Consider the following 56,265-nt stretch of genomic DNA (forward strand, 5'->3'; position numbering starts at 1 on the left):
GGCGCGGATTGGGAAGCCCTTCCGTGGCAGGGCGGCGTATGCCGCGTGCGGCGGTGCGCGGAACCGACGGTCTGGCAAACGGACGGCGCGGCGGGGCAAATCATACAGCTTGAAAAGGACGTTTTACCGGCCGGCCTGCGTCTGCTCGTGGCGGAAGGCGAAACCGGCTGGCGCGAACTGCCGCTCGACCCGCCCGTCCAGACCGATCAGCCGACCGGGCCGGGCTGCCGGTATGATCCGCTGCGCCATGCGCTGGTGCTGGGCGACGGGCGCGATTTTTTGATCCCGCCGGCCAGACGGCACGGACTGCGCCCGCTTGTCCTGCGGCGCAGCTTGGGCGCGGCGGGCAACCTGCCCGCGGGCGCCGCGCTGACTGGCGCGGACGGCGCGCGGGGCACGCTGGTCAAGGACGCTTGCGGCGGCCGAAACGCCGGAACCGTGCGGGAGGCGCTGCAAGCGCGGCTGAAAGCGCTGGAGCAGCCGCTCCGCGCGGTCACGGCTGCGGATATCGAGCGGCTGCTTCTGCGCGCGCCGGGGGCTGCGGTGCGGCGGGCGCGCGCCTATGAAGCGGCGGATCATACGGTGTGCGCCGTGGTGGAAGCTGTAAACGGCGCGGTGGACGTCGAGCGCGTGCGGCGGTACCTCGCGCCGCGCATGGTGCTTGGTACGCGGGTGCAAATCAGCGCGCCGCGTGTATTAACGGTTGATCTGCGCATGTGCGTGGCGGCGGGGACGTCCGCGCAAAAGCAAGCGCTGCGGCAGGCGGCGGGCGACTGGATTGCGCGCACGCCCATTGGCGGCACGCTGGAACAGGCGGCGCTGGTTCACGCCTTGGAAGCGGCCGGCGGGGTGGAGCGGATCGACGCGGTCGCGATCACGCCGCGTGACGGCGCTTTGGGCCGCGCATATGGCGGCAGGGTGGAGACCGCGCCCGATGTGGTTTGCAGGTTGGGCGCTTGCGAGATCGAGGAGGGATGAACGTGCAGGCCAAACGGGAACAGCGCTCCGACCGGGCGGCGGGGCGTTCCGGCAAAATCGAGGGCTTTACGGATCGGGGCGTGCACGGCCTCCTTTGCGAAGCGGAACAGGCGTATTACCTGACCGGGGTGCTGGACAGCGGCGCGGCGGGAATGGAGTGGAGCCGGTTCGTTTGGGAAGCCGAAGGGTTCGCGCAAATGGATATGTACGCCCTTGTCAGCGACCGGCGGTCCGCTTGCCTCGCGCTGGATACGGCGCCGCTGCGCGAGGTGCCCGCGCAGATCATGCAGCAGGGCGGGGTGCGGCGCACCGGTGCGCGCGCGCTTTTATTCGCGCCGGAAAATACCGTGCCGCCGATGCGCGGGCGTTACTGCCGGATCTGCGGCGTGTTCCGGCGCGCGGCAAAATCCGGCGGTACGCTGCATGGCTGGCGCGCGTCCTATCCCAAACAAAGCTTTGCCGGCTATTTGCCCGCGGTATATCAAGGGTACGATTTGCTGGAACGCTATTTCGCGGTGTTTGAGGATTTATATTTGGAACGGGAGGAACAGATCGGCCGTTTCGCCGAGCGGCTCGATCCTGCCCGGTGCGGCAGGGAGGATCTCGACCGCTTGGCCGATTGGCTGTTAGTGCCGCACGGCGCCGTTCTGCCCGATCAAACGCTGCGGCGGCTGGTGCGGTCGGCGGCGGAGCTGAACCGGCGCAAAGGTACGGCGCGGTATTATCGCACGCTGCTGTGGCTCGTCACGGGCGAACTGCCGGAGCTGCGGCCCGAGCCCACGCGGGACCGGCCGGGCGAGCGGCGGCTTCAAATCATTTTTAAACGGCCGGTTGATTTGCCGCGCGCGTGGCTCGTGGGGTTGCTCCGGCGGGTGCAGCCGCTCGGCGTCGCGTTTTCGCTGGTTGTGCCGGAGCAAAAAACGCCGCCGGCCGCGCTGGATCAGGATGCGCTGGGCGGTACGGCGCGCATGGGATAGGAGGAAAGCGTCATGCAGGGCTATCGGCGGCAAAACGAGCTGCTAGCGGATTATTTGGCGCTGTTTCAGGCGCTGGATGAAGCGCCCGAAGCGGGGCGGGAGCTCCAAGCGGCGTACGAGCAGATTTGTGCGTACCAGCAGGCGGCGGACCCGTCGCTTCCGCTGATTCGGCTGCGTGAAGCGGCGGGGCTTTCGGAGGAGCTGTTTTTCACCGTGGTTTGCGCGCTGTGTATGGAGCTGGACGGCGGTCTGCGGCTTTCCCACCGGCTGCGGTATGGGTGCGATCCGGATATAAACGGCGCGCTGACGCTGTATTCGCGCCTGCGTACGGTCGATTTCGGCGCGGCGCGCCAATTCGCGCCCGATATGCAGGCGTATCGCCTGCTGTTCGCTCCGCCGGAACGGCAGGGCTGGTGGCTGGATGCGCCGCTTCGGCTGAAAAGCGCGGTCGCAGCGCTGCTGATAACCGGGGCGGTCCCGGTGATAGATGGCTGCGCGCCGCAGCCGCTTGAAGCGCCGCCTTGCGCCGCGGTACAGCGGGCGGCGCTGGAAGAAGTGCGGGCAAAGCTGGACGCGCCGGTCGTGTATATCTCCGGCCCGCCCGGCTCCGGCAAACGCACGCTGCTGCACCGCGCGTGCGCCGCGCGCGGCGAACCGCTTATCTTGGCGGACCTCAATCAAATCGCGCCGGAGGGGGAGGACGAAACCGGCAGCCTGCTTGTACTGAGCGGCGTGATGAAAAACGCGGTGCTCGGAATATCGGCGGGGGCGGAACGCGCATCGTTTCAGGATCGTTTGCGGCGGCTTGCGCGGCGTTGGCGGGTGCGCTGCGCGGTGCTGTGCGAGGAAGGCGAAGCGCTGCCGCTGGACATGGAAGCGCCGGTGGTCGCGGTGCCCTCCTGCCTGACCGCGGAAGAGAGCGCCGAGGCTTGGGCATGGTGTTTCCCGTTCTGGCCCGGCGCGACCGCGCGTGCGTTCGGCATGCGCCACCGCTACTCGATCGGACGGCTGACCGCACAGGCGCGGCGCGCGCAGCGTGCGGCAGCGGGGCGGGATGTCGGTCCGTCTTTGGTGCAGCGGCACATGAGCATGCGCAGCGGAGCGGGCTTTACGGTACAGCGCCCGCCCGAGGGCGCGAAAACCACGGACTGGATCGGGGAACAATCCGTTTGCAGCGAACTGCGGCTGCTGGCGTTTGAAGCCGCCGGGTGGCAAAGCCTGCGCGCGCAATGGGGCGTGGAGCAGTCCGGCAGCACGGTCTTTCTGTTTCATGGGCCGTCGGGCACGGGCAAGACCTTTGCGGCTTCGCTGCTGGCAGCGGAAGCGGGCCTGCCGATGATGACCGTGGATCTTTCACAGGTAGAGGATAAGTATGTCGGTGAAACGGAAAAGCATTTAAACGTAATTTTTCAAACGGCGGAGGCCGATCACTGTCTGCTGTTCATCGACGAAGCGGACGCGCTTTTTGCTAAACGGACGGAGGTTGCGTCCTCAAACGACCGCTTCGCCAATCTGTCCACCGCCTATTTACTGCAGCGATTGGAGCAGTATCAAGGGGTCGCCGTGCTTGCGACCAATCTGCTGCAAAATTTTGACGATGCGTTCGCGCGCCGTTTGCAGGCGGTCGTCCGTTTCTCCATGCCGGACGAAGCGCACCGCGCGCTGCTTTGGCGGCGGTATCTGCCCGCGGGAAGGCAGGCTGCGGATGTAGATTGCCAAAAGCTCGCGTCTTTAGCCTCGCTCAGCCCCGCCCGCATCCGCTCCGCGGCCGGTCTGGCGGCAATTCTCGCCGCGCAGGAGGGGGCGGGACAAATCAGCTGGGCGCACGCCGCGGCCGCGCTCGATCTGGAGCTCCGCAAAACCGGCGGTGGGCTGCCGCCGCAGAATAGGTAAAAAGCAAAGCCAGTACAGCGCCGTGTCGGGCGCTGTACTGGCTTTCGCTGTTGCGTTCACAACTTACAAGATTCCCACCGTGTGTGGGCGCAGAAAACCGCCGCAGTAGTCGGCAAGGGCAGCGAAGCAACGCGCGCCTCGCGTGCGAGAGGCGGCCCTTCAGGTCGGTAATGGCCGCAACACCTTCCTATTTCAGTTCACGCCTGCTCCAAATGCGCTTGCACATCTCGAAATGATTGCGGCGATTGTTTACCAGCTGACGCGCAACCTGACGCCTGAACAGATCAAGGAAGGCGGCTTCGACGCCTACTTTGTCGACCACACCACCGGCATTTACCCGCAGTTCGCATCGGGCACGCCGTGGAGCGTCATGTCGTGCATTTCCAGCGGTTTGGCGACGCTCTCAGAGTCGTTCAAGATAATTTGGACGCGAAAAACTATTATCCGTTCAATCCGGCTTTCGGCGTTCGTCCCCCTGAAAAACCGTGGACGCCGCCGCAGCCCCGCATGGACGGCGGCGATCTAGTCCCGCCCGAAATGCAGCCGCCTAAAAATAACGCGAAATAACGCATAGCCCCCTAGAAAACGATAACCCCATTCTTTGTGCATCGGCGCAAAGAATGGGGCTTTTTGATACTATGGATCCGGTTGCGCGCTGCCGGTATCCCGATCCGGCGGACATGGTTTGTTATCCTGCTGGCACAGCCGCCACAGCGTTGTACGGCTGATGTCAAAGATTCGCGCGATATCGTCGTTTTTAAAAAAGAATACCGCTTTTAGCAATTCGATGAGCGAGCGAAGCCGAGTCGGATTTTTAAACACATCGGCCAGTGGGCCGTATTGAGCAAAGATATCTGCAAGCAACTCGTCCCGCCCGATCGCATCGACCAATGCGTTATGCTGCGTAATTGGCCGAGCGTTTGCGTTTTGTTCCAGAAAAATAGAAAACCGTCGTGCTATGTTGGACAGTTCCTGCGCATTGCCCGGCCAAGAATAGCTGCCAAGAATGGTGTATAGCTTTTTGGGCAGATGATAGGGCTTGGAGGGCATCAGCATCATATCCTGCAGCATGTCCTCAAACAAGAGAGGGATATCTTGCGTCCGTTCCCGTAGCGGCGGCAGCCGGAGCGTTAACCGAGTGAGCAAAAAGTACAGTTCTTCGGGAATGCATTGGCGCAGCCTAGACCATTCCTGCGCATTGACCAGCGTAAGGATGCGGGGGATACCCAAAATGGGCTGTATGCCACCCAAACGCAGATACTGTCTGTCCCGCAGGACAAGAGCGAGACTGTGCAAGACGGCTGCCGGCGCATTCCACAACTGCTCGAGTACGAGCGTGCCCTCGCGGCTGAGCTCGAACAGGCCGCGGTGCAGTACGGTGCCGCGGTCGTCTTCTCGCCCCATAAGATACTGCATGGCTTGACGATCCGGAATGACAGAGCAGTTGACTCTGTAGAACGGCGCATCCTGCGCATGGTAATAGGCGTGCATGCAATGCGCAAACATCGACTTGCCCGCACCGGGCTCGCCGATGATAACGCACGGATCTTCAAGCTTAGAATATAGCTTGGCCTGTGCGACTACAACGCGCATATTCTCCGAGGACGATCGAATGCTGTCGAAATGATAGCGGGTCTGCTGCGGCGGATAGACGGCGGGAGGCGGCTGTGTGGACTGGACAATGATCCGCTGCGGCGCCAGTAGGGCCAGCGCACCGACCACCCGGCCATTCGCTTCGATCTTATGCGACGAGACCTCGACCGGCCGATCGCCGAACATCAGCTTTTGCGTTCGTTTGCCGTTGTGATCGGTCAGCATGGACTGCAACTGCGCCCAAGGAAAGAGCGCTTGACTGTGCCGGCGGTGGATCTGCTCATGCGGCACGTGCGTCAGCGCTTCGGCGGCAGGGTTGTACAGAATCACCTTGTCCTTGTCGTTGATGCAAATGATGCCGGTCGGACTGTTTTGCACGATCGCGTGGTAGATCTCCTGCTCGAGCACCGCATAGCGCATATTGATGAGCATGGACCGGCAGCGCCGGATGGCGTCTTCCACCGTGCTGACGCCGGGATAGAGCAGTACGCTTTCTTTTCCGCAGTTCTGAGCCAAGGATGCGACCTGCGACGCGCCGACCACCACTTCCGCATCGGCATGCGACAGCAGAATGGTCAGATCGTAGGTATCCTCATAGATGATATGATCAAACTCAAAATCAAGCAGATTGCGGATGATCTGCAGATCGGGCACGCGTACGTGCTGATACGTGAATAGCATCGGCCGTTGACCGATAGCGTGCGCCTTTTTCAGAGCGATTGCATAATCCAGCGGTTGTATCTGTATTTCAATAAAGTGTTCTTGACAATGGTATAATGCAAAGTGAGAAAAAATCAAAGTTTCCAATGTATCACAACTTGCTCACTTGTGGCCCGCACTTGTGAAACAAGAGTGTCAAGCACCCGGCGCTTGTCGTCAAAGTCAACGGACTCCCAGTCCCGCAGATAGCCGCTTATGCTTTCAACCTGAGAGGAAGAAACGGAATTAGCGGTAAGGTCGGCCACCAGTTTCGCCTGGGCTTGCCGTTGCCCGTCCAATTCCTCAATGCGGCTGTTTGCGTATTGTAGCAAGGTGGGATTTGCGCCGGAAAGCGTATCAAGCAGTTTTTCAATCTCGCTTTCGGTTTTGGCAAGCGCGGCGCGGGCGGCGGTCAGTTTCGGATTGTAGCTTGCAGTTTTGCCGCCTTTCAGCGTTTGGAATACCCGCATTTTCTTAACCAATTCCTCATACACGGCTTGTTCAAGCACTTGTTTTGTCAGAGTGCCCGCGCCTTGACAGCCTTTATTTTCCGAGCGTTGTTTACAATGCAGGTATGTAACGCCGTTCGCCGCGTTCTGGCTCGTGAGGGCGTACCCACAACAGCCGCACTTGATTTTCCCGGCCAGCCATGTATTATGGCACTTGCGCCCATTCTGGAACGTGGTGTTTTGTGACAGCTTGCGCTGGACGGCCAGCCAGAGCCCCGACGGGATGCGGCCCTTGTGGGGTGCTATGACGAGGATCGGCTCCTCACCCTCCCGGCCCTGATACAAATAGCACCCATAATCACCCGTGAACAGTTCCGGCGGGCTTTCGATTTTCACGCCCTGGGCCTTGAAGTATTCGTATATATCCATATCGGCCTGGACGTAAACCGGGTTTCGTAAAAGCTGGCCCAAAAATCCGCGCTTGAGCGTTTTTCCATACACCAGAATGTTCTGCGTGGTGAAGTACCGGGTAATATCACCGTATGAGCTCTCCGGCTCTGCGTACATTTCAAACATCATTTCAACATAGTCCATTTCCGCATTTTCCACCAGCTTTTTTGTCTTGATCCCGTCCATGACGATGGGCTCTAGGTCAAAACCGTAAGCCGCCCGGCCCCGCATATAGTAGCCTTTGGCACACCGGGAATAAAAGGCGTCCGTTACACGCATTTGAATGCTCTCGCGTTCCAGTTGCGCGAACACAATACAGATGTTGAGCATCGCCCGGCCCATTGGGGTTGAGGTATCAAACTTTTCCGTGCAGGAAACAAACTCCACATTGTACTGCTTGAATATTTCCATGAGCTTTGCAAAGTCCACTATGGAGCGGCTGATCCTGTCCAGCTTGTAAACGACTACCCGCTTAATCAGCCCGGCCTTAATATCCCCTAAAAGTCTCTGGAAGTCGGGACGGTCAATGTTTTTGCCCGAATATCCTTTGTCTTTATATTCCTTGCCCTCACCGCCTTTTAATTCGTACCGGCAAAATTCAAACTGGCTTTCAATGCTGATACTGTCCTTTTTGTCGATGGATTGTCTGCCGTAAATCGCGTCTATTCTATTATCCATAATTAGCTCCTTTTCCGTTGGAACAGGAGCCAACCTACAAGTATATTATACCTCTGCCGGCCCCTTTCAACAAGGATGCCGATGAAAGGCTATCCCCGCCGCCCGGTGGCGTACTTGCTGAACACGTCAAAAAGGCTCTGTTCAATTTCCCGTTTGCGCTTATCCCGTTCTTTCGGGGGAAGAACGGGGGTCAGGTTTTGAATGGTGATTGTCCGCTCCCCGAAAGCGGCGGTTTTTACTTCACTTTCATATTTCACTTGCGCCTGCATCATAAAATCCCTCCCATAATCACAGGGCTGTTACACATACGCCGAAAGGCCAGCACCGCATAAGTGCTGGCCTTTCGGCTTGTTCCACTTCTGGACAAAATGTCTCGAAGTCAATACACGCTTTTCTGATAGTGGGCCTCGGCCTCGCCTGTGGTGGCGTAGTCAAAAACCTCGTGGAGTTCCAACATCACCCGCTGAATGTCGGCGGGCTTGAAACCACAGTTTTCCATCGCCAGAATGATATAGCCGCGACACGCGCCCTCGCTCCAGTCCCTGGGTAAGCAGGGCCGCCAGTTCAGGATCGTACTGCATGATGTAACCTCCTCGAAAAATGATAGGAGCACCGCGCTGGTGTTTTTGGCCCGTCATAAGACAGCAAATAGCGGCGCGGCACTCCCCGCACAATCGGAACGGTTCAGCCCGGAGGGGACAGCGGCCAGCTTGTCCCAGGTTCGGATCGTGGCCGTGGGATAGCCCGTCCCGCTTGCGGCGCTGGTGTTTACCGCTCGTCCCTCCGTGGAGAGGAAGTCCCCGCGCACCCGCCGCCCGGCTCCCCGTGTGCTCAGGGCCGCCGCCGTTCCGTTGTGGAGAAAGAGGTAAAACCTCTTTCTAATAATCAACTGGACTTTCGGGCCCTTTTTCAAGTCTGGAATTAAAAGTTTTTCATATACTTTTTCATGTTCTCCAGTCCGAGCTTGACGGAAAGGCTCACCGCGTTAATGCTCACGCCCTCGGCGGCGGCAATCTCCCGCAGGGGCTTTCCAAGAATGATATGCGCGTCGATCCTCCGGGCCTGGGTGTCAGGCAGGGAATTAAGGGCCCGGCACAGGCGCATAAACCGCTCCTTGCGCTCCAGGAGCTCATGGGCCGAGGGCTCAAACTCCACAATGCGGTTTTCGATGCCGTCCCCCGCATCCAGGGAATAGTTTGCCTTATTGCGCTTTTGCCGCTCATAGTGCCGCTCCTCATACCGCTTGTCGGAGCGGAGCACCGCCAGCACTTCCTCAGAAACCTCTATGTATTCATCGGTAACGTACCAATAGAAAAACTCACGCAGATTGATGGTCATTTTTACATCCTCCATTTTCGATTGATTAGGGTTTACGCGGATCGAAAATGGAGAACGGGCGGGGAGCGGCACGCATGGGGAGCCGTCCCGCACCTCTGGACATTTTGTCTCGAAGTGGGAGCCTTGCCGCGATTGCCGCAGAACACGCCCGAAATAAGTCGGACAAAAAAACGCCGCTCTCCCCAGGGGAAAGCGGCGCTGGCCGATATTAACTCATATTGATTTTTTCCTTTTGGTTTCCATATTCCGGCCAATTCCAGTGCCTCCCCCCGTTTTGGGGAGAGTATAAAACACTAGATTTTCGGTAGAATTACTGGAGCCTTACCACAAAATAACAAATACCGCAGCTTACGGCAGGATATGAGAAAAGCCCGGCTATGTTGACAGCCGGGCCCTAATTGATACAAATTATTCTTTTTTTCGTTTGGGGTCTACAAAGCGATAGCCCACGCCGCGGACGTTTTCAATGCACTCCCCGCCGTCCAGTTTTTGCCGCAGGCGGCTCACACTAACGGGTATTGCGTTGGCTTCGTCGCCCACAAAATCGTCGCCCCATACATAGTAGCGCAGTTGTTCATGGGTCAGTACCCTCCCTGCCTGTGAGGACAGCACATACAGCAGATCAAACTCCCGGCGGGGCAAATCCAATTCCCGCCCATTGTAGACCACGCGGCGGGTAAGGGGATCGATCAACAGGTTTTCAAACGTGACGATGGTATAGCACCGCTGGCCGGGCAGGGGCGGAGCGGCGGCGTTATAGCGCCGGAGCAGGGCCTGGGCCCGGAGCAGACACTCCTGGAGCTCCAAAGGCTTTTGTATGAAATCATCCGCCCCCATTTCATAAGCCCGCGCCCTGTGCTCAATGCCGCCCTGAAAGGACAGCACCAGGATCGGCATATTTTTCATTTGCCGCATGAACCGGAGCAGTTGGAGCCCGTCCGTTTCCGACAGGGAGATGTCCAGGATCACAAGCTCGTAGTTATGGCGGGTAAGGCGCTCGATGCCGTCTATCACAGACAGGGTGTAATAAGCACCGATGCCGTATTCAGTCAAGGCATATTTGATGGCTTTGCAGTTTTTCAAATCGCTATCTATTATCAAAACTCTCTGCTCCGCGTTCATAGAGTAGCCCTCCTTTCTGTTTAATATTCCTGATACTTCGGGACAAAATGTCCTGAAGTGTTGAGGCTAATGTGGGGAGATTATCCGCCTTATTTAATTCCCATAGCAGAAGAAATAACCATACGCTGAACTTCGCTTGTGCCTTCATAAATTTCTGTGATTTTCGAGTCGCGCATAAATCTTTCAAATGGGTATTTGCTTGAAACGCCATCGAGCCCAACCAGATCAATACAACGCCTAGTTACATCCACAGCGGTCTCAGAGGCAAACAATTTGCCCATAGCGGCATATTGTGCAAACGATTCGTTGTTCTGCTTTGCTTGTGCCGCACGATGAACAAGCAGACGGGCCGCATCTACTTTTGTCTGCATATCAGCCAGTTGAAATTGAGTGTATTGATACTGGGAAATTCTCTGTTCTCCCAGCATATGTTCGGTTACATATTTTTTGCAACAGTCAATGGCCCCCTGAGCAATACCGACAGCCTGCGCCCCCACGCTGATGCGGCCGCCGTCTAATGTTGTAAGCGCCGTCTTAAAGCCTTTCCCCAACTCGCCAAGCAGGTTCTCCTTTGGTATTTTGCAGTCCTCGAATACCAACTCATATGTCGCGGAACCACGAATACCCATCTTTTTTTCTTTTTTCCCAAACGAGAAACCGGGCGTTCCCTTTTCCACGACAAAAGCGGAAATGCCTCTGCTTTTTTGGCTGGGATCAGTTACCGCGCTGATAAAATAAATATCGGCATAGTAACCATTTGTGATAAAAATTTTAGAGCCGTTCAGCAGCCAGTGATCACCCATATCCTCGGCTCTTGTCCGCTGGCCGCCTAAATCACAACCTGCTCCCGGCTCCGTCGCGCCAAAAGCGCCGAGCTTTTCCCCTTTCAAAAGCGGAGCAAGGTACTTTTCTTTCTGCTCCGGGGTGCCAAGTACAGAAAGCGCATAGGCTCCGAGAGAATGGTGTGCGGCAAACATGATTGAAGTTGTGGCGCAATATTTCGCCAACTCCTCTACCATAGCGATGTAGGCCAAATACGAATGTCCGCCGCCGCCGACTTCTTTCGGATAGCAAACCCCCATCATATTCATCTCGCGCAGCCTTGTGAGTGCCTCAGACGGGAAACGCTCTTGTTCGTCAAGCTCCGTAGCCAAAGGCGCAACCTCGTTGACCGCAAACTCGTGAATTTGGTCAATCAATTTCTGTTCTTCATCTGTAAAGTGAAACTCCATAATTTTGCTCCTCCATTGTTTTTCTATAAATCAGCGCCCAACACTCTTGTCATATTGCGCCGCTAAGGTTATAATAGCACCAAAGAACATTCAAAATAAGCGAATTATTCAAAATACTAAATTCGATTTTCTCGTATATTTCGGAGGATGTAATGGACACGAAAAATCTTTTTACCTTGGTAACGATTATAGAAACTGGCAGTTTTCAGAAAGCGGCCACACAGTTAAACTATGCCCCTTCTACCGTAACATCTCAAATGAGGCAGTTAGAGGGTGAATTGTCAATGAGGCTATTTGAAAAAGTTGGACGAAAAATGGAGCTTACTCAGGCAGGAAAAGAAATCATGCCTTTTATTGAAACTATCCTGCAAAATGCAGAACAAATCAGCAATTATAAAAAAGATATATCGCAGATCACGGGCACCTTGCGGCTCGTTGCACCAGACTCTATTTTTATTTATATCATGCAACCCATTATCAAAGCGATTTTACATGACGCACCCAATGTACGCCTTATTATCAACTCGCTCCCGTCGGATGACATTAATCAAGCGATTGTCAATGGGTCTGCCGATATTGGAATTGATTGTGATAAGGGTCACTTCCCGGATACGGTACTGCATCCGGCGTCGAAACCATTCCAAGCGTGTCTGATTGGTTCGCCGTTTCTAAATCCAAAAGAACTGGATTTTGTTTCTCCACACCAAAGAAAGCCGATCAGCATGATTTATAACGAGCCTAACGCAAATTATCAAAAGGATATTACAGCCTATTTGGATAAGAAAGATATTGTCCTCAATCCAGACATGAAATTGCAAAGCATAGAGGCCGTTAAGAAAAGTGTAATGAACAATTTTGGTATTGCTTATGTTCCACGTTTTTCTGTCGAGGAAGAATTAAAAGACGGCTCTTTGCTCCAACTCAAAACAGAATTGGACGATCAAATATACCCAGCGGTCTGTGTATTCCACCGGAACAAATGGATCAGCCCGCAAATGGAATTGGCGTTCAAAATTCTGCATGAACAATTTGGAATAGAGTTTGACTATTAGAAGAACTTAAATACAGCATACTTAGGATTAGCAATGCCAGAAATGGCGAGAACTTTTAGGGGCGACGCTAACGGCAAGCAAGGCAGGTGTGGGCACACCTGCCATTTTCGCGCCCGCAGGGGGCCACGAAAATGCTTGTTGGGGTTGCTCCCCAAACCCGCCACCTCTGGACAAAATGTCCAGAGGCGCAAGCTGCGTCACTGGCGCTATCGCGCCTGTTCCTTATCCCTGCCGGGGGCCGTAATTCCCAGCAGATGGTCGATGTTCGTCTTGACGGTAAGGGCCTCCCGCATATCCCGCTGGGCCGCATGATACTCGGTATAGAGGGCCTTTTTCTCCGCCGCCAGCTTGCGCCGTTCCTCTTTCAGTTTTGCCATCGGCGGGAGCTTGCCGCCGTCTAAAAGCGTATTCATAGCGGCACGGGCGGCCCGGTAGGTGGCCAGCTCGTCCCCGTGCTCCGCCAGATATTTTTTGGAGTACCGGGCGGCCTTGTAGCCGTCGAACACGGGCCGGGTTTTGGCATAGTCCACCACGGCCCCCATGAGCTCAGACGCTTTGGAGAAGGCCGCCTCGGTGGTGTGGAGCTTTTCGGTCAGGCCGTGAAACCGCTCCACCGCCGCCGTGGTCTGTGCCTCCAGCGCGGAATAATCGGTCAGGCCGTGCTCCTGCAAGAATTGGAGCGCGGCGGCCATCTGCTTTAGGTTGTAGATTTTCGCCCACTTCTCAAAGCCGGGTCCCTTGCCGGAGCTCAAACGCTCCTGGATGTCAATAATCAGGTTGACACGCCGGGCCGGGGCGGGAGCGTCCGGGGGAGTTCCGGGATAGGCCGCTCCCCGGCAATCACCGCCCGGATGTCCTCCGTGCCGAAACCGGCCCCCAGGGTGGACGCTCGGAGTCGGGTCGCCCGCTCCTAGTAGGAACGAGGAACGACACCACGCCGCCGCGCCCATGCGTCACCTTGTAGCCGGACTCCTCCATGAGCCGGAGAAAGCCGTCAAAATCGGCGGGGTGCTGTTCCAGCGCCGCAACGATGGCGGAGCGGAGCCGGGCCTGGAATGACGGCTGCCGCCCGGCCCCCAGCCACTGGCCGTAATGGAGAAAGCGGCCTTTGCTGTGCGGTTTGGGGTTTTGGATATATGACAGGTCATTCTCGATACACACCCGATCCGAGAGCCGCCGCAGAGCAAAGGTGGAGCCTATAAAGTTCCGAAACTTGCGGGAGCGGTCAAAGGCCGTGGAATTGAAATAGATGTGATTATGCACATGACCTTTGTCGGTGTGGGTGCAGACGAAAAACTGGTACTTGCCCTTTGTCCAGCGCATCGCCGTTTCATAGCCGATCTTGTTGGCCTCCTCCGGGGAGAGCTCCCCAGGGGGGAACGCCTGCCGGATTTGATAGAACAGGGCCCCGTGATCCGCCGCCCGGTTCGTTTCCGCCTGATATTGGCTTTTGAGCAATAGAAACTCGGCGGGAGCCGTGGCCGTGTCGCAGAGATAGGCGGAAACGGCCCCCAGCTTTTTAGGGTTGAGCCCGTAGGCAAACCGCTCCTCCATCGTCTGCAAAGCGGTCTGCCCCTTTGCTTTTTTGTAAGGCTTAATAAATGTCGTGGCCGTGGCCGTCACCTCCTTTTCGATTTTTACCTCTGGACAAATTGTCCAGAAGTCCAGCGGGAATACTGGCTTTCACCACCTCTGGACATTTTGTCCAGAAGTCGTGAAAACCGGGGAGCGGCGCAAGGCACACTCCCCGATCCTCTCAGAGCTTCACCACCTGAGACAGCTTTTCCAGCAGGGCGGAAAGGGGGCCCCACAGTTCCGCATAGTCCCGTTGCAGGGCCTTAATCTCCTCCGGGTATATGCCCCCGTAGGTGTTGGCCTGGATCGCTACCTGATTTAGATTGTTAGAGCACCGGCGCTGGAGTGAAACGAGCTCCTGCACCGGGGAAAGGTCAACGTGGAGTACATAGCCATTCAGCGCCATTTTCCGCATATACGCGCCCATGTTGCGGATGCCCGCCTCGGCCATGCGTTCCTGGATCAGCGTCTGCTCCTCCTCGGAAACCATGACGTGCAGATGGATGGGGCGCTGGCGCTGTTTCGTCACCGCTCCTCCCGTTCCCGGCTCCGGGTACGGCGGGGCGGTTCCTTTACCTTGTCCGTTTCCACCACCGGGGCCGGGAGCACGGGCAGGGGCGGCGGGGCCGGAAGATTGTTGATGATACCGTCGATCTGGTTCGTGTTCTGTTCCGGGGAAAGCTCGGCAGTTTTCAAAGGGGTATTTTCCATAGGGTTCTCCTTTCAAATTGTTACGCTTTGGGGGCCGAAACGGGGGCCGGACGTAAAATCGTACCGGCCCCCCGTAAACGGGCCCCGCAAAGCATTGAAACAAGCGGTTTTTTCGGGGCCTAATCGTAACAGTTATACCCCGGATTTATCCCGCATTTTCCTCATCCGTTCCCGGCTCTTGCGGCGGTTCCCCACGGCTTTACAAGCCTCGGAGCAGTAGGCCCGCCGCCCCTGGGGGACAAAGGCCCTGCCGCAGACCGGGCAAAGCCGCATTTCCGGGGCCGCGCCCTCCCCACAGAGGGCCGCCTCCAGCGCCGGATCGAGAGGGAGCACGGCCTCGCGGAAGTATCGGCACAGCGCCCCGGTGTAGCACTTGCCGAGCATATAGCACTCGCAATCCAGGGGCAGACAGCCATACTCCCGGTCATAGTTGGCGCACATGGAAAGCACCAGCTTTTTAATACCTGCCTTTTCCTCCCGCGTCAATTCCCGGCTCATTGTTCCGGCTCCCCGTCGCTGTCGCTTTCGCCGTCCGCGTCCCGGGGATCGCCGTCCGCGTAAGGATCGGACTCATCATAGTCCTCCTCCGGCTCCGGGGCGGGCGCGTGTTTCGGGCGGTAAATCTTGAAGTACCATCCGGCCCCGCCGCCGATCAGGAGCACGGCCAGCCCCAGCAAGAGCGGCGCGGCGTTGGGCTTTTGTTCCGGTTCGGGCGCGGGTTCCGGCTCCGGGGTGGGTTCTGGTTCAGGAGTAGGCTCCGGCGCGGGGGCCGGGGCCACGGTTCCGGGGAGCTCCTCCCCGTTGCTTACCGCCAGGGCCTCCAGGTCGGCCAGGGTGACGGCGTTCAGGAAATACACATTTTCCGTCCCGCGCTGGCGGTCAATCACCAGATAGAAAACGGACTCGTCCGCCGTGGTGATGGTAAAAAACTCCTTGCCGTCGCCGTCCGTGGCGTTATCCACCACCTCGCCGGAGCCCTCCGGGGTAAATGGGTTCGGTTCTTTCTCTTCCTCCGGCTCCGGGGTTTCGGTGGGCTTTACAGCGGATGAGCCGCCGGAGCTCCCGCCCGTGGGCTTGCTTGTTGTACCGCCGCCCGTGGGTTTGGCCGTACTGCCGGAAACGGGCGGGGTGGTCGTTTCCGGCGCGGGCGTGGGGGCCGGGGTAGGAGTAGGACACGGCGCGGGGGTGCTCGTGGTAGGCTTATCCTCTCCCTTGTTTGTGGTAGGGGCCTTATAGTTCGGATTTTTCACCTGCACCGTTTTAGACTTGTTCCCGGCACCGTCCACAGCCTGGATGGAAAACTGGTCGTAATCGTCCTCCAAATCCCGGAGCGGAACATCAAGCGCGCCATTGGTTAAATCGTCGTACCGTTCCCCGTCAATGTAAATCGCCTCCACGCCAGAGAGCTCGTCGCTGGCCTCCACGCGGAGCATCCGCCCGCTGATCCCGGTTTTTACCGTGGGGGCCGTGCGGTCAAAGCACTCAATATACCGGCTTTTTGTGGTGGTCTTGCCGTCCATGCCCGTCACTGTAATGTAAACGGTGCAGTTTTCGGAGAGCGTCACATACACCCTGCCGCCGCCCGCGAAAGCGTCGGTCAAGTCCTCCGGGCTCCCGTTGCGCTCGATTTTGGCCTCAACCTTTTTCCAGCCCGTGCCGTTTTCGTCCGTCACGCGGATCTCCACCTTTGCCGTTTTGGTGTACCAGCCGGACGGGGCCACAATGTTAATTGCATAGCTCCCAGCCGGGGCGGGTGTGGGCGTGGCCTCCTTGCCCTTGCAGACCGTCAAGTCGGTTTTGCAGACGGGGCAAGCGGTATCAACGGCCCCAGCCTTACACTTGACGGAGCAGGAGCAGACGGGAACGGGCTCCGGCTCCTTGCCAGCACAGCCCGCAGGATCGGCGGCGCATACCGGGCAATCGGTTTTCACCGCGCCCTCCGTACATTTCACCTCGCAGGAGCAGACTGGGGCGGGCTCCGGCTCCTTGCCAGCACAGCCCGCAGGATCGGCGGCGCATACCGGGCAATCGGCTTTCACCGCGTCCGCCGGGCACTTCACCTCGCAGGAGCAGACCGGGGCGGGCTCCGGCTCCTTGCCAGCACAGCCCGCAGGATCGGCGGCGCATACGGGGCAATCGGTTTTCACCGCGTCCGCCGCACATTTCACCTCGCAGGAGCAGACGGGCGCGGGCTCCGGGGGAGCGTCGTTGCCGGACACTCCCAGGGTGCTGGCGGTTGCCGTCATACCCAATAAGAACGGGCAGAGACAGCACACGCACAGCAGGAGCGCCACGGCCCGGATCGTCTTTTTATTCCTCATGGGCGGGTTCCTCCTTTCCCTCGGACTTCTGGACATTTTGTCCAGAGGTGGGGGCCGGGCCGTCGGCCCCGCCGCTTTTGAGCTTTTGGAGCAGGACGGGGAGCTCGTCAAGGGGGATGCTCATACCCCGCACAATATCCACGATCTCCTCGTTTTCGGCCTCCTTGTGTTTCTGTTCAAGTTCCCGAAGCCGGGCCTGCTGTTCATTGAGCTTGGCCCGCGCCTTGTCAATTTCGCCCTGGATTTTCGCGCTTTTGCTTGTCGCCATAAATACCTCCTTTTCATGGTAAACGCCCGTAGGCGTAGAAATGAGACTGCCAATAGTTGCTGTTCAGGTTGGAATACTGGATCGGATCGCCACAATGCAACATGACATTGTTTCCCACATAGATGCCACAATGGGAAACGCCGGGGGTGTCGTAGGTGCCGATGAAGAAAACCAGATCGCCGGGCCGTGGCTCCCGTACCGGGGCGCAGATGTTGTAAAGGCCCTGTGCCCCCAGGCGGCCCACGTTCCAGCCGGAATGATTGATCACCCACGACACAAAGCCGGAGCAATCGAACGAAGTGGACGGGCTGGAGCCGCCCCACACATAGGGATAGCCGACGTATTTCTGGGCCTCCTCCATCATGGCCGCGAATGTTTCATCCTCCAGCGCCTCCGGGGGAATGTCATAGGCCGGGGGCGGGTTCGTGTACCTGTCCACATAGGCGGAGCCGGAGAACAGGTCGGGCCGGTTCCCCAGCGTCGCCATATAGAGGGCGTACCGGGAAAGCTGATCCTCGCTCAGAATGGAGACAGGCAGGCGGGAAAGGTCGGTGTTTTCCAGCGTTACATAACACACATACCAGTCATAGGGCTCGTCGTCACTATCATAATGGGTCTCCACCACCACGCGCTCGGTGAGAATGTACTGGCGGTCAAAGAGCATTTGCAGGGTGCCCTGTATCTCGGCCACCGTCCACTCGCCCTCGTGAAGCGCACAAAGGATGGATAGCAGGTTATAGGGATCGTGCTCAATTTCCGCAAGGTCAAAATGGTACTCGTCATAATCATGGGTGTTTTCGTAAGTGTCCAGGTAGTCCCGGAGCTCGTTCTCTAAATCTACATAAGCGGCCTCGGCCCCAGGAGCTCCCGATCCTCGCAAGGGTAGGTACTAGCTCCCACGGAGCCCACCAGCCCATTTCCCAGCGTCACCAGAGAGGACGCGCAGGACTGGAGCATGAGCAGGAGCAGGACGCAGGCCAGGGCGATGAGACAGCCCACGGGATGCCGCTTGACAAACCCCGCGACAGCCCGGCCACCTTTGGCCGCCGTCTTTCCGGCGGCTTTGGCGCTCTGCTTTGCCGCCTCCCGCGCTTTCTTTTTGTACTGCTTTCGGAATTGGTGTTTTTTCCAGATACGGGCCGCCGCGTTATCCTTAATTTCCGGGTGCTCCATAGCCGCCGCCCGGAAATGGTAGTCCGACGTCGCCTTGATATTTTTTGCCTCGGCCTTGCGGACGGCCCGCGCCGGGTGGGTGCGGACGCGCTTTTTCACAAACCGGGTAACGCCGCGCACGGCGGCCTCGCCAGCAAGCTCGGAGCGGTGGGCGGCCTCAATGCCCACGTTTTCATCCTCCACCTGATAGATTTTGCCGTGGACGAACATCCACGTTTCATTTTTTACCACTCGGCCCACACGCCGGACGGCCCCCGGCTTTTTCGGCGGCTTTTGGGCCGCCAGCTTTTCCCGCGCCTGATCCAGTTTCACGCCGCGCTGTTCCATGCGGCGCTTTGCCTTGTCGAGCTTTTCCGCGCCCTTGTCCGGGCCGGGCGGCGGAGCGCCCTCCCCAGGAGCGGAGCCCCCAGCGCCGGGATCGGGGCCGCCCTTATTCGGATCAGGCCCCGCAGCCTTGCCGGAGCCGTCCGCCGCTTTTCCCTTGCCGGGGCCAGCGGAGGACTCCCCACGGGCCGGGCCGCCCGGCTGATCCCGTAGACGGTCAGAGGGCCGGGACTTTTCCTTTGGGGACTTCTGGACATTTTGTCCAGAGGTTGCCTCGCTGGATAATACGGGGGACTCGCCCTCCAAATCGACGGGGCCCGCCCGATCCGCGTCGCTCGGTTTATCCCGGAGCCGCTCAGACGGGCGGGCCTGTTTGCTTTCCTGCCGCAGTTTGGAACGGCTCCACTTCTGGACATTTTGTCCAGAGGTGGGGGCCTTGCCGGGCCCCGGTCTAATCGGGCGCTCCGGGCCCTGCCCGTCACGCCCCCGCGTCATTTTTCAAATCCTCCGGGCGGGTGGTGAGCAAGTCATAAATCTCGCCTTTCGGGAAACGGTCAACAAACGGGATTGTCACGCTCCCATAGAACAGGAGCCCCTCGCCGGAATTGCTGTGTGTGATGTAGGAAAGCTGGTGCTCGGAAATGCCTAGTTGTTTTGCGATAATCGCCCGGTCACTTTGCGCCTGGGACAGCAGGATCATGAAATCCGTGTTGTCCAGAATGTTCTCGATCTCCCGGCTGGCCAATAAATCCTTGACGTTTTGCGTCAAGGCGCTGGGAACGCACCCTTTCTTGCGGAGCATCTTCCAAACGGCCACAAAATAACTGGCCGTGAGCGGATCGCGTAGCAAAATGTGAAATTCATCGAAGTAGCACCACGTCGCCAGCCCCATTGAAAAATTGGTATCAACCGACGCGGAAACAAAATCATTCGTTGTGTGCATGGCGATTTTCCGCAGGTTCTCGCCCATGCCTTTCAGCACGATGCACACCACACGGCTGTCGGTTTTTACGTTGGTCGGGTGGTTAAAGAGGTTCAGACTGCCCGTGCAGTAGAGCTCCAGGGCCGTGGCGATCCGCCGTGCCTCCGGCTCCGGCTGTTTCAAAAGTTCCTCGTACAAGTCCTGGAGCAAGGGCATTTTTGCCGTTTCCAGCCCCAGGGCAAGCTCCCGGTACACCAGCCGCACACAGCGGTCGATGACGGTTTTCTCAATAGGCTGGAGCCCCTCGCTCCCGCCCACAATGAGCTCACACAGGGAAAGCAGAAAATCCGCTTTCATGGATAGGGGGCTTTCGTCCCCGTTCACCGTGAGCCGGATGTCCATCGGGTTGATATGGTGGGGGCTGTCCGGGGCAATTTCGATCACCTGCCCGCCCAGCCGCCGCACCAGCGGCGCATATTCGCCCATCGGGTCTACCACGATAATCCGATCCTGGGTCGCCAAAAACACATTGACAAGCTCCCGTTTCGCCGCAAAGCTCTTGCCGGAGCCCGTGGAGCCCAAGTACATCCCGTTTGCGGATTTTAACTTTTTGCGGTTTGCCATAATGACATTGTTGCTTAAAGCGTTCATGCCGTAGTAGAGGGCCTGCCCGTCCATGCGGAGCTCCCGCGTCATAAAGGGCACAAAGATCGCCGTGGAACTTGTAGTCATGCCGCGCTGAATCTCGATGCCGTTGAAGCCAAGAGCCAGGGAAGAAACAAAGCCCTGCTCCTGTTGGAAGTCAAGCCGTTTCAACGCGCAGTTGTATTTTTGCGCGATGCCGGAAACCGTGAACAGGTCGTTTTCCAGCCGCTGGCGGGCGGGGGCCGTGTTCACAATTAAGAACGTGAGCAGAAACATCCGCTCATTGTGGGATTGCAGGTCGGCCAGGAGCGCCGCCGCGTCCTTGCTGAATGTAATGAGATCGGGCGGTAAAATATCCGGGTCGTACCCGGCCCGGATTGCTTTCTTTTGTTCCTCCACGCGCATTTTATCAATATCGGAAACCTTACCTTTAATCGTCTTGATGGCCTTTACCTGATCTACCGTCTGAATATGGAGCGTAATTGTCATTTCCGCGTCCATTTCCAGGAGCTCCAAAAGCAGTTTATCCGAGAGCTCCGATGCTAGGATTTGCAGATAGGACGCGGCCCCCCAGGACTGGCCCACGCGGAACGTGCGGGACTGCCGGAAGTCGAAGCTGTCCGGCGCGATAAAGTCCTTTGTCCCCATCCCGGTTTTCGGTATCATATCCCAGGAAAAGCGGAACGGCTCCCGGCCCCCAGCCGAAGCTCGGCCCCCAGGGTGCATCTGCCCGTGGAGCAGGGCAAGCCGCTCCCGCCCGTCCAGGCCTGGGATTGTACCCCCAGCTTTTTGAAGTTCCCCATCAGGTCGGACTCCACGCGCTCCAGCCGGGGCCGGGCGGCGGCGAGGTCAGCGGCGGCCACTCCAAACGTAATATATTTGGAGCGCACGATGCCATTGTTAGACCGGGCAATCTGCCGTTTGAGCATTTCCGTAAACTCGCCCCGGATGCTGTTGAAATCATCCTGGGCCGTGGGAATGTTCACCTTGTACCGGCTCCCGCCGTGGGAACGGTGGTTCACGAATGACAGTTGAAACGGCAGGGCGCTGTCAAAGTAATTGAGAAAGCCGCACCAGCCGTCAAAGATAGCCGCCTGATCCTCCGTGCTTGCCACCGAATAATTGATGTCCTCATATTCCAGCGTTTTTGTGTAGTAGCCCTCCCGCACCTTGCAGATGCCGTCTTTCAGCATTTGCACATAGGGGATCGTCTGCTGGGCGGAGATGGCCGCCCGGCCCTTACCCCTTGCGGGGCGGTTTTTTGGCGCTTGCTTTTTTTGCAATAGGCTCCTCCTTTCTTACAGCGTCCCCCTGAGTAAAGGGGGCGTAAATATTCTCCGTGCGGTAGGGCCTCGCGCCGGGCCGGGTAAACCGGGCCCGGACGATATTTCGCAACACCTTTTCCAGCGGAAGCCCGTCGCGCTCGTACATCGCCAGCAGGAACGCCGGGAGCACCAGCGCCACCATCACGAACATGGCCCCCGTGTTGCCGATGGCGCTCCGGGACAGGAAATAGGCGGGGACTCCCACCAGGGGCCGCCCCGCCGAAACAGAGTAGCTGGCGCTTTGTCAGGTTAAACGCAAGTTTCGTTTTGATTTTCGATAGGTCGTTAGGAACATTCACATAGGGCATTTATAGCCTCCTTTCGCCGCCCCGGACTTCTGGACAAAATGTCCAGAGGTCGGGCGAGGGTTCCACCTCGTTTCCCCATACGTCCCAGCCGGGCGGGGACTGCCGGGCAAAGAGCTCCACGCGGGGCACGTCCCCCAGCAGGGAAACAATCTTTTCCCGCGCATCGTCCGGCTTTTTGCTGTGGCCCTCAATGGGGGAAATAATGAATTGGTGGACGTTGGCCGCCTGCCGTTTCGGGTGGCCTTTTGTTGCCAGCAGACAAACCTCCGCATTTCCCCGCGTCCAGAAACCGAGCCCATAAAACCAGCTATCCGCGACACGGTTCTTTTTCAGCCAGACAAAAGCCACTGTTTTGAATGTGAAGCCCCACGCCTGGATCAGTCGCAGGGCCTCCGGGAGCTGGGGGAACGTGGCCCACAAAAAAAGCGCGCTGTCCGGGGCCGCAAGATCGGCCACAGGCAGAGCGCAAAGCTCGTCGATCCCCATTGTGGGGTAATGCTTTTCTGCCGCCCCCTGCAAGCCCTTTTGAGCATAGCGCCAGGGGGGATCGGCATAAATCACTCCGTATTTTCCGATAATTACACCCCTTTCCCGCCGCCCGCCACGGCCTCCCGTGCCTGTTCCAAACGCTCCACGGCAGGGCCGTAGAACGCCGGGGCGTTTTCAAAGCAGATGAAACGGCGGCCTGTGTTGAGCGCGGCAACGGCTGTTGTGCCGGAGCCCGCGCAAATATCAGCCACCACCTGCCCCTCGCGGGTGTAGGTCTTAATCAGGTACTCGCAAAGCTCCACCGGCTTTTGCGTCGGGTGGATGGTTCTTGACACGCAGGGAAACGCCAGCACGTTCCCCGGAAAGCGCCGCCCGTCCTCCGAGCCGCCCCCGGATCGGGTAAACTTCCCATAGTTGGGGCTCTGGCCGCTATTGGTCTGGATTTTCTTATAGGGCTCCCCCTGCTCAAACTGCGGATAGTAGTCCGGGGCCTTTTGGTAAAATACCAAAATGTTCTCCGACTTTTTCAGCGGGGCGCGGCGGGCGTTGAGAAAGCCCGTGCAACGGCTCTTGTACCACACCCACTCATAGCGGAGCATGGAGAGGTTGGATGAGCCTAAAACCTTGTCATAGGGGCACTGCGCGAACAGGAGCACCGCGCCCTCCGGCTTGACGGCCCACCGCACTGCCTCCCACAATTCCTCCAGCGGGAGCGGCACATCCCAATAATTCCGGGTAGTTCCATAGGGCGGATCGGTTAGTAACATATCCACCGAATGACGGGGCAGGGAGCGCAGGCCCTCGATCCCGTCCATGAGAAAAAGGCCGTCCGGCATAAGGGGCCGCCCGTCCGGGGCAAAGCTCTGGACATTTTGTCCAGAAGTGTTTTCATCGTGCATCCCGCGCCTCCTTTCCCTTTTCGGGGGCGGGCCGGGCCGCGTTTTCCTTGCTTGCCGCCTCCGCCGCTTTTGCCATCTGTTCCTTGATTGGGGCCGGGCGCACCGCCTCGGCGCGGGCCACCAGCTTTTCCACAGCCGCGTTATAGGCCCCGTATGCCGCGCTGTCCAGCCGCTCCTGTGTCGCCCGGTCTGTTCGTACCGTGGCACGGTAGCCGCTCCGGGTTCCGGGATCAGGCTTGCTGGGCGCACCCAGGAACAGCCCGTTTTTTCCGTTTACCACCTTGAAATCGTCCACCGTTACCCCGGCCACCGTCACGCTGGCAAAGCCGATGACTTTTCCTGGGGCTCGATGGGCCGCACCGTCACCTGGGGCTCCGTGGCCGCCGCCACCGCCTGCTCCACCCGGAGCTTTACGGCCTCGTCAATGGAAATCCCCTGGTGCTCCGCAAGCTCCGCGATGGGAGCGTCAAAAATCAGGCGGCGAAACTCCGCCGCCTCGTCCACGACGGGGGCCACAGCCGCCGCCGTCTGTCCTTTCGCCATATCTGAAAACCTCCTTTTCCGTTAGTGGGCGCTAAAAATGCTTTTCGAGATACTGCCCGTTTTGAACAGCATAAAGCAAAGTAAAACCGTGTAGCCAACGGTTCCCCATATCGCCCCGATGGGGTCGCCGCCCGTGGCGATGCTCTGGACGAGCACCGCATAAATACCGACACATACCAAAATCAGGAGCCCTTGAAAGCCTACCGCGAACAGGGAACGCAGATAGTTCTGCCCCGTGCCGCCAAGCTCCCGGTTTGCCAGCGTTGCCATAGGAACAGGCGCTAAACTGGTGAGCAAATATATTTCAATCATTCTGCCGTAGACAATCACGAAAATCACGATATTCAGCGCCCACATGGTAATACCGATGAGAGAGGACTGGAGCCAGAGCCCCAGCAGGGGGCCCAAGTCCATGCCCTCCAGCGTCGTTTCCAACTCCGTGAGCATATCCGCCGAAACGTCCGTGGAGCCCTGGATCAGCCCGCCCGCGTTGGCAATCACGCTTTGCGACACGTCAAAAACCGCATTGACAATGTTGAAAGTATTCGAGAGTATCAAGATCGCACAAGCCGTTTTGAAAGCCCATTTGTAGATATTCGCCACGTCAAACTCGTGCATATTGTTTTTTTCCAGGATCATCTGGATGAGCTCATAGGTCGCTACAAACGCCAGGATTAGACCGGCTATCGGCAAGATCACCGTTTCGGATAGTTGCCGAATGAGGGAGAAAACCCCGGCGTTCCACGCCGCCGGGGTAGTCCCCACCTCCGCCGCTATCTCCCCGACCCGGCTGTTGACGCTATCGAACATCCCGGAAAGGTTGCCCATGATACCGCCAATCAAAAGCTCCTTGAGAAACTCTGTGATCCAGTCGGTGAGAATACCCATAAGCGGCCCTTAAAACAAGCCGGAGAGCAGGGGGATCAGCGTCGTGCCAAGCACGATGATGCCGCCGCCAGCCATTAGCTGTTTCATACCCTGACTTTTTGCGCCAGGATTATCCGACCCGTAACCTTCAAGTAAGTTCACGACTCCCCACACGCCGAGCCCGGCTCCCAGAGCGATCACAAGGGTTTGCAGAGTGTTGATAGCAGATGCGAAAAATTCCATATAGTTCTCCATTTCTCCGGGGATAGGCCCCGGCCCAATAAATAAAGCCGCCTTTCGGCGGCAGGTTACACCTCTGGACAAAATGTCCAGAAGTCCGGTTTATGGAAAGGCGTCCGGGTCGTCCAGGTCGTCATAGTTGAGGATGTCCTCGTCCTCGTCCGTGAGCGCCCCGTCCGGCACGTCCACCGGGTACACCTCGCACACCTCCGACAGCCGGGGCCGCCTGCGGCGGTTAATCAGCTTGTCGAGGTCAAAGGCGTTTCGTTTTTTATCGGCCTCCGCCGTAAATTGGTAGTTTGGATGGCGCTCCAGTCTGTATTTAGGGGAGTAGAACGGGGGCAGGCCCCGCAGTTGCAAAATGCACTTGTCTCCCGGCATGGTCGCCAATTCGCTGGGTGTCATAAGCTCCCGGCCCAGCCGCTGGGTGTTTTGGTTGTAGCTTTCCGACTGCCCACGGGAGCGGCCCTCGGTCTGCATGGAGATTGTGGCCTTGCCGAGCCAGTTCTCGGAAATCTCCTTGATGGTGGTGCTTTCCCGGCCACCTAAGAAAATCACGCTGTCCATGTTGCCTAAAATCGTCTCGGCGTTATCCTTGTAAATGGCCTTACACTGCGACTGGGCCTGATAGAACAGCGTCAGGGAAATCTCGCGGGAGCGGATGACGGCCACCAGCTTTTCCAGATTTGGCACCTGTCCCGTGTTGGCGGCCTCGTCCCATAATACCCGCACATGATGGGGCAGGCGGCCCCCGTGTACGTTGTCCGCCCGTTCACAAAGCAGGTTGAACATCTGCGAAAAGGCCAGCGCCACAATGAAGTTATAGGTTTGCGTCGTGTCGCTGATAATAAAAAACGTCGCCGTTTTCCTGTCGCCCATGCGGTCAAGCTCCATTTCGTCATAGCTCATAATCTCCCGGAGTTGCGGGATGTCAAATGGCGCTAATCTTGCGCCGCAGGAAATCAGGATCGAACGGGCGGTTTTGCCGCTGGCAAGGCGATATTTTTTATATTGCTTGACGGCGAAACAATCCGGCTTGCGTTTTTCCAGCCCCAGGAACATATAATCAACCGCATTTAAGAAATTTTCCTCCTCCTCCTTTACCTCCATGCCGGAAATCATATCCACCAGCGTGTTCATGTTGCGATCTTCCTCCGGGCCCTCGAAAATGATATAAGCGATGAGGGCGCAATACAAAAGGCGCTCCGATTTTTCCCAAAACGGATCGCCCTCCTTGCCGTCGCCCTTTGTGTTGCTTATGAGGGTATCGACAAACTTTAGAATGTCGGCCTCGTTGTGAATGTAGGCCAGCGGGTTATAGTGCATGGATTTACTGAAATCAATGGAATTGAATACCTTAATCTTGTACCCCTGTTTCTTTTGCAGGAAGTACCCCACCTTTAGATAATACCCCTCCTTTCGGATCGACCACTACATACGACGAATGAGCCTGTAATAAGTTTGGAGTGAGCCAAAACCGGGTTTTCCCAGAGCCCGACGAGCCGATCACGCAGGTGTTGAGATTGCGGGCGTTGCCGGGTATTTTCGGGCGGGTGTTGGTGGTGAGAAACTCCGTCCCGGTGAGGATCACGTTATTTTTGAAAACGGGGTCGGTGTAGGGCTTTATATCCTTTTCCGTCCCAAACCGGGCCGAGCCGTACTCCGCATCCCTCCTATATTTTTTCGCGTTCTTACTTTTGACGTAGATCAGGAGCCGGAACGCCACGGCCCCCGCGATACCGATCAGCCAGTCCTGGGGGTGGAGCCCCGGCGAGAAATCCGCAAACGCCGGGCCGATGGTCTGCCCTAGGCCCATGAGCTTATGCGGAAAGTCAGTCCCCGCCGCCAGCCGATAGGCCGTCCCCAGCTTTAGACAGGCCCACAGTATGAACAGATACGGGATATTTGGCAGTACATATTTTCTGATTTTATCTGTCCTCACGCGCCGCCTCCTTTACCCGTTCCCGTTCATGCTGGGGTTGTTGTTTCACTTGTTCCGCCGCTTGCTTTACCTGTTCCCGGATCGGAGCGGGCCGGGATTTATCCCGTTTGAGCACCAATTTTGAATACTCCGAAAAACAGGCGGTGATGGCGTCGGCCTGGGCGGACTTGAAAAACAACAGGTATTTGTCCGGCCCGGTCTGGTAAAAAGCATAGTCCACGTTCCATTTCCGGGCCGCCCGGTCAAAGAGCCGGGGCGCGTCCACCTCAATACTGCTGGTGGCCGCGCCGTGGGCCATGAGCTGTTTCACGCTTTGCCGCCCGTGGGGAGCCTGGTGTTCCCGGTGGGCCTTGCGGATTTTCTGCCCGGCGGCCTGGAGCACATACGCCAGCCCCCGCGCCGTCAGCTTGCCCGCTTTCATGGTCACGGCGATGGAGCGCCGCGACACGTCCTCATTATTCAATCAATCCCTCCTTTCGGGGGCCCACGGCCACCTCTGGACAAAATGTCTCGAAGTGCTACCGCTCTTTGGGCTTGACGGGCACCGCGTACCGTTCCCGCACCTCCTGGGCCGCCGCCGCTTTCGCCGTCATTTCCTCCATTGTCTGCCGGATCGGGGGCCGGGCGGCCTGTTCCAGATGTTCCAGCCGTTTCAAGGCCCCGGTTGTCCGGTTCTTCATGGAGCGGAGCACGGCCCGCTCCGCTTTCAGGGGGACAGACAGCCCACGGGCGAGAGCGCCGGGCCCTTTCGGTTCTCCCACAGGCTCCCGGCCCGTCACCGCCCGGAGCGCGTTTTTCAGGTGGAGCCCGGCCTCGTGATATTCCCGGCTGGCGTTCGCAATTACGGAAAGCGCCTTTTCGTCCTGGGCGATGGATTGATCCAATTCCCGGCCCACCGCCTCCAGCGCCGGGCGGATATGCAGAAACTCCGCCGTGTGCGCCAGGGTCGACACACCCTGCTCCTGAAAGGCCGTCAGCGTCTTTTTGCACCCGTCGATGATAGCCGTTTTCAACTGCCCCAGTTTTTCCCGCAGGGTGGAAACACTCTTTTCCAGAGCTTTCACCGCGTTACCCAGGGCTTTTTTTAACCGGGCCCTCCCGCGCCTCGGCCAGCTCTTTCCGCATGGCCGCCAGTTCCTCCACCGCCGCCCCTAATTGCTTTTCCAGCCCGGCCACCTGTTCCAGCACCGCCAGAAAGTCCTCCTTGCCGGGGGCGTTGTGTTTCTCCATTACCGCCAGGAGCTCCCGCACGGCGGGCTCCGACAGGAGAGGGGCGGCGGCCCGTTTCTTACTCACGGCGGCCCTGGCCCTTGACGGTCAGGATACCCTCCAGCGTGGTCGCCGTGATCCCCAGCCGCTGGGCAACAGCAATATCATTTTTCATGGACTCCGTGACGGTATGGCCGCACACCACCAGCACATGAGAGCGCCGGAGCAGGTTCCGGCCCATGTCGATGCCGTCCTTGTGTTCCTCCGGGATCGCGTCATTGAGAATAAGCGGGAGATACAGAGCGGGGCAGATGGGCGAAAAGCCCGCCTCGTACACCGTCCGGCAATACCGGGCCGCCTGTTCCGCGTTTTCACTTTCGCCGCCGTACCATGCGGCGGTAATGTATGCAAGGGGTCGTTTCATGTTCCAAATCCTCCGTTTCTTATAATAGTAGGGTCAACCTTTCCCCCCGCCCCTTTCCAATCATGGAAAGGGGAGCGGCTCTGGAGGATATACCCCCGCCGCCCCGCAGGGAATAGCACAGCCGGGGCCGCCCGTCAAGGGTAAACCGCCGCAAGCGGCGGCGCGTTCCGCGCCCTTGACAGGCAACTCCCGGCTGTGCTTTGTGATATGCGGCGACGGGGGATATATCCAGCAGGAGCCATACGAAAAGAGGGACGGCACCTCTGGACAAAATGTCTCGAAGTGGAACGGGAATTACTTTTCCTGTTCCACCTTTTTTGTGCCCTTGCCGAGCTCCGGGGGCTGTTTCTCTTTCCAGTCGTCCAGCAGGGCGATGATCTTGTCTTTCATTTCGCGGGCCTCCGTGCCCTTGCCAAAATATTTCTCCAGTTCCGCAGTTGTGATAATCACTTTATCCTCTACCTCCTTTTTCGGTTGCGACAAGATACCGTCGATCTTGTCATGGTTGAGCTCCCCGGCCTGATCCAGCTTGCGGAGCGTTTGCGCCTGGGAGACAGACGGCGAAGCCTGCTCCCCCTCAATGGCAACGGCAATATATTTCTGGTTGTCCGGCTTGATCCGGGAAATCTCCACGGCGGGGGTAAAAGACAGCTTGCCGCCGTCCATGAGCTCCCGCAGTTCGGGAACGAGGTCATTTAACCACCGATACCGCTGTACCGTTTTTCCGCTCATGCCGTTGCGCTTGCCTACAATTTCCATTGACAGCTTGCCCTCTTTATCGTCCCCGGCCACCCCCTGATGGGAAATCGCCTCGAATTGCTGTTGCAGGGCCGCCGCCTTTTCGCTGGGCAGGAGCTTTTCACGGTGCCGCAGGTTATCGTCCGTCATGGCGAGTTTGGCCTCGTCGTCCGTCATTTCCCGGACGATACACGGCATATTTGCAAAGCCCGCCAGTTCGCTGGCCTTTTGCCGCCTGTGCCCCGTGACAATCTCATACCCGCCGCCCTCGCGGGGACGCACCAGCGCGGGCTGGTGTACGCCCTTATCCTTGACGCTCTCCACAAGGGCCTGCATTTCCACATCGTCCCGCACCTTGAACGGGTGATTTTTGAACGCATGGAGCTCGCTCAGATTGAGATAGACGATCTTTTCCTCACCGCCACGGGATGCGTCGCGGGGCTCCGGGGGCTGTTCCGGCACAGGGGGAGCGCCAGCCGCAGGGCCGGACGCGGGGCCGCCTCCGCCGCCCTTGTCTTTTGGGGCGCGGGGGGCTTTCTCTTTTTTGGGTGCTTTCGCCTTTTCCGTGGGGGCCTTTTCCTTTTTCGTCGTGCCAGCGCCGCCTGGCCCACTTCTGGACATTTTGTCCTGTTTGTCAGGCGCGGACGGCTCCCCCTTTTCCGCTTTCGGGCGGCGGCCACGGCACGGTTTTTCAGGCGCGGGAGTGGGAGGCCCCTCTTTCCCAGGCGCACCAGCCTCCGGCGCGGGCTGTTCCTTTGCGGCTTTACGCGCAGCCGCAAGGTCGATCACCGTTTCAGAGAGATCGGGCTTTTCGTTCATGCCGGGGATAGTGCCCTGTTCGGCCTCCTGCTCCGGCGCAGGGGGCACGGGCGGCCCGCCGGGATTTTCCGGCGAGGGGGCCTCGGTAACAACAGCCTCCTCCGGGCCTGTGTTCTTTTTTTTCGTCTGCCATTCGTTTTCCTCCTTTTTTGTGGCATTAAAAAAAGGCCAAACCTCCCGGTTTGACCTACGGATTTTTTTATCCCTCCTTCCTCAGCCGCCACGCAAAAACGCCGCCCGTTGTCTCCAATGGCGGCGTTTTTGTGTAGGTTGGCCCTGTATTTTCAGTTGTTTTATTATTATGCCTTTGTCAAGAATAGTAAGCGGAAGCGTGGAGATACGGCGAAATTCAGCGGCATTGGATGAGCCGGCGATAAAAATGCTGCAGCCGTGTTCAAGCGCCAGATTGACCTGTGTTTCAAGCGTATCGGGCGTGCATTCCAATAGTAAGATCTCTAGATCTGGAAAACTGCGCTGACGGATAACCTGCCGAGCGATCTCGCTTAAACTCTCATAACCGAGAAAACAGGCTTTGTATTGAGATGGCATCGTGCAGATCCCCCTTTTGCTTGCTGCACAGTCGCTATATTACCGATTCGGTATAACTAGTATAAACGAGTTTTGCACAGGGTCGAGTTTTTATTCTCGGAACCGATATTTTGTTTCAAAATAAGGCGTGAAAACGACGCTTGAAACAAAAAATGCTTAAAAACAATTTAATTTGGTCTGCTCGTCAAAAATATGTATAATGTGAACGAAAAGACAAGAAAGAAAATGCATTTTCTGTATGATGTGCTGACAGATTGACCGACGGGGCGTCGGAGAAAGGGTGCAAAAATATGAAGAAAGAAACCGGGGTATTGCGGGGCGTCAAGGTGCTTGACCTGACACGCGTACTGGCCGGGCCATACTGCGGTATGCTATTGGCAGATATGGGAGCAGACGTTATCAAGGTGGAACGACCGGGCAAAGGAGATGACAGCCGCGCGTTTTACCCGCAGATCAACGGAGAAAGCGCGTATTACATAAACCTGAATCGTAATAAACGCGGCATCACATTGGATCTCAAAAGCGACGCGGGCAAACAGACGCTGCTCGAGCTGGTCGAACAGGCGGATATTTTGATCGAAAACTATCGCCCCGGCACGATGGATAAGCTGGGACTGGGATTTAAAATACTGCACGCACGAAATCCGCGATTGGTATACGGCTGCGTATCCGGCTTCGGACAGTATGGCCGGAAACACGACCTGCCCGGCTATGATATTATCGGACAGGCGGCGGGCGGCCTGATGAGTGTGTCCGGTTGGCCGGGCGGCGAGCCCACCCGCACGGGCACGGCAATGGCGGATGTGCTTGGCGGACTGAGCCTAAGCGCCGGCATATTGGCGGCCTATATCGATGCGCAGCGTACAGGCCAAGGGCGCATGGTCGATGTGGCGCTGGTCGATTCGGTGGTTTCCTCACTGGAGATCATCAACCAGATCTATCTGGTCAAGGGACGCGTGCCAGAACGAAGCGGCAACCGATATGAGTCGTGCGCGCCGTACGATTCGTTCCGAGCGAGAGACGGCAGTTTGGTCATCGCGTGCGGCAACGATAAGCTGTTCCGCTTGCTGGCCGGTGCGATGCAAATGCCGGAACTGACGCAGGACGAGCGATTTTTTGACAATATGCACCGCCTGCAAAACCAAGCGGAACTCAAGGCCATTATTGAAGGTTGGCTTCGGGATAAGTGCATTGATGAGACTGTTGCAATGCTGCTGCAGGCCGGCGTACCGGCAAGCCCGATCAACACGATCGACCGGGTTGTGAACGACCCGCATATCGCACAGGACCGCGAAATGTTTGTCGACTGCGAACATCCGGTGGCGGGCAGGCTGGAAGCTGACCGGCAATCATATCAAGCTAAGCGGCGCGCCGTGCAGCATCAGTCCGGCGCCGCTGCTGGGACAGCATACGGAAGAGGTGCTCGGCGAGTGGCTGTCCTATTCGACCGATCGGGTCGAGCGGCTGCGGCAACAGGGCGCGCTTTGACCGGGAGGCGATGAAAAGTGAACCGGATCAGTATCACCGAAGTCGCGCCGCGTGACGGCTGGCAGAGCGTATGCGGCATCCTGCCTACCGAGCATAAGCTCGATCTGATCGAGCTTATGCTGCAGGCAGGCGTCCGGCATATCCAGCTCGGTTCGTTCGTGTCGCCCAAGGCGATCCCACAGATGGCGGATGTGCGGCGGCTTGTACAGACCCTGATCGAGCGTCACCCGAAAGCGGCGTTTTCCGCGCTCGTGCCCAACCTATATGGCGCGCGGGCCGCGGTCGAATCCGGCTTGCGCGAGATCACTTGCGTGATCTCCGTGTCGGAGTCACATAACAAAGCAAACCTTAACCTCTCGATCGATCGATCCTTTGACGAATTGGCTCGCATCCGCGCGCAGTTCCCGGCGCTCCGGATCCATCTGGACGCCGCGACCGCGTTCGGCTGTCCCTTTGAGGGGCGTACCTCGTTGGACAAGCTGATGCCGTTTCTCGAACGAGCCGTACGGATCGGCGTGGACGGAATTGACCTGTGCGACACGATCGGCGTGGCGCACCCAAGCCAGATCGCGTGCTATGTAAGCGCGGTACAGCGGGCTTTTCCCAACATGCACCTCGCCGTTCATATTCATGATACGCGAAATATGGGCATGCTCAACACTTGGACTGCGATTCATGCGGGAGTCACGAGCGTACAGACTGCATTGGGGGGGCTGGGCGGCTGTCCGTTCGCACCGGGCGCATCGGGAAACACCGCGACGGAAGATCTTGTTTACCTGCTGGAAAGGGAGGGATATGACACCGGCATCTCTTTTTCTAAACTGTTGGCAGCCGCTAAGCGGATGCACGAAACGGTTGCGGGAAATTACAGCGGTCACCATTTGAATATCGGCGCGGATCGCGTACGAACGCCAAATGAGCAATGAGGAGGATCGGTCATGCCAATGACAATGTCTGAAAAAATACTGGCCCGATGCGCGAATCGGACGGACGCGCGCGCCGGAGAGATCGTAATGGCTGCCGTGGACTGTGCGATGATGGATGATATTTTGGGTCCGCGCGTACTCGACGAGCCGCTCCAACGGTTGGGCGGCCGTATATGCAGGCCGGAACGGGCGGTCGTGGTTTGCGATCACTATACGCCCGCCGCGACCCATGATCAGGCTGATATCGTGAAATACACCAGAGATTGGGCTGTCTCGCATGGTTTGACCAACTATTTTGAAGGAGAGGGCCCCTGCCATCAAGTGCTGGCTGAAAATGGGTTCAGCTTGCCGGGCACGCTGCAAGTCGGAACGGATTCGCACACCTGCACGGCCGGTGCGTTCGGCTGTTTCGGAACGGGCGTCGGCTCGACAGAGATGGCGGGCGTGCTTGCGACCGGAGAATTGTGGCTGCGCGTACCGGAAACGCTGCTGTTTTATTGGAGCGGCATGCTGCCGCAGGGCGTGATGGCCAAGGACATGATCCTGAAAATGATCGGTTTGATCGGTCATGCGGGTGCGACCTACTGTACGATGGAATTTGCCGGACCGACCATAGAAGCGCTGCCGATGGACGAGCGCATGTGTATCTCGAATATGGCTGTTGAAGCGGGCGCCAAGGCAGGTCTGATTGCCGCCGACAACGTGACGCGCGCCTATCTGATAGAACATGACTGCTCACGCGGCTATCATCCGCTGAACAGCGATCCGGACGCGGTATATCGGAGCCGGTATGCGTTCGATGCGTCGGCGCTGGAGCCGCAGGTCGCCTGTCCGCATCAGGTGGACGCAGTCATGAGCGTTCGTGAGACAGCGGGCGCGCATGTCGATCAGGTCTATATCGGCTCGTGCACGGGCGGACGGCTGACCGATCTGCGGGCTGCCGCGAAGGTGTTGCGCGGGCACAGGATCGCATCGAGCTGCCGTTTGCTGGTCTCTCCCGCGTCAAGGCGCATCTGGATGGAGGCCGAGCGGGAGGGCGTGCTGCGCACTCTGGCCGAGGCCGGCGCCACGATCCTTGCACCGACTTGCGGCGCTTGCCTTGGCGTACATTCCGGTCTGCTCGCAGGTGGAGAAACCTGCGTTTCGACCACAAACCGCAATTTTAAAGGACGTATGGGAAGCGAACGCTCCGCGGTCTATCTCAGCTCGCCGCTGACGGCCGCTGCGACCGCGCTCAGAGGTGTATTGACCGACCCGCGCGATGTGCTGCCGGGCAAGTTGTAAGGAGGGATGATTGATGGATACAAATCACATCCGCGGCCGCGCGCATGTTTTTGGCGATAACATCAACACGGATCTGATTTCTCCCGCGCAGTATATGGAAAAAAGCCGACAGGAAATTGCGGCGCACGCCATGGAAGGAGCGGATGCGGACTTCGTGCGTAGAATGAAGCCGGGCGATATCGTGGTAGCGGGCGATAATTTCGGTTCGGGTTCAAGCAGAGAAACGGCGCCTGCCGCGCTCAAGGATTGCGGCGTATCGGTTGTGATCGCCCGGTTCTTTGCCCGGATATTTTACCGCAACTGCATGAACATCGGTTTGCCGGCGTTGATCTGTCCGGAGACCGGTCGGATCGATGAAGAGGATGAACTGGAAATTGATCTTATGAATGGCCGTGTGTACGACGTAACAAAGGGGATCGAGCTGGCCTGCGAGCCGCTGCCGCCCCATATGATGGAGCTGCTTAAAAGCGGCGGCCTGATGGAATGGCTGCTGACCCGAAAAAAGGAGGATGAGCCATGCATCCGGAAATGACAGCATACCGCGTGGTGATTCATCGCGGCGGAACAAGCAAGGGCATTTTTATAAAAGAAAACGAATTGCCTCGCGAGCAGCCGGAACGCGACCGCGTCATTCGGGCGATCTTCGGCAGCCCGGACCCGCGGCAAATTGATGGTTTGGGCGGCGCGGAGGTATTGACGAGCAAGCTGGCCGTCATCGGCCCTTCCACAAGGCCGGATGCCGATGTGGATTATACGTTTGCGCAGGTCAGCTTTGACAATGAACTGGTGGACTATGGCGGGAACTGCGGTAATATTTCAGCGGCCGTCGGCCCGTTTGCGATCGATGAGGGGCTGGTCCCGGCGGTCGAGCCGGTCACGCGTGTACGGATTCATCAGGTCAATACCAACTGTATTCTGATTGCCGATGTGCCGGTCAAACAGGGGAAGGCGTGCGTTAACGGCGATTGCACGATCGACGGCGTGCCCGGAACGGGCGCACGTATTCTATTGGATTTTGCGGATACGGTCGGGTCGACGACCGGCCGCCTGTTGCCGACCGGGAACCCGGTGGATCTCATTCAAGCCGGCGATTACGGCGAAGTCGAAGTGTCGATCGTCGATGCGGGCAATGTGCTGGTCTTTGTGGAGCCGCACACGTTAGGGCTCATCGGTACGGAATCCTGTGCGGAAATCGAGAGCAATGCGGCGGTCAAGGCCAAGATGGAAGCGATCCGCGCGGCGTGTACCGTAAAGATCGGACTGGCGCAATCGCCGGAGCAGGCGACGAAAAACAGTCCATACGCGCCCTTTTTCGCTATCGTCAGCCCGCCGCAGGACTATGAGAGCGGCATTGACGGACGCCGGATCCTGTCGTCGGACATCGATCTGACGGCGCGACTGAGTTTTATGCTGCATATGCATAAGACTTACCCCGGCACGGGTACGGTCTGTACGGGGGCGGCGGCGCGGATCCCGGGCACACTGGTGCATCGTCAGTTATCCGAGCGGGCGAAAAAAATGCCCTTGCTGCGGATCGGACATCCGGGCGGTGTGATTCCGGTGGTGGCTGAACGGGATGACGGCGGGATTTTCCAGCGGCTGAGCTATGAGCGGACCGCCCGCCGCATCATGGAGGGAATGGTCTATATCAATAACGATAAGGCATGAGAAAGGAGCTGCAAAGTGGAAAAAATATTGCGCTGCCGCTGCATCAGCAAAGGCTACGGCGAGGGAGAGGCGCTGATCTGTCACGCGCCGATCGGCTTTAACTTCGGCGTAGACGTGTCGACCGGCACGATCACCGAGCACGCGCACGAGCTGGAAGGAAAGTCGTTTCGCGATAAGGTGCTGATCTTTCCGCACGGCAAGGGCAGCACGGGCGGCTCCTATGTGGTGTATCAGGTGACGTGCGCCGGTACCGGTCCGGCGGCTATCATCAACCGCAATACGGAAACGATTATTGCCGCTGGCGCGATTATGGGCGGCCTGCCGGTCGTCGATCATTTGGAGCAGGATCCGTTGGAAACGATCGAGAACGGCGACTGGGTACGCGTTGACGCAACGAACGGTCGGGTCACGGTGTGCAAGGGAAAGGAGCGAGGCGCATGAAATTGACCAAGCTGCAGGAGCGCATGCGGGGCGGTGAGCTGGGGGAGCCGACCGCGCTGGCCATGGAGATGCTGTGCTCGCTCGGCGAAATCTACGGTGCGGACGAGTTGATTCCGATCAAAAGCGCGCATTGCGCAGGTCTTTCATACAAATCACATGGAGAGGCCGGCATGCTCTGGGCGGAGGACATGGCTGCAAAGGGTGCCCAAATGCGGGTGCCGACCACGATGAACGTCATCGGCGTCGACCGCAGCCGCGATCTGGGTCTGCCCAAAGACTGGGTGGAGGGACAGCTGCGCATCGAGCGCAGCTACGAATCCATGGGCTGCATGGGCACCTCCTCGTGCGTGCCGTATTATTATAGCTTTTTGCCGCGGTTTGGCGAGCATATCGCATGGGCGGAATCATCCGCTGTCGTATTCACCAACTCCGTACTGGGCGCGCGGGACAATCGCGAAGGCGGGCCGAGCGCTTGGGCGGCCGGTATGACCGGCTTTACGCCGCGCTATGGCTTGCATTTGGATGAGAACCGAAAGGGCGATATCCTATTTCATGTCAGCGTTCCGCTCCACGGCGTGAGCGACTTCGGCGCCTTGGGAAATTACGTTGGCAAAATGATTGGCGAGAAGATCCCGGTTTTTGAGGGCTTGGGCGCACCGACCACGGAGGAACTGGTGTACTTCGGGGCGGCATTGGCTTCGGCGGGCGGCGTGGCGCTGTTTCATGTCATCGGCATAACGCCCGAGGCGCCTGACCGCGAAACGGTGTTTGCGGGCAAACCGTATGAAACGGTCGAATTGGGGCGGCGGGAGCTCGAGCAGGGCTATCAGAATTTGACGAGCGGCAAGAGCCGCGAGGTCGATTATGTGGCGCTTGGCTGCCCGCACTGCTCACTGTCGCAGGTGCGCGAGATCGCGGCACTGCTCACGGGGAAAAAGGTGCACGAGCATGTAACGCTTTGGGTGCATACCAATTTGGCGGTCAAGGGCATGGCGCAGCAGTTGGGCTATGCCAAAATTATTGAAGACGCGGGGGCGTGCTCACGCAGGACCTATGCACGATTTTAAGCGTTCCCGAGGCGCTTGGCATGCACACCCTTGCGACGCACTCCGCTAAGATGGCGTTCTATGCGCCGGGCGGCAATGGACTGGATGTTTGGTATGGCGACGATAGGCAGTGCATTGAAGCCGCGCTGACCGGTCGCTGGCAAGGATAGGAAGGGTTGCTATGGAAACGATCGCATTTTTCGGCTTGGGCGCGATGGGCAAGCCGATGGTACAAAATTTACTAGAGGCCGGATACACGGTGCGCACGGCGCTCCATCCCACACAGAATATGGATTTTGTGCGCGCATTGGAGCAATACGAGCGCTTTATCATATGCTCGGGCAATGAGCAGGCCGTGCAAGGAGCCGATATCATCGTGACTATGGTGCCGGGCGACCGGCAGGTAGAGGAGATACTGCTGGAAAGCGGTCTGGAAGATCGGATCGCGTCAGGCGCCGTTATCGTCGATATGTCGTCATGCCTGCCGGAGACCGTGTGCAAGGTGGAGACCTTTTACCGTTCGCGCGGCGTCGGCGTCGTGGACGCACCGGTCAGCGGCGGTGTCAAAGGGGCGGAGGAGGGGGCGTTGACGATCTTCTCAGCGGGTGAAGCCCAGACCATCGACCGGGTTTGGGATATGCTGAACGCACTGGGTAAGACGGTGTTTCGTTTAAGCAAGTGCGGTCAGGGCAAGACGCTTAAAAACCTGAATAACCTGCTGCTCGATGTCAACGTACTTGCGGTAAGCGAAGTGTTCCGGATCGCAAAGGCGCATGCGCTTGATCTGGATGAGGTCTATCAGGTCGTCTGCGCGGGCTCGGGCGCTTCGGTTGCCATGGAAAAACGGTGGGGCCGCATGAAAGACGCAGCGTTTGACGACGGATTCCGTATCTCGCTCGCCCGCAAGGATCTGAAAAACGCGCTGACGCTCGCGGAGGCTGTGCCCGTTCCTCTGGCGCAACTGACCTATGAACTGATGAAGGCCAACCGCGCGCACGATGATTTGGATCTGGCTGCCATGTGCCGGCTCTTTGAAACAACTGATGGAAAGTGAGGTCATGAGCAATGTCGGAAACCTATGAACGCCTGCGGCAAAGCGTGAGGGAGCACAGAAGAAACATTCTTCGCCTATCCTATGAAACCGGCAAAATGCATCTGGGGGGCGACCTATCCTGCGCCGAATTAATGGTGACGCTGTTTGAGGAGATTATGCAGATCCGGCCAGCCGATCCCCAGTGGGCGGACCGCGACCGGTTTGTGCTGAGCAAGGGACACGGCGGCGGCGCGCTGTATTTGGAAATGGCGCGCTGCGGATATTTTACAATGGACGAAGTGTTCCAAACCTATAGGACTGGGTTGAAAACGCGATTTGGCATGCATCCCTGCAAAGCGGCGCTGCCCGCGCTTGACTGTTCCTCCGGTTCGTTGGGACATGGCCTGCCGCTGGCGTGCGGCATGGCGCTTGCAGGCAAGATGGACAAGAAGCCGTACCGCGTGTTTTGTCTGGTGGGTGACGGCGAGATGGACGAGGGCTCGAATTGGGAAGCGATGCTGTCCGCGGCGCGTTTCGGACTAGGCAATTTGGTAGTCATCGTCGACCGCAATCACCTTAGTCTCGACGGGCCGACCGAGGAACTCATCCCGCTTGAACCGTTTGCAGATAAATGGCGTGATTTTGGCTGGCATGTCGTAGAGATTACCGATGGAAATGATATTGTACAGGTCGTGGACGCACTCCGGGCGCTGCCCAAGGCGGAGAGCAGCGTGCCCACCGTGGTGATCGCGCACACGGTCAAGGGCAAGGGCGTATCGTACATGGAGAACAATCCGCTGTTTCATAACGCCGCGATCGATGAGGCGCAATACGCGCAGGCGATCCGGGAGATCGACGGCACGGCGAAAGAAAGTGAGGCGGAATAAGTCGCTATGAAACTATATAGAGCCAATGAAAAGGTCGTTGCGAACGGCCGCGCGCTGTGGCAGCAGGCGCTGGCCGACTTGGGCGCGCGCGACGAACGCATCGTGGCGCTGACGGCCGATCTATCCCGTTCGGTCTGCACGGAGCAATTTCGCAAGCAGTACCCTGAGCGGTTCTTTAATATGGGCATTGCCGAACAGAATATGATCGGCACGGCGGCGGGTATGGCGCTGAGCGGCAAGATCCCGTACTGCGCTTCCTTTGCGCCTTTCCTGACCATGCGCGCGCTTGAGCAGTTCCGTACCGATGTTTGCTACATGAATCTCCCCGTTCGTCTGGTCGGCAGCTACGGCGGCATCGCCATCACCGGCCCAAGCCATTCGGGGCTGGAGGACGCCGGGATCGTGCGCGGACTGGCGGGCGCCGCAGTCGTCTGCCCGTCGGACACTTCCATGGTTTCAAAAGTGTTTGAAGCATCGCTGCACTACAAGGGGCCGTTGTTTATCCGTCTGGGAGAGGGCTCGAACGATTCGCAGATCTATGCGGAGGATTATGTATACCAGATTGGCAAGGCGATTACCGCCCGCGAGGGATGCGACATAACGATCATTACGTTCGGGCAAGTGCTCAAGTACGCGGTCGACGCGGCCGAGATGCTGAAAGAACAGGGCGTTGACGCGGCCGTTTTGGATATGCATACACTCAAACCGTTCGATGCCGAGGCCGTCGTCGGGGCCGCGAGGCGGACCGGCGCGATCCTGACGGTCGAAGATCATTCGATCTATAACGGGCTTGGCTCGGCAGTCGCGGAGGTGCTCGCCGAGGGTGGATTGCGCTGCCGCTTCAAGCGTTTGGGAATCCCGGATATATATCCGTGTTACGGTCCGTCGGGTCAGTTGCATACGTTGTTTGGCTACGATGCGGACGGCATCGCGGCCGCGGCGCGGCAGCTGCTCGATCGTCCGGTCGAGGGGTGAAGCGCCATGAAAACGACTGTGATCGACAGGGAGCTTTTGGCGAAAGCGATCTACACGCTGTCTCGCTGCGACTTTCGATTCGGAAAGTATTTGTTCGTCACGGGCACCGATCCGTTTTCTGTGCTGTGCGGTCTGCTCGCGCGTGAGAGCGGCGCTGCCGCTGTTGTGTTTTGCGTTGATAGTGCGGCGGAAAAGCAGCGGATGGAGCGCATGGGCTTTACCGCCTACGATCCGGAACTGGATGAGACCGCGTCGATCGTACGGCAGGTCACGAACGGCCGCAAATTTGATGTGGTCATTGAGACAACCGGCCAGCTCGCAGCCTATGAGCGGCTGGTGCAAATGGTCCGGCGCGGGGCGGCAGTCGCCTTGCTCGTGGGCGCGGAAAGACCGTTTTATTTCCATATCTGCGATGTCATACGGGATCAGATCCGCTTTGTCGGCATACGAAACGCGGATGAGAGGAGCTGCCGTATTGCGGACGATATGATCCGCACCGGTAAACTGGGGCGGATGAAGCAGACCGTCCAAAACGGCGTATGAAAGGAGGAGCGTATTGAAAGGTTTGGTAGTGACCGGCCCGGGCGAGGCGCGCTACACGGAGATAGAGCGCCCGCGTCCCCGTCCGGGACAGGCGCTGATCCGCGTGAAATATGCGGGAATTTGCGGCGGCGACCCCGGACATATTGCCCGTAACGCATACGGAGCCAGTCCGGAGGCGCCTCGCGTATATGGGCATGAGTATTTCGGCGAGGTGATCGAGATCAACAACCCGGAAGGCCTGCCCAGCCGCGTCAAGGTCGGCGACATGGTGGTAGGACCGCAGAACGCGCCCTGCGGCGTGTGCGATCAGTGCATGGAAGGGCGGTTTAGCATCTGCTCGGCGCAGTATGGGGCCAAAGTGCGTCCGGGCGGCACCTTTGGGGAGTACCTAGAACGTGATCTGGACAAGCTGTTCCCCATTGCGGCCGAGGTCGATCCGTTGGTCGCAAGCATCGCCGAGCCGCTGGCCATTGCGGTGTTTGATATCCGCAACAGCGGTATCGGCATAGGGGATACCGCGCTCGTCATCGGGGCGGGCTCGGTGGGTATTTTGATCGGCCTGTTGGCCCGGCACAATGGCGCTTCGCGTGTGATCTTCACGGAAATCAGCGATGCGCGCGTCGAATCGATCCGCGCAATGGGCTTTGAAGCCTATAATTCCATCACGCAGGACGTTCGAGAAAAGGTGCGCGAAACTACATTCAACGGCGTTGATTACGTGTTCGAGGTATCCGGTTCGCAGCCGGGGCTTGATTTGGCATTAACAGTCGTGCGTCAGCGTGGCCGTATCGTTCCGGTTGGTCTGCCCAACCCGTTCCGCTCGTTCGATTTCGGAAAGGTCGTTGAAAAGGAACTCGAGATGGTCTGCGTCAATATGCATCACTTGGAGGACTTTCGCGAAGCGGTCAATCTGATCAACCGTGGCGAGCTGAACGATGAATTCCGCAAGCTGGTGACCAGCATTTGGCCCATGGAGCGCGCGCTGGAGGCTATCGAGGCTTCGACCGACAAGAGCGGCGGCGACATCAAGATACTGCTCGAGCCCGGGCGGGGCGAGGTCACCTATTTCATACCGCGGACAACGGCGGAAGGCAACTGCGAGGAGGTAGCAAAATGATCGCAAAAGTCGCAAAGCTGGACCGGGCGCGGCACATAGTTTTTGAGGAAGAAACACTGCCGCCGGTCGGCGACCATGATATGTTAATCCGCATGGAAGCGGTCGGTCTATGTCATTCGGAGCTGCCGGCCTATCTAGGCGTCGGCGGAACGGGCGTATCCAAGCACGGCTATCGCTGCTCGGTGCCAAACGTCGCCTATCCGGTCGGTCTGGGTCATGAGGCGGTGGCCGAAGTGGTGGAGACCGGCAAGTATGTGACGCGTTTTCGCGTCGGTGATAAGATCGCCGGACGCTACCGAGGGTGTTTACGTACTTATGGCGTGATACAAAACGCCGATGTGCCGGTATCGACCGCAATGTTCTTTCAGATCCCGCCGTCCGATAAAGATTATCGCGGCTGCCTGTCCGAGCCGCTCGAGTGCACGGTCAATATCGTGAAAGCCGCGAGCTGCAAGTTTGGCCAGCGCGTGGCGGTCGTAGGCTGCGGTTTCATGGGCTTGCTGGCGATAGCGGGCCTGAAGAGCGGCGCGGCCAAGCAGCTCACTGCGGTAGACATTGCGCCGGACAAGCTAAAGCTCGCGCTTGCATACGGCGCGACCGACACCATGGATGCAGGGACGCGGGATTTGGAAGAGCTCGCCTATCAGATGACGGACGGCGCGTTCTACGATGTGGTCGTCGAGCTGAGCGGCAGCCTGCGCGGCTTTGACACCGCCATGCAGCTGATCAAACCGGCGCACCGCAACGCAATTCACACGCAACCGTATCAAGGGCACGGCAAGGTCATTTTGCCGTCTGTTTACAGCCGGGAAGAAATTTTCCCCTCTCGCTTGGGTACCAACTTGATGCTCAAGACCCCGATTCTGCACGCCGTCCATCCCATGTATGATGTCGATCCTTGCGCCAACCATAAAGAGGGCATTGCGGCTTATGCCGATGGCCGTCTGCCGGTCGACCGGATGATCACGCACCATATCCCGTTCGATGAATTGCAGACCGGTTATGAGTGGCTGATCAAGGCGCCCGCTGGGTATATCAAGGGTGTCGTCGACTTCTGATTGCGCGGAGGTGTGCAAAAGATGAAACTGTTTGAAAAAAACACGATCGGGCGCATGAAACTAAAAAACCGCATGATTATGAGCCCCATGGGAACGGCGTCCGATCCGGACGGCGGATTTTCCGAGCAAAATCGAAATTATTACGTCGAACGGGCCAAGGGTGGGTTTGGCCTTATCATTCTGGAGTGCTGCATTGCTTCGGAAGCTTATGAAACGCGGCCCAATAAGGTGCTGGACAGCTTTCATAAGGTCGGGCGGCTGGCGGACCTGATCGATCGTTGTCATCTGTATGGCGCCAAGGTATGCGTGCAGCTCAGTCCGGGCTGCGGCCGCATGGGCTATTCTGATCCCAATACGCCGCCGTATGCGGCCAGCGCGGTCCCCTCCGTTTGGTTCCCCGCGCTGACATGCAGACCGTTTACCACCGAGCAGATCCATGATATTGTCGAAAAATTCGGCTTTTCCGCAAAGCTGGCCCAGACGGCGGGCGCGGACGCTATAGAGCTTCAGGGCTACGGCGGCTATCTGATCGACCAGTTTATGACCGAAGCATGGAATGCACGCACGGATGAATATGGCGGCGGCCTAGAGAATCGTATGCGCTTTCCGCTTGCGTTGATCAGACAAATCCAACGGACCTGCGGTAACGATTTCCCTATACTCTTCAAGTATTCCGTCACACACGAGGTCTCGGGCGGACGGAAGCTGGAGGAAGGCCTGCGGATCGCGGAAATGCTTGAACAGGCGGGCGTTGCGGCGCTGCATGTGTGTTTCGGCAGTCATGAGAGTTATTATCAGCCGGTGAGCAGCGTCTATTCGCCGGAGGCAAGCAAGGTGCATTTAGCGGAGCAAGTCAAGCGGCGCGTTACGATTCCGGTTTTCTGCGACGGCAAGCTGGGCGACCCGGCGCTGGCCGAGCGCATGCTTGCCGAAGGAAAGACAGACTACATTGCGCTTGCCAAACAATCGCTTGCCGATCCGTATTGGCCGGAAAAGGTGCGGCAAAACCGGCCGGATACCGTGCGCCGGTGCTTGTACTGCTGTGAATGCCATCAGGGTATGCACGACGGAAAATTTCTGATGTGTGCGGTCAACCCGCAGTGCGGCAACGAGGGACGCTACGAGATCACCAAAACCGATACGCCGCAGCGGGTGCTCGTGATCGGCGGCGGTCCGGGCGGCATGCAGGCGGCCATTACCGCCGCTGAACGCGGTCACACAGTCGAGCTTTGGGAAAAGCGCGCTGTGCTGGGCGGCAATCTCCGAGCGGCGGCGGGGCCCGCGTTTAAACACGATGTGAAAATGTATTTGGAATACCTCATCCGGCAGCTTTATCAAAGCGGCGCGACCGTCCGGCTGGGAAAACAGGCGACAAACGACAAGGTGCTCGCTTACCGTGCGGACGCGGTGATACTGGCAGTGGGCGCGCAGCCGCTGACGCCGCCGATTCCGGGCGTGGACGGTGAGCAGGTCGTCACTGCTGCCGCGGCGCTCGAGGGCGGTGTATCGGGAACCGGCCGCCGGGCGGTCGTCATTGGCGGCGGTCTGGTCGGCTGTGAAACCGCGCTGCACCTACACCAACAAGGCGTGCGGGTCGCCATCGTGGAAATGATGGATGGTCTGGTGCCGCGTGAGCAGATGAACCCAAACAATCGTCAGCTCTTGATGAAGCTGATCGATGAAAGCGGGATCGAGGTGCTGCTCCAAAGCAAGGTAAGCAGCATTGAGGCGGAAGGCGTGCGCGTCGCGCAGGCGGACACGGAGCGGCTGCTTCCCTGCGACTGCGTGGTGCTCGCGGCGGGCTTCCGGGCGAATGATGAGCTGGAACAGGCGCTGGAAAATGATATCGAGCGGCTCTACGTCATTGGCGACTGTGCGCAGCCGGGCAAGGTCTACACCGCGGTACATGAAGGGTTCCACACAGCAAGACTGCTATAAGCGATACGATCAAGGAATGGAGGAACCAATGGGAAAGTATTTTGACAGGCTGACCGTAGAGCAGCAACAACTGCCGTATGCAAAGTTTATCGATTTTCCGTACAGCCAGCCCCCGATCCCGCCTGCGGTGCAGGCAAGCATCCTTGCGCCGATGGATCCCGAAAAAGCGCTGCGCATCGAACAGGCCGATTCGCTGCTGGACGCTTCATACGCTGCGGACGATATGGGATACTGCTTGCTTGAGGACGGCTCGGGCTATGTGGGTGAAACGATCCACTTTCCGCAGTGCTCGCGCAACATGTTTGAATGGTGGTTTTCTTGGACCAGCCTGAACGATGTGCGCTACCAGATTTGGGACCCCGAGGCGCACATCGCGGCGGCGGTCTCGTATTCGCAGCTGGCGCGGCGAATCGACGCCGGACTGCCCTATGCGCAGCGCTTTGTCGGCACGACCAATTTTACCGTACATCGCGATGCTGCGGGCAACGGCGATCCCGGTACGATGTATTTTATCTCGCCGGAAATGTTCGGCCTGCGACCGGACAAGATCGATGATAAAATTTCTCTTGTGATTGCGCTGCACGGCAAAGCCGATACGCCTTATCCGACCATGAGCTCCATTCGCGTGCTGCGGGATACGGAAAACGGCTTTGTAATGCGTCTGTATTTCTGGCACGGTAAATGCGTGGTGAACGGTCGGGTACTGACCATACCGGGCGCAGCGCCGGACATCGCCGGATTGGGACAATTCGCCGCGCACGCCGGTCAGGAATATCAGCACTTGGCGGATATCTTGCCGCAGCTCTATGCGGAAAATCACGCGCGCGTGGATGATCCGGCATCATTCCGTACGCTGCCGTTCTAGGCGGCGGGAAGGAGGCACTGCTTATGAAAAACGATGTCGAACGGCTGCTGGAAGGCGCTTACGACGTGCATTTGCACGCGGCGCCCTGTATACAGCAGCGCAGGCATACTCTGTATGAGTTGGCCGGATTGGCACGGGACGCGGGCATGGCAGGCTTTGTGATAAAGGATCATTACGTGCCGACCGCGATGGCCGCGCAGATCGTACAGGAGGTTGTGCCCGCGGTTCAGGTGCGCGGCGGCGTGACATTGGCGCGCAGCTCCGGTGGACTCGATCCTGCGGCGGCGGAGATCAGTTTCCGCATGGGCGGGCGCGTGGTCTGGATGCTGTCGCTGGAAGCGGAATGGATGTTTCGCCGCATGCGCGACCCAAGCTTTCCGCACGCCAAGAACTATCAAAACCTTGGCGTGGACGGCGCGCAGCATGGTTACACGATCGTGCGGGACGGCGCATTGGTCGAATCGGTCAAGGAGATTGTTTCGCTGTGCTGCCAGTACGACGGCGTGCTGGAGACCAGCCACTTGTCACCGGACGAGGCGCGCGCTCTGTTTGCTGAGGCGCAAAAACAGGGCGCACACAAATTCGTATTGACACACGCCAATCAAGCGATCACCCCTTACACCCTGTCCGAGCAAAAAGCGTATGCCGAAAAGGGCGCGTATATCATGTACTGCATGGCGCAGTATATGGGCAAACCGAACGAACCTGCCGAAGACATTGCGGGGCTGGCCCGGCTGATTCAGGCGGTCGGCGCGGCGCATATCGTGCTCGGAACGGATTTCGGCCTGCCTATCTGGCCGTCGGCAATAGAGGGCATGCGCATGATGGTCACGGCCTTGCTGCAACTCGGCATCAGCGAACAGGACATTCGTCTAATGGTCAAAGAAAACCCGGAGAAGCTTTATTTTGAAACCAGATAAACACAAAAGAAAAGGAGAAACACGATGAAAAAGTTACTTGCTATTCTGCTGAGCAGCGCCATGATGGTTTCGGTTCTTACCGGTTGCGGCGGCCAGACGGAACCGGGCGGAGGGGATACGCCTGCCGATAGCGGCGCGCAGACGTCCGCTCCTGCGGACGCCATGGTGTTCAGCTTTAATATGCCCCCTGCGTCGGGTGCGCCTCCGTATGATTGCGCGGTGAGCTTCCTCGCTGAAGAAGCGCTCAAACGCACGGACGGTAAGTATACGTTTGAAGTCTACGGCGGTTCGTCTCTTTCGGGCAACGATATGATCACCGGCATGCAGATGACGCAGGCCGGCGCGATCGACTGCATGATTTTGACCGGCATTACCTTCTCCAACGTTGTTTACGAAACCGCCTCGCTGTCGCTGCCGTTTATGTGGAACGACATGGAGACGGTATATGAAACGCTCAACATCGGAACGCCGGTTGCCGACCGGCTGTCGGATATCCTTGAGGAAAACGGCCTGACGCTGCTTGGCTTCCCGGCCATTGGCTTTCGCGACATTACGAACAGCAAGCACGAAGTACGCATGCCGGAGGATTTAAACGGTCTGAAGATGCGTGTGCAGAGCAACGATATGGTCTATGAATTGTGGCAGGGCTTCGGCGCCAACACCGCCTATGTGGACAACAGCGAAACATATACCTCGCTGCAGAACGGTACGATCGACGGTCAGGAAAACGCACTCGTACTCAATAACATCCCGAATAAGATCTATGAGGTCAATAAGTTCTACACCGAGATCAATATGTGCGAAGATCCGTTTATCATGGTCATGAACTCCGAAAAGTGGAACAGTATTCCTGCCGAGGATCAGAAGATTCTGCGCGAGGTGATTGCGGATTATGTGGAAGAGACCCGCAAGATGAACGATGAAAAGTACGAAGAGGCGCTGCAGGTGCTGGCCGAAAATAACGTGCAGGTCACCTCGCTGACCGAGGATGAGATCGCGATCTGGCGCGAAAAGTCCGAGACGGTCACGAATAAGTATGCGGCTATGCTCGATCAGGAGCTGATCTCGCTCATTTACGAGGCAAACGGCCGCACCTATCAGCCCGGCTGACGGCGGCGTAAGAATCAATCGGAATTCAAAAAGGAGGTGCGGCTGTGAACGATAAGAAGGACAAGAAGACCCGATACATGCCGGAAGAGGTCACGATGTCCGTTATATTCGCGTTCCTGCTGTTTTTTGGCGGCATCAACGTGGTACTGCGATACTTTTTCAACACGCAGATTCCCTATGTCAACGACATGATGGTAGACGTTTTCGTCTGGCTGTGTCTGATCGGCTTGCCGGTCGCCTGCTACCGTGGCGCAAACATGAGTTTTACGCTGCTCTACGATTCGATCAGCCCGAAATGGCAGATCGCTTTTACGGTATTCAACTATCTTTTGGGTATCGCGCTGTTTGCCTTTATTGGCTATTGCGGAACAGTATCCATGCTTACGCAGTTTTCTTTCGGCTATAAAACAGCCGTACCGTTTATTCCAAAGTGGGTCTGGTCGACCGGGTTCCCGATCGGCTGCGGCCTGTATATCATTCGCAGCGCGCAGTGTCTGTGGAAAGCCGTGCAGGAACACCGTAAGAGTGCGAAAAAGGAGGCGAGCGAATGAGTCAGGGATTGATCATTGGTATCTGCATGCTGGGTGTGTTTTTTGCACTGGTATTTGTCAATTCGCCAATCGGTATCGCGCTTGGCGCTTCGACCGTCATCACGCTGCTTGCGTTTGGCTTGAAAATCGATGTGTTTGCCAACATCATGTATACCGGCCTTGCCAAGTATTCGCTGCTGTCGATTCCTTTCTTCATTTTGGCGGGCGTAGTGATGGAGCGTACCGGCATATCCACGCGTATCGTGAATTTTGTCAAACTGATCGTTGGTCCGATACCGGGCGGATTGGCGATCGCCTCGCTGCTGGTCGCATTGTTCTGGGGCGCGGTATCCGGTTCGGGCGTAGCCACGGTCGCCGCGCTGGGCGTCGTGCTGATCCCAGCCATGATCGACGCGGGCTATGACCGCGGTTTTGCGGCCTCGGTGTTGGCCGCAGCCGGCGGTCTGTCCCTGCTAATCCCGCCGAGCGTCACATTTATTCTGTACGGCACGTTGGCGAACGTATCGGTGGGCGGGCTGTTTCTGGCGGGCGTGCTGCCCGGGCTGCTCATTACCGGCTGCTGGGCGATCTACATCTTTGTGTACAGCAAAAAGCGCAAATACCGCGGCATCGGCCGGTTTGGTACGCGCGCAGAAATATGGAAGGCTTTTAAAGAGGCGTTCTGGGGGCTGCTTACCCCGGTGATCATTCTGGGCGGAATTTACAGCGGCATATTCACGCCGACGGAAGCCGCGATCGTGGCGGTTTGGTATGCCATTATCATCGGCCTGTTTGTGTACAAGAGCTTCCGCTTTCAGGATCTGCCGAATATTTTCTGCAGCGCGGGTATCACCTCGGCCTCGATCTTGCTCATCATGTCCAACGCGGCCGTTTTCGCTTACGTGCTGACCGGCCACGGCGTCGCCTCCTCGTTCAGCAAGCTCATGCTGTCGGTGTCGAGCACGCCGCAGATCGTCATCGCGCTGATGCTGCTTGTCGTTATCATCATGGGCTTCTTTCTCGATGGTAATTCGATCATGTACATCTGCGTCCCGCTCTTCCTGCCGGTCGTCAAGGCTTTTGGCTACAGCTATATGTGGCTGGGCGTTATCCTGTCGGCAGGGGTTGTGGTCGGCCTGATCACACCGCCCGTCGCCCCGAACATCTACCCGGCGGCGCGGATCGCGGGCATCAGTATGGTCCAAATTGCAAAATCTATTACACCGTTCATTATTTTCGCGGTGATCGGCTGTTACGTTTTGCTGTTTCTTCCCGAAATATCGCTTTTCCTGCCGAGGCTTCTCGGATATAACGTCGGCTAAATCGAATAAAACCCGGCGCAGGGAACAGTTCCGACAAACTGCCCCTGCGCCGGGTCTTTTTTGCGGTGTGGCGCCGCCAAAGCAGAAAACGCGGTAAGAGGGTCACAAGGTGCGCTGCACGTATAAAAAATTGAAAAACGCCCCGCCCCTGCGCGAACGGCGCAAGGACGGGGCGAAAACAGTATCAATTAGGGCTGCAACCCTATTTCTTCATATTAGAGGGCGGCTGCATTTCGGGCGGGACTAGGTCGCCGCCGTCCATGCGGGGCTGCGGCGGCGTCCACGGTTTTTCAGGGGGACGAACGTCGAAAGCCGGATTGAACGCATAATAGTTTTTCGCATCCAAATTATCTTGAACGACTCTGAGTGCGTCGCCAAACCGCTGGAAATGCACGACTTCACGCGCGCGCAGGAACTTGAGCGGCTCGCGCACATCGGGGTCGTCGATCAGGCGCAGCAGGTTGTCGTACGTCGTTCTGGCTTTGGATTCCGCCGCCAGATCTTCAAACAAATCGGTCAGCGGATCGCCCTTGGACTGGAACGTCATGGCGCTCCACGGCGTGCCCGATGCGAACTGCGGGTAAATGCCGGTGGTATGGTCGACAAAGTAGGCGTCGAAGCCGCCTTCCTTGATCTGCTCAGGCGTCAGGTTGCGCGTCAGCTGGTAAACGATCGCCGCAATCATTTCGAGATGCGCCAGCTCGTTAGCACATGGATGTTATCGGTGTGGACATGAAGAAGGGAATTTCGGGTAGAGGGTAAGGCGTAGATCGCTTTCGGAGCTGTGGCGAAGGTTGGTTGATTTATGGTATTCCACCTTTTCGAGGACGGAGGATAGAAGTTCGTTTTTCTTTTGCGCGGATTCTGTAAGTTTGTAGATATCTAAAACGTGTTGAATGCGGGGAACAAGATCACTTTTTGACGCTTCTTGAAGTTCGATCGTTTTGAGCTGGTTTTGCGTGGCCGAAATGTTTTTAGAAAGGGTTTCGCGTTGGGTGCTTAGCGTCTGCTGGCGCTCGATGAAAACGGCGGTGGAATAAACGGCTTGCTCAAGCAGGGTATAAAGCCGATCCTGTTGTTGCTCAAGCTGGGTTTGCTCGACAAGCAGCGCGTCGAGCGTATCACGAACAACATGCAATTCACTGCTTACGTGCGCGGCCGGAGAAAGAGCTAGATTGGCTTGATAGTCTTTCAGCCAGTCCTCAAGATATTTCAAAACAAGATTTTCTATGTAGGCAAGCGGCGAAGAAACAGTTTCGCAACCGGGTTGCGGGCAGAGCAAGCCATCTGGATAGCCGTTAGTATAGGGGCGGCGCTGCATGGCACGGCCACAGCAACCACAAATGATGAGACCGGACAGCGGATTTTTGAAGGATTTTTTGCCGGGGATGGGGCGGTTCGGCATTTCGGTAAAGTTCTGCTGCGCGAGGTCAAATACATCTTGAGATATAAGCGGCTCATGCAGCCCCTTACACATTTCATAGTTTTCAGCCCACGGACGGCTTTTGATAATTTCACCATGCACCATTTGTTTGACACAGGCGCGGCGACCCCAAATAATGAAACCTTCGTACACCGGATTTTTCAAAATGCGGGAAACTGTTGAGATCGTCCACTCGCCGCCTTTAGCGGTTGGAATTTGCAGATCGTTGAGCTTATGCGCGATAGCTGTACAGCTCAAGTGATTATTCTGATCGGTGAACCAAGCATAAATCAGACGTACAATTTCGGCCTGTTCGGGATGCGGAACGAGAATCCAGCCCTTTTCATTTTTAAGCTTTTCGCGGGTATAGCCATAAGGGCAGACGTTGCCCGGATATTTCCCTTCACGAATGGAGGACACACGGCCGGTTTGCAAACGGCGGTTGATGGTTTTATATTCGCGGCGGCTCATAAACAAACCAAACTCAAAGTATTCTTGGTCAAATTCGTTCATGGGGTCATAGGTCTTGAGCGGCGTTATAATTTGTGTGTTGGAGTACATGAACGATTTTTGCACACGGCCTTGATCGGATGTGTCGCCGCGCGCAAGGCGCTCCACTTCGACGACAAGCACGCCGTCCCACAGGCCGGCATCCACTTCATCAAGAAGCTGCTGCATGACGGGGCGGGCGGCAATCGTTTCGCCGGATACCATTTCACGATAGATTTTTGTTAGAGAAATCCGTTTTTGCTTGGCAAGATTCAGTAATATTTTTTCGTGCCGTGCAAAGGTTTCGCCTTCTCCATGTGTTTCGGCTTCCTGATCGGCGCGGGATTTGCGAATATAGGCACAGTATGGCATAAAACCACTTTCCTTTCCATTTAGTCTATGCTATTATGAAAGGGCATAGTTGCCCTATCTCTGACAGGTGAGGTATTGTGCGCTGGCCGCTCGGTGGTAGGACACCGAGCGGCTTTAATATTCTTGTGAACCTTTAACGCATATTGCAATGCTCGCATGGACTATACCCAAGGTATTGGCAGTATTCAACGTTGTGTGCAAACCATTCGGTTTCCATGTTGAAATAGGAACAGTCGAAACGGTGATACCTGTTTCCCTCATTGGTGATGAAACCAATGTTGTCGGAAAGGAACAGCATGTCCTGTTCTGCGTTATATAGGTCGATACCCCTATCCGATTCGGCAAAGATATATCCGTAAGTATCAATTAATTCGCTTTGATGATCCATAATCCATTCGTGGGCAATTTCACCTGCCAATTCATCGGAAATATCATCTACAGATAAGTCGTGAGAAGCATTATAGGCGCCTTCGCTGTAACCTGTGTCATAGCCTTCGTCGTATTTATCTTGCAGAGTTTGCGAAGAGCTACAAGCAGAGCAGAAGCAAAGCACAAGACAAAGTGCGGGAATAATTGCTTTTCGCATTGTGAAAACCCTCCTAATTATGGTCGAATAATTAGAAGGACATGCAAGGCGTTCTTGGATTGGCCCGTTCCGGTGGTAGCGCACGGGGACGGTTTTATGTACTTATGACCAGAACTCGCTGTGCACGTTGTCGATTGAATGTGTAATATCATAATAAGCAGATCTTACAGCTGTTAGGGCATCGAGAAAATCATACGCATAAGAAATATCATTGGTCGTATGGTATGACGTAAACGCAGAAAGAGCGCTTCCGTAAGTGTTAAAGTTGCTTTCAAGCGCATACATTATAACTTCCAGATCTTCGTAATAATAAGATGTTTTATCGGACGAATTATAAACCTGCTTTGCTAACTCTGTTTTGATTTGGGAAAGCAAAGTGTAATTTTTAGTGCTTGAATCAATATTTGTTTGGGTAACGGAAGAATTCAACAAAAGCGTGTCCAACAGAAGCGTATCCGTGTAAATATGAGTGTTAAGGTCTACGCAGGAATCCAACAATTTGAGCGTGTACATGTTCCGGTTGTAAATGTCGTCCATAACATCAGAAGAAGCGGAAGACTGCGAAGAGATTTTCGCGGTTTTGGTGCTGGAATCGTAAGATATGTTCGCCCCCATTTGATCGCCTACCGCACGTATGGGAACGTAGGTGGTGCCCTGATACGTAAAGGGGAGAACTGTATTGCCATTCACATCGGTAAGTTTAGGGGATTGCCCGTTAATGCTCAAGTTGACATCATACGAAACATCAATGGTTTTTTGGTACTGATTTGCCGCATAAGCTCCAACTGTGAAAAAGGAGAACATCAAGAGTAACGCCATTAATCTTTTTTTCATTGTAAAACCCTCCTAAAAATAGTAGAATAAATTAGAAGGACGTGCAAGGCGTTCTTAGTTTGGCCCGTTCCGGTGGTAGCGCACCGGGGCGGGCTTTTTTTATTGGTAAAATTTTGGCAATGAGATTATAGTCTATATATAATACAATACCATTTGAGGTGATTGTATGAAATATAGGATATATCAGGAGAGCCGCAACGCGGCATGGGATTTGCTGATAAAAGAGCAGGTTCGCACCCTGCCGGTACAGGTAGGGGCGATTTGCCGCCATATGGGGTTTGCGGTATTTTCGTATGCGGTTGGAAAAAATTTAATCGCGTATTATGGATTAGCGAACCACGCGCGGCGAACGGATGGCTTTACCGTGCGTGCGGGCGACGATATCACAATATTTTACGACCAAACGAAACCGGACGGGCGAAACCGCTTCACGATCGCGCACGAGCTGGGGCACATCGTACTAGGGCATTTAGGCAACCGGCAAGTAACCGCGATAAACCGGGAGCAAGCGCCGGGCGACGACCCACGCGAAACGGCGGCAAATATATTTGCCGCGCGGCTATTGGCCCCATCGTGCGTTTTATGGGGCATGCATGTGCAAACGGCGGAAGAAATCGCAAATGTTTGCCATATTTCGCACCATGCAGCAGAAATACGGGCAAAGCGGATGCAGCTTCTATATGCACGGGAGCACCAATTTTTACAGACGCGGGGGAAAAGCTGCTTTTTGCAACACCCCAAAGAACGCCGGGTTTACGAACAATTCCGCGCGTACATAGAGCATTACAAATCGGGTTGATCGATATCGGATTTTAGCAGGCGTTCGCGCTCAAGGTGCGCGGCGGCTGCTTCTTCTTTGGACAGATCAGCGACAGCCTCACCACCCCGGCGCGACACGGCGCGAAGCGGTATGGGCTGGGAATCGCCTATGTTCTGCGCAAAATTCAGCAAAAACTCTTTAAAAACTTTTTTGGACTGGGCGGGTAATGCAAGATACCCGGCCAGTATTTTTTTGTCCAGATCATCAAGTGCGTACTCATGCGCCAATTCATCAATCAATGTATCATCCGTTTGCACGAACATTTCACCATTGCCGGTGCGAAGCCATTCTTCATTGACGTTAAACTCACGGCAGATTGACACTATTACCGCATCGGATGGTGTTCTTAATCCGGATTCATAATTCGTTATGGTATTTCCTTTTACGCCAATTTGTGCCCCGAAATCAGTTTGAGTCATCTTATGTGCTTTGCGGATAAGCTTTATTCGCTCGTTCAAAACATTTCACCTCCTATCTTGCCTGCATTATATCGCAAAAAACTCTCATAGTCAATATTAATTTCAAGAAAGGCATTGACAAAACTCTCGTTGAGAATTATAATACTTTCAACGAGAGGAAAATAAAATGATATGGTAGGTGAAAAGAATGAAACTAACTTTAGATGGAGCCGACAACGAAATGGGGCATATCTCCATAGAAACGAAAGATATGCCCCAAGGGTTCTTACACCAGATGCAACCGCTATATGACGGCGGAAAATTGTATGGGTTTGTTATTCAATTTTGTCTGATGGATAAAGAGGAGGATTAAGTTCGCCGCACTCCAGCTGACGGTGTACTTTGGCGTTGTGCTTGAAGTTTTGAGAGTCAAGACCGATTACATGTGCCATTAAAGATAGGGGCTTACAGTAATTCTTTCCGGAATCACCGTAAGTCGAAACTCCATTATGAATGGTGCCGTAATATTCGACAGTTGAATTGCCACTTGCATTTACTGTGCCGTATAAATCGCCATGCAAAATAGCACGAGAATGTTCAAATAAGTGGATATCCCCATGATAATCGGTTTCAACAGATACCACTGCGCCATTTACGATTGCAAGGTCTTCGCCGAGATCTGTTGTAATACTTAAAGATTGATTGATTTTATACAAGTTAAAACCTCCTTTCTACACCCAGTATACCAATTTTTACAGGTGTGGACAAGGAGAAAACACATAATACAAGGAGGGATACTGTATGAGCACCGAGCAGGAGAAGCGCGAAGACTTGGAAGAAATCGCGGAGATTATGCAGATTTTGCCGGAGGACGATAAGCAAAAGCTTTATGGGGTTGCGATCGGCTTAAAGCTTGCGGGACAGACGAAAGCCGTTAGTTAAGTCGGGGGGCGACAGGGGGACAGTCACTCCGTCGGAACGACATGGAAACAGCCCCCTTGTCTGCCGGCATAGGGACAGGCAGCCGGGCCATAGGTTAAGCCGAGGTGATGAACACATGATAATAGAAACGCGAAAAATCGGCGGGGTCACGATCGAGACAGCGGACGATGCGTTTGCAGGCTTGGGGCCGGAGGAAATACGGCACAGGCATGAGGTGTTTGACCGTACGTTACGCGAAACACTGCTGCAAATTCAGCGGGACAGTAGGGCCGATGAACCGCGCAAAAGCGGATGAACACGGGCGGGGAACCGCCCACGAATAAAAATGGACAAGCAGGACATAGGAGGTTAAAGACATGCAGGTAACCGTACATACATGGAACGGAACGACCAGAATGCAGAGAATCAGCGACACGGATGAGGGCGCGGCGCACATTGGGCGGATGATATCGAACGAATTGCGCGGTGTGATGGCGATATCTGAGTTTAAAAATGTGG

General features: G+C 56.9%; 56 protein-coding genes and 9 pseudogenes (2 of these 65 cut by a window edge). 29 read left to right on the top strand and 36 right to left on the bottom strand.

What is annotated here, in order from left to right; translation table 11 throughout:
• From RWV98_RS05230 to RWV98_RS05245, 4 genes and pseudogenes are all read left to right on the top strand, one after another.
• Positions 1-978 carry the 3' portion of a baseplate J/gp47 family protein gene (locus RWV98_RS05230; protein WP_317864251.1) on the top strand. Its footprint begins 423 nt before the window's first position, so the window shows 978 of its 1,401 coding nt (coding positions 424-1,401); the start codon falls outside the window, past its left edge; it ends in the stop codon at positions 976-978.
• 2 nt (positions 979-980) lie between these two features.
• On the top strand, positions 981-1,955 hold the full coding sequence (locus tag RWV98_RS05235; RefSeq protein WP_317864253.1) for a phage tail protein: 975 nt from the start codon (positions 981-983) through the stop codon (positions 1,953-1,955).
• Between the two features lie 12 nt (positions 1,956-1,967).
• Positions 1,968-3,848: an AAA family ATPase gene (locus tag RWV98_RS05240; protein ID WP_317864255.1), complete on the top strand. Its 1,881-nt coding sequence runs from the start codon at positions 1,968-1,970 to the stop codon at positions 3,846-3,848.
• Positions 3,849-4,065: 217 nt separating this feature from the next.
• Positions 4,066-4,415: pseudogene (locus tag RWV98_RS05245) on the top strand (hypothetical protein); the annotation flags it as partial.
• 69 nt (positions 4,416-4,484) lie between these two features.
• Here RWV98_RS05245 and RWV98_RS05250 read toward each other — a convergent pair.
• From RWV98_RS05250 to RWV98_RS05280, 6 genes are all read right to left on the bottom strand, one after another.
• Entirely contained in the window at positions 4,485-6,248 is a 1,764-nt protein-coding gene (locus RWV98_RS05250) for a sigma 54-interacting transcriptional regulator (protein WP_317864257.1), read from the bottom strand.
• Entirely contained in the window at positions 6,236-7,717 is a 1,482-nt protein-coding gene (locus RWV98_RS05255; RefSeq protein WP_317864259.1) for a recombinase family protein, read from the bottom strand. The genes RWV98_RS05250 and RWV98_RS05255 overlap by 13 nt, the downstream gene beginning before the upstream one ends.
• A gap of 89 nt (positions 7,718-7,806) precedes the next feature.
• Positions 7,807-7,989 carry a hypothetical protein gene (locus RWV98_RS05260; RefSeq protein WP_442872101.1) on the bottom strand — a complete coding sequence of 61 codons (183 nt, stop codon included), beginning with the start codon at positions 7,987-7,989 and terminating at the stop codon, positions 7,807-7,809.
• 649 nt (positions 7,990-8,638) lie between these two features.
• Entirely contained in the window at positions 8,639-9,055 is a 417-nt protein-coding gene (locus RWV98_RS05270) for a sigma-70 family RNA polymerase sigma factor (protein WP_317864261.1), read from the bottom strand.
• Positions 9,056-9,463: 408 nt separating this feature from the next.
• The gene (locus RWV98_RS05275; protein WP_317864262.1) at positions 9,464-10,177 is read right to left on the bottom strand and encodes a response regulator transcription factor; all 714 of its coding nucleotides are present in this window, start codon (positions 10,175-10,177) and stop codon (positions 9,464-9,466) included.
• 89 nt (positions 10,178-10,266) lie between these two features.
• Entirely contained in the window at positions 10,267-11,409 is a 1,143-nt protein-coding gene (locus tag RWV98_RS05280; protein WP_317864263.1) for an acyl-CoA dehydrogenase family protein, read from the bottom strand.
• Positions 11,410-11,561: 152 nt separating this feature from the next.
• Here RWV98_RS05280 and RWV98_RS05285 point away from each other — a divergent pair, with 152 nt between their 5' ends.
• Entirely contained in the window at positions 11,562-12,461 is a 900-nt protein-coding gene (locus tag RWV98_RS05285) for a LysR family transcriptional regulator (protein ID WP_317864264.1), read from the top strand.
• Positions 12,462-12,667: 206 nt separating this feature from the next.
• On the opposite strand, the pseudogene RWV98_RS05290 reads toward RWV98_RS05285, so the two are convergent.
• The 24 genes and pseudogenes from RWV98_RS05290 to RWV98_RS05395 all read right to left on the bottom strand — a co-directional run bounded on the left by RWV98_RS05290 (position 12,668) and on the right by RWV98_RS05395 (position 30,752).
• Positions 12,668-14,015: pseudogene (locus RWV98_RS05290) on the bottom strand (relaxase/mobilization nuclease domain-containing protein).
• A 202-nt stretch (positions 14,016-14,217) separates the two neighbouring features.
• Entirely contained in the window at positions 14,218-14,565 is a 348-nt protein-coding gene (locus RWV98_RS05295) for a plasmid mobilization protein (RefSeq protein WP_317864265.1), read from the bottom strand.
• Entirely contained in the window at positions 14,562-14,747 is a 186-nt protein-coding gene (locus RWV98_RS05300) for a DUF4316 domain-containing protein (protein WP_317864266.1), read from the bottom strand. Before RWV98_RS05300 ends, RWV98_RS05295 begins: the two co-directional genes overlap by 4 nt.
• A 132-nt stretch (positions 14,748-14,879) precedes the next feature.
• Entirely contained in the window at positions 14,880-15,245 is a 366-nt protein-coding gene (locus RWV98_RS05305; RefSeq protein ID WP_317864267.1) for a cysteine-rich VLP protein, read from the bottom strand.
• Positions 15,242-16,267 (bottom strand): CD1107 family mobile element protein, encoded by a 1,026-nt coding sequence (locus RWV98_RS19385; protein WP_442872118.1) that lies wholly within the window; start codon positions 16,265-16,267, stop codon positions 15,242-15,244. Before RWV98_RS19385 ends, RWV98_RS05305 begins: the two co-directional genes overlap by 4 nt.
• 231 nt (positions 16,268-16,498) lie before the next feature.
• Positions 16,499-16,618 (bottom strand): annotated as a pseudogene (locus tag RWV98_RS19390) (CD1107 family mobile element protein); the annotation flags it as partial.
• A gap of 219 nt (positions 16,619-16,837) precedes the next feature.
• Positions 16,838-17,104 (bottom strand): annotated as a pseudogene (locus tag RWV98_RS19395) (CD1107 family mobile element protein); the annotation flags it as partial.
• Positions 17,058-17,336, bottom strand: coding sequence for a DUF4315 family protein (locus tag RWV98_RS05315; RefSeq protein ID WP_317864271.1), 279 nt, complete (start codon positions 17,334-17,336; stop codon positions 17,058-17,060). The gene RWV98_RS05315 and the pseudogene RWV98_RS19395, both read right to left, overlap by 47 nt.
• Before the next feature lie 13 nt (positions 17,337-17,349).
• Positions 17,350-19,139: pseudogene (locus RWV98_RS05320) on the bottom strand (C40 family peptidase).
• A gap of 172 nt (positions 19,140-19,311) precedes the next feature.
• Positions 19,312-21,683: pseudogene (locus RWV98_RS05325) on the bottom strand (VirB4-like conjugal transfer ATPase, CD1110 family).
• Positions 21,640-22,033, bottom strand: a pseudogene (locus tag RWV98_RS05330) (PrgI family protein). The pseudogenes RWV98_RS05325 and RWV98_RS05330 overlap by 44 nt, the downstream one beginning before the upstream one ends.
• Positions 22,034-22,594, bottom strand: a complete 561-nt coding sequence (locus RWV98_RS05335; RefSeq protein ID WP_317864272.1) for an MT-A70 family methyltransferase — start codon at positions 22,592-22,594, stop codon at positions 22,034-22,036.
• A 17-nt stretch (positions 22,595-22,611) separates the two neighbouring features.
• Positions 22,612-23,421 carry a DNA-methyltransferase gene (locus RWV98_RS05340; protein WP_442872102.1) on the bottom strand — a complete coding sequence of 270 codons (810 nt, stop codon included), beginning with the start codon at positions 23,419-23,421 and terminating at the stop codon, positions 22,612-22,614.
• On the bottom strand, positions 23,411-23,716 hold the full coding sequence (locus tag RWV98_RS05345) for a hypothetical protein (RefSeq protein WP_317864273.1): 306 nt from the start codon (positions 23,714-23,716) through the stop codon (positions 23,411-23,413). Before RWV98_RS05345 ends, RWV98_RS05340 begins: the two co-directional genes overlap by 11 nt.
• A gap of 17 nt (positions 23,717-23,733) precedes the next feature.
• Entirely contained in the window at positions 23,734-23,964 is a 231-nt protein-coding gene (locus tag RWV98_RS05350) for a hypothetical protein (protein WP_317864275.1), read from the bottom strand.
• A gap of 21 nt (positions 23,965-23,985) precedes the next feature.
• On the bottom strand, positions 23,986-24,852 hold the full coding sequence (locus tag RWV98_RS05355) for a VirB6/TrbL-like conjugal transfer protein, CD1112 family (RefSeq protein WP_317864277.1): 867 nt from the start codon (positions 24,850-24,852) through the stop codon (positions 23,986-23,988).
• Between the two features lie 9 nt (positions 24,853-24,861).
• Positions 24,862-25,074, bottom strand: a complete 213-nt coding sequence (locus RWV98_RS05360) for a Maff2 family mobile element protein (RefSeq protein ID WP_317864279.1) — start codon at positions 25,072-25,074, stop codon at positions 24,862-24,864.
• Between the two features lie 99 nt (positions 25,075-25,173).
• A pseudogene (locus RWV98_RS05365) lies at positions 25,174-27,013 on the bottom strand (VirD4-like conjugal transfer protein, CD1115 family).
• Positions 27,000-27,476, bottom strand: coding sequence for a PcfB family protein (locus RWV98_RS05370; RefSeq protein ID WP_442872103.1), 477 nt, complete (start codon positions 27,474-27,476; stop codon positions 27,000-27,002). Before RWV98_RS05370 ends, RWV98_RS05365 begins: the two are co-directional and overlap by 14 nt.
• A gap of 55 nt (positions 27,477-27,531) precedes the next feature.
• Positions 27,532-28,077 carry a DUF6674 family protein gene (locus RWV98_RS05375; RefSeq protein ID WP_317864281.1) on the bottom strand — a complete coding sequence of 182 codons (546 nt, stop codon included), beginning with the start codon at positions 28,075-28,077 and terminating at the stop codon, positions 27,532-27,534.
• A gap of 4 nt (positions 28,078-28,081) precedes the next feature.
• Positions 28,082-28,243: a DUF6674 family protein gene (locus RWV98_RS05380; protein ID WP_442872104.1), complete on the bottom strand. Its 162-nt coding sequence runs from the start codon at positions 28,241-28,243 to the stop codon at positions 28,082-28,084.
• 58 nt (positions 28,244-28,301) lie between these two features.
• Positions 28,302-28,646, bottom strand: coding sequence for a DUF7768 domain-containing protein (locus RWV98_RS05385; protein ID WP_317864283.1), 345 nt, complete (start codon positions 28,644-28,646; stop codon positions 28,302-28,304).
• 294 nt (positions 28,647-28,940) lie between these two features.
• Positions 28,941-30,251, bottom strand: coding sequence for a ParB/RepB/Spo0J family partition protein (locus RWV98_RS05390; RefSeq protein ID WP_317864284.1), 1,311 nt, complete (start codon positions 30,249-30,251; stop codon positions 28,941-28,943).
• A 165-nt stretch (positions 30,252-30,416) separates the two neighbouring features.
• A complete protein-coding gene (locus tag RWV98_RS05395) occupies positions 30,417-30,752 on the bottom strand; it encodes a hypothetical protein (protein ID WP_317864286.1) in 336 nt (111 codons plus the stop codon).
• Between the two features lie 290 nt (positions 30,753-31,042).
• Here RWV98_RS05395 and RWV98_RS05400 point away from each other — a divergent pair, with 290 nt between their 5' ends.
• From RWV98_RS05400 to RWV98_RS05495, 20 genes are read left to right on the top strand one after another with little or no spacing between them, the layout of a single operon-like run.
• Entirely contained in the window at positions 31,043-32,254 is a 1,212-nt protein-coding gene (locus RWV98_RS05400; RefSeq protein WP_317864288.1) for a CaiB/BaiF CoA transferase family protein, read from the top strand.
• Positions 32,255-32,257: 3 nt separating this feature from the next.
• Positions 32,258-33,166 (top strand): hydroxymethylglutaryl-CoA lyase, encoded by a 909-nt coding sequence (locus RWV98_RS05405; RefSeq protein WP_317864290.1) that lies wholly within the window; start codon positions 32,258-32,260, stop codon positions 33,164-33,166.
• Between the two features lie 12 nt (positions 33,167-33,178).
• Positions 33,179-34,450: a 3-isopropylmalate dehydratase large subunit gene (locus RWV98_RS05410; RefSeq protein WP_317864292.1), complete on the top strand. Its 1,272-nt coding sequence runs from the start codon at positions 33,179-33,181 to the stop codon at positions 34,448-34,450.
• A gap of 13 nt (positions 34,451-34,463) precedes the next feature.
• Positions 34,464-34,982, top strand: a complete 519-nt coding sequence (locus tag RWV98_RS05415; protein WP_317864294.1) for a 3-isopropylmalate dehydratase small subunit — start codon at positions 34,464-34,466, stop codon at positions 34,980-34,982.
• On the top strand, positions 34,967-36,118 hold the full coding sequence (locus RWV98_RS05420) for a 2-methylaconitate cis-trans isomerase PrpF family protein (RefSeq protein WP_317864296.1): 1,152 nt from the start codon (positions 34,967-34,969) through the stop codon (positions 36,116-36,118). The genes RWV98_RS05415 and RWV98_RS05420 overlap by 16 nt, the downstream gene beginning before the upstream one ends.
• A 15-nt stretch (positions 36,119-36,133) precedes the next feature.
• Positions 36,134-36,559 (top strand): aconitase X swivel domain-containing protein, encoded by a 426-nt coding sequence (locus tag RWV98_RS05425; protein WP_317864298.1) that lies wholly within the window; start codon positions 36,134-36,136, stop codon positions 36,557-36,559.
• On the top strand, positions 36,556-37,626 hold the full coding sequence (locus RWV98_RS05430; protein ID WP_317864300.1) for an aconitase X catalytic domain-containing protein: 1,071 nt from the start codon (positions 36,556-36,558) through the stop codon (positions 37,624-37,626). The genes RWV98_RS05425 and RWV98_RS05430 overlap by 4 nt, the downstream gene beginning before the upstream one ends.
• Positions 37,596-37,775: a hypothetical protein gene (locus tag RWV98_RS05435; RefSeq protein WP_317864302.1), complete on the top strand. Its 180-nt coding sequence runs from the start codon at positions 37,596-37,598 to the stop codon at positions 37,773-37,775. The genes RWV98_RS05430 and RWV98_RS05435 overlap by 31 nt, the downstream gene beginning before the upstream one ends.
• Before the next feature lie 11 nt (positions 37,776-37,786).
• On the top strand, positions 37,787-38,659 hold the full coding sequence (locus RWV98_RS05440) for an NAD(P)-dependent oxidoreductase (protein ID WP_317864304.1): 873 nt from the start codon (positions 37,787-37,789) through the stop codon (positions 38,657-38,659).
• An 11-nt stretch (positions 38,660-38,670) separates the two neighbouring features.
• Positions 38,671-39,525 carry a transketolase gene (locus tag RWV98_RS05445; protein ID WP_317864305.1) on the top strand — a complete coding sequence of 285 codons (855 nt, stop codon included), beginning with the start codon at positions 38,671-38,673 and terminating at the stop codon, positions 39,523-39,525.
• 6 nt (positions 39,526-39,531) lie between these two features.
• Positions 39,532-40,500, top strand: a complete 969-nt coding sequence (locus RWV98_RS05450; RefSeq protein WP_317864306.1) for a transketolase family protein — start codon at positions 39,532-39,534, stop codon at positions 40,498-40,500.
• A 6-nt stretch (positions 40,501-40,506) separates the two neighbouring features.
• The gene (locus RWV98_RS05455; RefSeq protein WP_317864307.1) at positions 40,507-41,043 is read left to right on the top strand and encodes a zinc-binding dehydrogenase; all 537 of its coding nucleotides are present in this window, start codon (positions 40,507-40,509) and stop codon (positions 41,041-41,043) included.
• Positions 41,044-41,056: 13 nt separating this feature from the next.
• Positions 41,057-42,160: a zinc-dependent alcohol dehydrogenase gene (locus RWV98_RS05460; protein ID WP_317864308.1), complete on the top strand. Its 1,104-nt coding sequence runs from the start codon at positions 41,057-41,059 to the stop codon at positions 42,158-42,160.
• Complete coding sequence (locus tag RWV98_RS05465) at positions 42,157-43,218, top strand: zinc-dependent alcohol dehydrogenase (RefSeq protein WP_317864310.1); 1,062 nt, start codon at positions 42,157-42,159, stop codon at positions 43,216-43,218. Before RWV98_RS05460 ends, RWV98_RS05465 begins: the two co-directional genes overlap by 4 nt.
• Before the next feature lie 21 nt (positions 43,219-43,239).
• Entirely contained in the window at positions 43,240-45,156 is a 1,917-nt protein-coding gene (locus RWV98_RS05470; protein WP_317864312.1) for an oxidoreductase, read from the top strand.
• Positions 45,157-45,184: 28 nt separating this feature from the next.
• Positions 45,185-46,021, top strand: a complete 837-nt coding sequence (locus RWV98_RS05475; protein ID WP_317864314.1) for a DAPG hydrolase family protein — start codon at positions 45,185-45,187, stop codon at positions 46,019-46,021.
• Positions 46,022-46,044: 23 nt separating this feature from the next.
• Positions 46,045-46,941 carry a DUF6282 family protein gene (locus RWV98_RS05480; protein WP_317864316.1) on the top strand — a complete coding sequence of 299 codons (897 nt, stop codon included), beginning with the start codon at positions 46,045-46,047 and terminating at the stop codon, positions 46,939-46,941.
• Positions 46,942-46,965: 24 nt separating this feature from the next.
• Positions 46,966-48,051 carry a TRAP transporter substrate-binding protein gene (locus tag RWV98_RS05485; RefSeq protein ID WP_317864318.1) on the top strand — a complete coding sequence of 362 codons (1,086 nt, stop codon included), beginning with the start codon at positions 46,966-46,968 and terminating at the stop codon, positions 48,049-48,051.
• Between the two features lie 44 nt (positions 48,052-48,095).
• A complete protein-coding gene (locus RWV98_RS05490; RefSeq protein ID WP_317864321.1) occupies positions 48,096-48,602 on the top strand; it encodes a TRAP transporter small permease in 507 nt (168 codons plus the stop codon).
• Positions 48,599-49,903 carry a TRAP transporter large permease gene (locus RWV98_RS05495; RefSeq protein WP_317864322.1) on the top strand — a complete coding sequence of 435 codons (1,305 nt, stop codon included), beginning with the start codon at positions 48,599-48,601 and terminating at the stop codon, positions 49,901-49,903. The genes RWV98_RS05490 and RWV98_RS05495 overlap by 4 nt, the downstream gene beginning before the upstream one ends.
• 304 nt (positions 49,904-50,207) lie before the next feature.
• On the opposite strand, the pseudogene RWV98_RS05500 reads toward RWV98_RS05495, so the two are convergent.
• The 4 genes and pseudogenes from RWV98_RS05500 to RWV98_RS05515 form a co-directional block, all read right to left on the bottom strand.
• Positions 50,208-50,606, bottom strand: a pseudogene (locus RWV98_RS05500) (manganese catalase family protein); the annotation flags it as partial.
• Between the two features lie 15 nt (positions 50,607-50,621).
• Entirely contained in the window at positions 50,622-52,187 is a 1,566-nt protein-coding gene (locus RWV98_RS05505) for a recombinase family protein (protein WP_317864323.1), read from the bottom strand.
• Positions 52,188-52,320: 133 nt separating this feature from the next.
• Positions 52,321-52,773, bottom strand: coding sequence for a hypothetical protein (locus RWV98_RS05510; RefSeq protein ID WP_317864325.1), 453 nt, complete (start codon positions 52,771-52,773; stop codon positions 52,321-52,323).
• A gap of 102 nt (positions 52,774-52,875) precedes the next feature.
• Entirely contained in the window at positions 52,876-53,607 is a 732-nt protein-coding gene (locus tag RWV98_RS05515) for a stalk domain-containing protein (RefSeq protein WP_317864327.1), read from the bottom strand.
• Between the two features lie 166 nt (positions 53,608-53,773).
• Here RWV98_RS05515 and RWV98_RS05520 point away from each other — a divergent pair, with 166 nt between their 5' ends.
• Complete coding sequence (locus RWV98_RS05520) at positions 53,774-54,406, top strand: ImmA/IrrE family metallo-endopeptidase (protein ID WP_317864328.1); 633 nt, start codon at positions 53,774-53,776, stop codon at positions 54,404-54,406.
• Here the strand turns inward: RWV98_RS05520 and RWV98_RS05525 are convergent.
• Together RWV98_RS05525 and RWV98_RS05530 are read right to left on the bottom strand one after the other, a co-directional pair.
• The gene (locus RWV98_RS05525) at positions 54,391-54,885 is read right to left on the bottom strand and encodes a helix-turn-helix domain-containing protein (RefSeq protein ID WP_317864329.1); all 495 of its coding nucleotides are present in this window, start codon (positions 54,883-54,885) and stop codon (positions 54,391-54,393) included. The genes RWV98_RS05520 and RWV98_RS05525 overlap by 16 nt on opposite strands.
• A 275-nt stretch (positions 54,886-55,160) precedes the next feature.
• Positions 55,161-55,541 (bottom strand): hypothetical protein, encoded by a 381-nt coding sequence (locus RWV98_RS05530; RefSeq protein ID WP_317864330.1) that lies wholly within the window; start codon positions 55,539-55,541, stop codon positions 55,161-55,163.
• Between the two features lie 85 nt (positions 55,542-55,626).
• On the opposite strand from RWV98_RS05530, the gene RWV98_RS05535 reads away from it, so the two are divergent.
• From RWV98_RS05535 to RWV98_RS05545, 3 genes are all read left to right on the top strand, one after another.
• A complete protein-coding gene (locus RWV98_RS05535) occupies positions 55,627-55,767 on the top strand; it encodes a hypothetical protein (RefSeq protein WP_317864332.1) in 141 nt (46 codons plus the stop codon).
• A 115-nt stretch (positions 55,768-55,882) separates the two neighbouring features.
• The gene (locus RWV98_RS05540; RefSeq protein WP_317864334.1) at positions 55,883-56,062 is read left to right on the top strand and encodes a hypothetical protein; all 180 of its coding nucleotides are present in this window, start codon (positions 55,883-55,885) and stop codon (positions 56,060-56,062) included.
• Between the two features lie 61 nt (positions 56,063-56,123).
• A protein-coding gene (locus RWV98_RS05545; protein WP_317864336.1) for a hypothetical protein crosses the window boundary here: on the top strand, positions 56,124-56,265 show its 5' end (the start). Its footprint extends 191 nt past the window's final position; 142 of the gene's 333 nt are visible here — the first part of the coding sequence; the start codon lies at positions 56,124-56,126; its stop codon lies off the right edge, out of view.

It is taken from the genome of Agathobaculum sp. NTUH-O15-33 (assembly GCF_033193315.1).
In the GTDB taxonomy this organism is placed as follows: Bacteria; Bacillota; Clostridia; order Oscillospirales; family Butyricicoccaceae; genus Agathobaculum; species Agathobaculum faecihominis_A.

Excerpts from the sequence above, each read along its gene's own strand:
- RWV98_RS19385 (WP_442872118.1), bottom strand. The coding sequence starts at position 16,267 with ATGGACGGCAAGACCACCACAAAAAGCCGGTATATTGAGTGCTTTGAC.
- RWV98_RS05430 (WP_317864300.1), top strand. The coding sequence starts at position 36,556 with ATGAAATTGACCAAGCTGCAGGAGCGCATGCGGGGCGGTGAGCTGGGG.
- RWV98_RS05445 (WP_317864305.1), top strand. The coding sequence starts at position 38,671 with ATGTCGGAAACCTATGAACGCCTGCGGCAAAGCGTGAGGGAGCACAGA.
- RWV98_RS05340 (WP_442872102.1), bottom strand. The coding sequence starts at position 23,421 with ATGCACGATGAAAACACTTCTGGACAAAATGTCCAGAGCTTTGCCCCG.
- RWV98_RS05540 (WP_317864334.1), top strand. The coding sequence starts at position 55,883 with ATGATAATAGAAACGCGAAAAATCGGCGGGGTCACGATCGAGACAGCG.
- RWV98_RS05285 (WP_317864264.1), top strand. The coding sequence starts at position 11,562 with ATGGACACGAAAAATCTTTTTACCTTGGTAACGATTATAGAAACTGGC.
- RWV98_RS05465 (WP_317864310.1), top strand. The coding sequence starts at position 42,157 with ATGATCGCAAAAGTCGCAAAGCTGGACCGGGCGCGGCACATAGTTTTT.
- RWV98_RS05510 (WP_317864325.1), bottom strand. The coding sequence starts at position 52,773 with ATGCGAAAAGCAATTATTCCCGCACTTTGTCTTGTGCTTTGCTTCTGC.
- RWV98_RS05300 (WP_317864266.1), bottom strand. The coding sequence starts at position 14,747 with ATGGAAAATACCCCTTTGAAAACTGCCGAGCTTTCCCCGGAACAGAAC.
- RWV98_RS05415 (WP_317864294.1), top strand. The coding sequence starts at position 34,464 with ATGGATACAAATCACATCCGCGGCCGCGCGCATGTTTTTGGCGATAAC.
- RWV98_RS05255 (WP_317864259.1), bottom strand. The coding sequence starts at position 7,717 with ATGGATAATAGAATAGACGCGATTTACGGCAGACAATCCATCGACAAA.
- RWV98_RS05480 (WP_317864316.1), top strand. The coding sequence starts at position 46,045 with ATGAAAAACGATGTCGAACGGCTGCTGGAAGGCGCTTACGACGTGCAT.
- RWV98_RS05380 (WP_442872104.1), bottom strand. The coding sequence starts at position 28,243 with ATGGAGAAACACAACGCCCCCGGCAAGGAGGACTTTCTGGCGGTGCTG.
- RWV98_RS05485 (WP_317864318.1), top strand. The coding sequence starts at position 46,966 with ATGAAAAAGTTACTTGCTATTCTGCTGAGCAGCGCCATGATGGTTTCG.
- RWV98_RS05260 (WP_442872101.1), bottom strand. The coding sequence starts at position 7,989 with ATGATGCAGGCGCAAGTGAAATATGAAAGTGAAGTAAAAACCGCCGCT.
- RWV98_RS05440 (WP_317864304.1), top strand. The coding sequence starts at position 37,787 with ATGGAAACGATCGCATTTTTCGGCTTGGGCGCGATGGGCAAGCCGATG.
- RWV98_RS05520 (WP_317864328.1), top strand. The coding sequence starts at position 53,774 with ATGAAATATAGGATATATCAGGAGAGCCGCAACGCGGCATGGGATTTG.
- RWV98_RS05275 (WP_317864262.1), bottom strand. The coding sequence starts at position 10,177 with ATGAACGCGGAGCAGAGAGTTTTGATAATAGATAGCGATTTGAAAAAC.
- RWV98_RS05505 (WP_317864323.1), bottom strand. The coding sequence starts at position 52,187 with ATGCCATACTGTGCCTATATTCGCAAATCCCGCGCCGATCAGGAAGCC.
- RWV98_RS05515 (WP_317864327.1), bottom strand. The coding sequence starts at position 53,607 with ATGAAAAAAAGATTAATGGCGTTACTCTTGATGTTCTCCTTTTTCACA.
- RWV98_RS05305 (WP_317864267.1), bottom strand. The coding sequence starts at position 15,245 with ATGAGCCGGGAATTGACGCGGGAGGAAAAGGCAGGTATTAAAAAGCTG.
- RWV98_RS05495 (WP_317864322.1), top strand. The coding sequence starts at position 48,599 with ATGAGTCAGGGATTGATCATTGGTATCTGCATGCTGGGTGTGTTTTTT.
- RWV98_RS05350 (WP_317864275.1), bottom strand. The coding sequence starts at position 23,964 with ATGGCGAAAGGACAGACGGCGGCGGCTGTGGCCCCCGTCGTGGACGAG.
- RWV98_RS05410 (WP_317864292.1), top strand. The coding sequence starts at position 33,179 with ATGCCAATGACAATGTCTGAAAAAATACTGGCCCGATGCGCGAATCGG.
- RWV98_RS05400 (WP_317864288.1), top strand. The coding sequence starts at position 31,043 with ATGAAGAAAGAAACCGGGGTATTGCGGGGCGTCAAGGTGCTTGACCTG.
- RWV98_RS05450 (WP_317864306.1), top strand. The coding sequence starts at position 39,532 with ATGAAACTATATAGAGCCAATGAAAAGGTCGTTGCGAACGGCCGCGCG.
- RWV98_RS05315 (WP_317864271.1), bottom strand. The coding sequence starts at position 17,336 with ATGGCGACAAGCAAAAGCGCGAAAATCCAGGGCGAAATTGACAAGGCG.
- RWV98_RS05360 (WP_317864279.1), bottom strand. The coding sequence starts at position 25,074 with ATGGAATTTTTCGCATCTGCTATCAACACTCTGCAAACCCTTGTGATC.
- RWV98_RS05535 (WP_317864332.1), top strand. The coding sequence starts at position 55,627 with ATGAGCACCGAGCAGGAGAAGCGCGAAGACTTGGAAGAAATCGCGGAG.
- RWV98_RS05455 (WP_317864307.1), top strand. The coding sequence starts at position 40,507 with ATGAAAACGACTGTGATCGACAGGGAGCTTTTGGCGAAAGCGATCTAC.
- RWV98_RS05385 (WP_317864283.1), bottom strand. The coding sequence starts at position 28,646 with ATGAAACGACCCCTTGCATACATTACCGCCGCATGGTACGGCGGCGAA.
- RWV98_RS05395 (WP_317864286.1), bottom strand. The coding sequence starts at position 30,752 with ATGCCATCTCAATACAAAGCCTGTTTTCTCGGTTATGAGAGTTTAAGC.
- RWV98_RS05280 (WP_317864263.1), bottom strand. The coding sequence starts at position 11,409 with ATGGAGTTTCACTTTACAGATGAAGAACAGAAATTGATTGACCAAATT.
- RWV98_RS05240 (WP_317864255.1), top strand. The coding sequence starts at position 1,968 with ATGCAGGGCTATCGGCGGCAAAACGAGCTGCTAGCGGATTATTTGGCG.
- RWV98_RS05270 (WP_317864261.1), bottom strand. The coding sequence starts at position 9,055 with ATGACCATCAATCTGCGTGAGTTTTTCTATTGGTACGTTACCGATGAA.
- RWV98_RS05420 (WP_317864296.1), top strand. The coding sequence starts at position 34,967 with ATGCATCCGGAAATGACAGCATACCGCGTGGTGATTCATCGCGGCGGA.
- RWV98_RS05355 (WP_317864277.1), bottom strand. The coding sequence starts at position 24,852 with ATGGGTATTCTCACCGACTGGATCACAGAGTTTCTCAAGGAGCTTTTG.
- RWV98_RS05470 (WP_317864312.1), top strand. The coding sequence starts at position 43,240 with ATGAAACTGTTTGAAAAAAACACGATCGGGCGCATGAAACTAAAAAAC.
- RWV98_RS05475 (WP_317864314.1), top strand. The coding sequence starts at position 45,185 with ATGGGAAAGTATTTTGACAGGCTGACCGTAGAGCAGCAACAACTGCCG.